This is a genomic window from Niallia taxi, assembly GCF_032818155.1.
Taxonomy (GTDB): domain Bacteria; phylum Bacillota; class Bacilli; order Bacillales; family Cytobacillaceae; genus Niallia; species Niallia taxi_A.
The window spans coordinates 1,152,575-1,210,245 of record NZ_CP102590.1; the positions used below are offsets into that span (position 1 = coordinate 1,152,575).

The 57,671-nt window shown below is 36.4% G+C and carries 53 protein-coding genes (2 of these 53 running past the window's edge); 40 read left to right on the forward strand and 13 right to left on the reverse strand.

The window, feature by feature from the left end:
• From NQZ71_RS24745 to NQZ71_RS24780, 8 genes are all read left to right on the forward strand, one after another.
• On the forward strand, positions 1-560 hold the 3' portion of the coding sequence (locus NQZ71_RS24745; protein WP_260054393.1) for an ABC transporter ATP-binding protein. It extends 178 nt beyond the left edge of the window; the window shows 560 of its 738 coding nt (coding positions 179-738); its start codon lies off the left edge, out of view; its stop codon occupies positions 558-560.
• The gene (locus NQZ71_RS24750; RefSeq protein ID WP_144455388.1) at positions 557-1,270 is read left to right on the forward strand and encodes a hypothetical protein; all 714 of its coding nucleotides are present in this window, start codon (positions 557-559) and stop codon (positions 1,268-1,270) included. Before NQZ71_RS24745 ends, NQZ71_RS24750 begins: the two co-directional genes overlap by 4 nt.
• 419 nt (positions 1,271-1,689) lie before the next feature.
• The gene (locus tag NQZ71_RS24755) at positions 1,690-4,689 is read left to right on the forward strand and encodes an endo-beta-N-acetylglucosaminidase (protein WP_317011961.1); all 3,000 of its coding nucleotides are present in this window, start codon (positions 1,690-1,692) and stop codon (positions 4,687-4,689) included.
• Positions 4,690-4,782: 93 nt separating this feature from the next.
• Positions 4,783-7,908: an alpha-mannosidase gene (locus NQZ71_RS24760; RefSeq protein WP_317011962.1), complete on the forward strand. Its 3,126-nt coding sequence runs from the start codon at positions 4,783-4,785 to the stop codon at positions 7,906-7,908.
• Positions 7,909-7,947: 39 nt separating this feature from the next.
• Positions 7,948-10,230 (forward strand): glycoside hydrolase family 3 N-terminal domain-containing protein, encoded by a 2,283-nt coding sequence (locus NQZ71_RS24765; RefSeq protein ID WP_317011963.1) that lies wholly within the window; start codon positions 7,948-7,950, stop codon positions 10,228-10,230.
• Positions 10,231-10,705: 475 nt separating this feature from the next.
• The gene (locus NQZ71_RS24770) at positions 10,706-11,950 is read left to right on the forward strand and encodes an MFS transporter (RefSeq protein ID WP_144455382.1); all 1,245 of its coding nucleotides are present in this window, start codon (positions 10,706-10,708) and stop codon (positions 11,948-11,950) included.
• 100 nt (positions 11,951-12,050) lie between these two features.
• Positions 12,051-12,248 carry a GrpB family protein gene (locus NQZ71_RS24775; protein WP_317011965.1) on the forward strand — a complete coding sequence of 66 codons (198 nt, stop codon included), beginning with the start codon at positions 12,051-12,053 and terminating at the stop codon, positions 12,246-12,248.
• 26 nt (positions 12,249-12,274) lie between these two features.
• Positions 12,275-12,589 carry a GrpB family protein gene (locus NQZ71_RS24780; protein WP_317012535.1) on the forward strand — a complete coding sequence of 105 codons (315 nt, stop codon included), beginning with the start codon at positions 12,275-12,277 and terminating at the stop codon, positions 12,587-12,589.
• 73 nt (positions 12,590-12,662) lie between these two features.
• Here NQZ71_RS24780 and NQZ71_RS24785 read toward each other — a convergent pair whose 3' ends face one another.
• Both NQZ71_RS24785 and NQZ71_RS24790 read right to left on the reverse strand, forming a co-directional pair.
• The gene (locus NQZ71_RS24785) at positions 12,663-14,297 is read right to left on the reverse strand and encodes an alkaline phosphatase (protein WP_317011966.1); all 1,635 of its coding nucleotides are present in this window, start codon (positions 14,295-14,297) and stop codon (positions 12,663-12,665) included.
• 210 nt (positions 14,298-14,507) lie between these two features.
• Positions 14,508-14,852: an avidin-fold protein gene (locus tag NQZ71_RS24790; RefSeq protein WP_317011967.1), complete on the reverse strand. Its 345-nt coding sequence runs from the start codon at positions 14,850-14,852 to the stop codon at positions 14,508-14,510.
• Between the two features lie 151 nt (positions 14,853-15,003).
• Here NQZ71_RS24790 and NQZ71_RS24795 point away from each other — a divergent pair, with 151 nt between their 5' ends.
• The 5 genes from NQZ71_RS24795 (at position 15,004) to NQZ71_RS24815 (ending at position 17,792) form a co-directional block, all read left to right on the forward strand.
• Entirely contained in the window at positions 15,004-15,150 is a 147-nt protein-coding gene (locus tag NQZ71_RS24795; protein ID WP_317011968.1) for a hypothetical protein, read from the forward strand.
• A 113-nt stretch (positions 15,151-15,263) separates the two neighbouring features.
• Positions 15,264-16,223 carry a LacI family DNA-binding transcriptional regulator gene (locus NQZ71_RS24800; protein WP_144455374.1) on the forward strand — a complete coding sequence of 320 codons (960 nt, stop codon included), beginning with the start codon at positions 15,264-15,266 and terminating at the stop codon, positions 16,221-16,223.
• A gap of 116 nt (positions 16,224-16,339) precedes the next feature.
• Positions 16,340-16,804, forward strand: a complete 465-nt coding sequence (locus tag NQZ71_RS24805; protein ID WP_317011969.1) for a YrvL family regulatory protein — start codon at positions 16,340-16,342, stop codon at positions 16,802-16,804.
• A 166-nt stretch (positions 16,805-16,970) separates the two neighbouring features.
• Positions 16,971-17,141, forward strand: coding sequence for a hypothetical protein (locus tag NQZ71_RS24810; RefSeq protein WP_317011970.1), 171 nt, complete (start codon positions 16,971-16,973; stop codon positions 17,139-17,141).
• A gap of 192 nt (positions 17,142-17,333) precedes the next feature.
• Positions 17,334-17,792, forward strand: coding sequence for a hypothetical protein (locus tag NQZ71_RS24815; protein ID WP_260054401.1), 459 nt, complete (start codon positions 17,334-17,336; stop codon positions 17,790-17,792).
• 122 nt (positions 17,793-17,914) lie between these two features.
• Here the strand turns inward: NQZ71_RS24815 and NQZ71_RS24820 are convergent, their stop codons facing one another.
• Entirely contained in the window at positions 17,915-18,289 is a 375-nt protein-coding gene (locus tag NQZ71_RS24820) for an MmcQ/YjbR family DNA-binding protein (RefSeq protein ID WP_317011971.1), read from the reverse strand.
• A gap of 111 nt (positions 18,290-18,400) precedes the next feature.
• On the opposite strand from NQZ71_RS24820, the gene NQZ71_RS24825 reads away from it, so the two are divergent.
• Positions 18,401-18,547 (forward strand): YuzL family protein, encoded by a 147-nt coding sequence (locus tag NQZ71_RS24825; RefSeq protein WP_285849315.1) that lies wholly within the window; start codon positions 18,401-18,403, stop codon positions 18,545-18,547.
• Positions 18,548-18,597: 50 nt separating this feature from the next.
• Here NQZ71_RS24825 and NQZ71_RS24830 read toward each other — a convergent pair whose 3' ends face one another.
• Together NQZ71_RS24830 and NQZ71_RS24835 are read right to left on the reverse strand one after the other, a co-directional pair.
• Positions 18,598-19,434 carry an STAS domain-containing protein gene (locus tag NQZ71_RS24830; RefSeq protein WP_260054402.1) on the reverse strand — a complete coding sequence of 279 codons (837 nt, stop codon included), beginning with the start codon at positions 19,432-19,434 and terminating at the stop codon, positions 18,598-18,600.
• 190 nt (positions 19,435-19,624) lie between these two features.
• The gene (locus NQZ71_RS24835; RefSeq protein WP_144455362.1) at positions 19,625-20,446 is read right to left on the reverse strand and encodes an STAS domain-containing protein; all 822 of its coding nucleotides are present in this window, start codon (positions 20,444-20,446) and stop codon (positions 19,625-19,627) included.
• Between the two features lie 193 nt (positions 20,447-20,639).
• Here NQZ71_RS24835 and NQZ71_RS24840 point away from each other — a divergent pair, with 193 nt between their 5' ends.
• Both NQZ71_RS24840 and NQZ71_RS24845 read left to right on the forward strand, forming a co-directional pair.
• Positions 20,640-22,565 (forward strand): beta-glucoside-specific PTS transporter subunit IIABC, encoded by a 1,926-nt coding sequence (locus tag NQZ71_RS24840; RefSeq protein WP_317012536.1) that lies wholly within the window; start codon positions 20,640-20,642, stop codon positions 22,563-22,565.
• A 21-nt stretch (positions 22,566-22,586) separates the two neighbouring features.
• Complete coding sequence (locus NQZ71_RS24845) at positions 22,587-23,996, forward strand: aryl-phospho-beta-d-glucosidase (RefSeq protein WP_260054403.1); 1,410 nt, start codon at positions 22,587-22,589, stop codon at positions 23,994-23,996.
• A 41-nt stretch (positions 23,997-24,037) separates the two neighbouring features.
• Here the strand turns inward: NQZ71_RS24845 and NQZ71_RS24850 are convergent, their stop codons facing one another.
• Entirely contained in the window at positions 24,038-25,150 is a 1,113-nt protein-coding gene (locus NQZ71_RS24850) for a GGDEF domain-containing protein (protein ID WP_260054404.1), read from the reverse strand.
• Between the two features lie 605 nt (positions 25,151-25,755).
• Between NQZ71_RS24850 and NQZ71_RS24855 the strand changes: the two genes are divergently transcribed.
• Positions 25,756-25,917, forward strand: a complete 162-nt coding sequence (locus NQZ71_RS24855) for a hypothetical protein (protein WP_317011972.1) — start codon at positions 25,756-25,758, stop codon at positions 25,915-25,917.
• Between the two features lie 182 nt (positions 25,918-26,099).
• Here NQZ71_RS24855 and NQZ71_RS24860 read toward each other — a convergent pair whose 3' ends face one another.
• From NQZ71_RS24860 to NQZ71_RS24870, 3 genes are all read right to left on the reverse strand, one after another.
• Positions 26,100-27,575: a glycoside hydrolase family 30 protein gene (locus NQZ71_RS24860; protein WP_317011973.1), complete on the reverse strand. Its 1,476-nt coding sequence runs from the start codon at positions 27,573-27,575 to the stop codon at positions 26,100-26,102.
• A 67-nt stretch (positions 27,576-27,642) separates the two neighbouring features.
• Entirely contained in the window at positions 27,643-30,447 is a 2,805-nt protein-coding gene (locus NQZ71_RS24865; RefSeq protein WP_317011974.1) for a beta-glucosidase, read from the reverse strand.
• Positions 30,448-30,983: 536 nt separating this feature from the next.
• The gene (locus tag NQZ71_RS24870; protein ID WP_260054408.1) at positions 30,984-31,982 is read right to left on the reverse strand and encodes a DUF3231 family protein; all 999 of its coding nucleotides are present in this window, start codon (positions 31,980-31,982) and stop codon (positions 30,984-30,986) included.
• Between the two features lie 493 nt (positions 31,983-32,475).
• Here NQZ71_RS24870 and NQZ71_RS24875 point away from each other — a divergent pair, with 493 nt between their 5' ends.
• The 4 genes from NQZ71_RS24875 (at position 32,476) to NQZ71_RS24890 (ending at position 34,888) form a co-directional block, all read left to right on the forward strand.
• The gene (locus tag NQZ71_RS24875; RefSeq protein ID WP_275008703.1) at positions 32,476-33,183 is read left to right on the forward strand and encodes an SF0329 family protein; all 708 of its coding nucleotides are present in this window, start codon (positions 32,476-32,478) and stop codon (positions 33,181-33,183) included.
• Positions 33,184-33,292: 109 nt separating this feature from the next.
• Positions 33,293-33,526 carry a hypothetical protein gene (locus NQZ71_RS24880; protein ID WP_260054410.1) on the forward strand — a complete coding sequence of 78 codons (234 nt, stop codon included), beginning with the start codon at positions 33,293-33,295 and terminating at the stop codon, positions 33,524-33,526.
• 528 nt (positions 33,527-34,054) lie between these two features.
• Positions 34,055-34,243: a hypothetical protein gene (locus tag NQZ71_RS24885; RefSeq protein WP_317011975.1), complete on the forward strand. Its 189-nt coding sequence runs from the start codon at positions 34,055-34,057 to the stop codon at positions 34,241-34,243.
• Between the two features lie 255 nt (positions 34,244-34,498).
• On the forward strand, positions 34,499-34,888 hold the full coding sequence (locus NQZ71_RS24890; protein WP_275008708.1) for a hypothetical protein: 390 nt from the start codon (positions 34,499-34,501) through the stop codon (positions 34,886-34,888).
• 196 nt (positions 34,889-35,084) lie between these two features.
• On the opposite strand, the gene NQZ71_RS24895 is transcribed toward NQZ71_RS24890, so the two are convergent.
• From NQZ71_RS24895 to NQZ71_RS24905, 3 genes are read right to left on the reverse strand one after another with little or no spacing between them, the layout of a single operon-like run.
• The gene (locus tag NQZ71_RS24895) at positions 35,085-36,005 is read right to left on the reverse strand and encodes a metal ABC transporter substrate-binding protein (protein ID WP_186304071.1); all 921 of its coding nucleotides are present in this window, start codon (positions 36,003-36,005) and stop codon (positions 35,085-35,087) included.
• Complete coding sequence (locus tag NQZ71_RS24900; RefSeq protein ID WP_144455343.1) at positions 36,002-36,844, reverse strand: metal ABC transporter permease; 843 nt, start codon at positions 36,842-36,844, stop codon at positions 36,002-36,004. Before NQZ71_RS24900 ends, NQZ71_RS24895 begins: the two co-directional genes overlap by 4 nt.
• The gene (locus NQZ71_RS24905) at positions 36,837-37,586 is read right to left on the reverse strand and encodes a metal ABC transporter ATP-binding protein (RefSeq protein ID WP_144455341.1); all 750 of its coding nucleotides are present in this window, start codon (positions 37,584-37,586) and stop codon (positions 36,837-36,839) included. The genes NQZ71_RS24900 and NQZ71_RS24905 overlap by 8 nt, the downstream gene beginning before the upstream one ends.
• A 480-nt stretch (positions 37,587-38,066) precedes the next feature.
• Between NQZ71_RS24905 and NQZ71_RS24910 the strand changes: the two genes are divergently transcribed.
• From NQZ71_RS24910 to NQZ71_RS24945, 8 genes are all read left to right on the forward strand, one after another.
• Positions 38,067-39,809 carry a sensor histidine kinase gene (locus tag NQZ71_RS24910; protein ID WP_317011976.1) on the forward strand — a complete coding sequence of 581 codons (1,743 nt, stop codon included), beginning with the start codon at positions 38,067-38,069 and terminating at the stop codon, positions 39,807-39,809.
• A gap of 76 nt (positions 39,810-39,885) precedes the next feature.
• The gene (locus tag NQZ71_RS24915) at positions 39,886-40,557 is read left to right on the forward strand and encodes a response regulator transcription factor (protein WP_317011977.1); all 672 of its coding nucleotides are present in this window, start codon (positions 39,886-39,888) and stop codon (positions 40,555-40,557) included.
• Positions 40,558-40,575: 18 nt separating this feature from the next.
• Positions 40,576-40,722, forward strand: a complete 147-nt coding sequence (locus NQZ71_RS24920) for a teichoic acid D-Ala incorporation-associated protein DltX (protein WP_127739436.1) — start codon at positions 40,576-40,578, stop codon at positions 40,720-40,722.
• Positions 40,723-40,739: 17 nt separating this feature from the next.
• The gene (dltA, locus tag NQZ71_RS24925; protein ID WP_317011978.1) at positions 40,740-42,242 is read left to right on the forward strand and encodes a D-alanine--poly(phosphoribitol) ligase subunit DltA; all 1,503 of its coding nucleotides are present in this window, start codon (positions 40,740-40,742) and stop codon (positions 42,240-42,242) included.
• Positions 42,239-43,396, forward strand: coding sequence for a D-alanyl-lipoteichoic acid biosynthesis protein DltB (gene dltB / locus NQZ71_RS24930; RefSeq protein WP_317011980.1), 1,158 nt, complete (start codon positions 42,239-42,241; stop codon positions 43,394-43,396). The genes dltA and dltB overlap by 4 nt, the downstream gene beginning before the upstream one ends.
• A 15-nt stretch (positions 43,397-43,411) precedes the next feature.
• On the forward strand, positions 43,412-43,648 hold the full coding sequence (gene dltC, locus NQZ71_RS24935) for a D-alanine--poly(phosphoribitol) ligase subunit DltC (RefSeq protein WP_127739433.1): 237 nt from the start codon (positions 43,412-43,414) through the stop codon (positions 43,646-43,648).
• Positions 43,648-44,808 (forward strand): D-alanyl-lipoteichoic acid biosynthesis protein DltD, encoded by a 1,161-nt coding sequence (gene dltD, locus NQZ71_RS24940; RefSeq protein ID WP_317011982.1) that lies wholly within the window; start codon positions 43,648-43,650, stop codon positions 44,806-44,808. The genes dltC and dltD overlap by 1 nt, the downstream gene beginning before the upstream one ends.
• A 154-nt stretch (positions 44,809-44,962) precedes the next feature.
• Positions 44,963-45,376 carry a DUF4279 domain-containing protein gene (locus tag NQZ71_RS24945; RefSeq protein WP_317011983.1) on the forward strand — a complete coding sequence of 138 codons (414 nt, stop codon included), beginning with the start codon at positions 44,963-44,965 and terminating at the stop codon, positions 45,374-45,376.
• 690 nt (positions 45,377-46,066) lie between these two features.
• Here the strand turns inward: NQZ71_RS24945 and NQZ71_RS24950 are convergent.
• Complete coding sequence (locus NQZ71_RS24950; protein ID WP_317011984.1) at positions 46,067-46,969, reverse strand: LysR family transcriptional regulator; 903 nt, start codon at positions 46,967-46,969, stop codon at positions 46,067-46,069.
• Positions 46,970-47,096: 127 nt separating this feature from the next.
• Here NQZ71_RS24950 and NQZ71_RS24955 point away from each other — a divergent pair, with 127 nt between their 5' ends.
• The 11 genes from NQZ71_RS24955 to fosM all read left to right on the forward strand — a co-directional run.
• Positions 47,097-48,137 carry a 2,3-butanediol dehydrogenase gene (locus tag NQZ71_RS24955; RefSeq protein WP_275008716.1) on the forward strand — a complete coding sequence of 347 codons (1,041 nt, stop codon included), beginning with the start codon at positions 47,097-47,099 and terminating at the stop codon, positions 48,135-48,137.
• 487 nt (positions 48,138-48,624) lie between these two features.
• Positions 48,625-49,422 (forward strand): phosphotransferase, encoded by a 798-nt coding sequence (locus tag NQZ71_RS24960; RefSeq protein ID WP_260054417.1) that lies wholly within the window; start codon positions 48,625-48,627, stop codon positions 49,420-49,422.
• Positions 49,423-49,989: 567 nt separating this feature from the next.
• A complete protein-coding gene (locus tag NQZ71_RS24965; protein WP_144455323.1) occupies positions 49,990-51,006 on the forward strand; it encodes a Gfo/Idh/MocA family oxidoreductase in 1,017 nt (338 codons plus the stop codon).
• A gap of 94 nt (positions 51,007-51,100) precedes the next feature.
• Positions 51,101-52,123 (forward strand): LacI family DNA-binding transcriptional regulator, encoded by a 1,023-nt coding sequence (locus tag NQZ71_RS24970; RefSeq protein WP_144455321.1) that lies wholly within the window; start codon positions 51,101-51,103, stop codon positions 52,121-52,123.
• 145 nt (positions 52,124-52,268) lie between these two features.
• Positions 52,269-53,633, forward strand: coding sequence for a sugar porter family MFS transporter (locus NQZ71_RS24975; RefSeq protein ID WP_317011986.1), 1,365 nt, complete (start codon positions 52,269-52,271; stop codon positions 53,631-53,633).
• A complete protein-coding gene (iolE, locus tag NQZ71_RS24980) occupies positions 53,620-54,516 on the forward strand; it encodes a myo-inosose-2 dehydratase (RefSeq protein WP_275008721.1) in 897 nt (298 codons plus the stop codon). Before NQZ71_RS24975 ends, iolE begins: the two co-directional genes overlap by 14 nt.
• Before the next feature lie 22 nt (positions 54,517-54,538).
• Complete coding sequence (locus tag NQZ71_RS24985; protein ID WP_144455315.1) at positions 54,539-55,366, forward strand: sugar phosphate isomerase/epimerase family protein; 828 nt, start codon at positions 54,539-54,541, stop codon at positions 55,364-55,366.
• A 550-nt stretch (positions 55,367-55,916) separates the two neighbouring features.
• Positions 55,917-56,315, forward strand: a complete 399-nt coding sequence (locus NQZ71_RS24990; protein ID WP_127739428.1) for a cytidine deaminase — start codon at positions 55,917-55,919, stop codon at positions 56,313-56,315.
• Positions 56,316-56,664: 349 nt separating this feature from the next.
• Complete coding sequence (locus tag NQZ71_RS24995; protein ID WP_317011988.1) at positions 56,665-56,808, forward strand: GNAT family N-acetyltransferase; 144 nt, start codon at positions 56,665-56,667, stop codon at positions 56,806-56,808.
• Positions 56,780-57,199: a GNAT family N-acetyltransferase gene (locus tag NQZ71_RS25000; RefSeq protein WP_317011989.1), complete on the forward strand. Its 420-nt coding sequence runs from the start codon at positions 56,780-56,782 to the stop codon at positions 57,197-57,199. The genes NQZ71_RS24995 and NQZ71_RS25000 overlap by 29 nt, the downstream gene beginning before the upstream one ends.
• A gap of 260 nt (positions 57,200-57,459) precedes the next feature.
• A protein-coding gene (gene fosM / locus NQZ71_RS25005) for a FosM family fosfomycin resistance protein (RefSeq protein WP_317011990.1) crosses the window boundary here: on the forward strand, positions 57,460-57,671 show its start. The gene runs 214 nt beyond the window's last position; 212 of the gene's 426 nt are visible here — the first part of the coding sequence; its start codon is at positions 57,460-57,462; its stop codon lies beyond the right edge, outside the window.

Consider the following 57,671-nt stretch of genomic DNA (forward strand, 5'->3'; position numbering starts at 1 on the left):
TACTTATTAATGAACAGGAAATGACTGCTATTACACGAAATGACCTATTAAAAGAGATAGGCACAGTTTTACAGTTTCCGGTAATGATCGGAAGATTAACCGTTGAACAAGTTTTTGTTGAGCACTTTCATTACTATGGAGTAAAAACTACAGGAGTTATGCAAGAGTTATTAAGAAAAGTAGAGTTGCCAGTTTCTATGAACAGCTTAGCTAAAAATCTATCCTTAGGAATGAAACAACGTTTATTATTATGTTTAGCTTTGGCGCATAAACCAAATATATTGATTCTTGATGAACCTTTTAATGGGCTAGATGTGGATGGAATCAGGTTAATGAAAGATATTTTAAAAGATTTTGCGGAAATGGGTAATAGCGTCCTTATAACGAGTCATTCACTAAATGAACTTCAGGATATAGCTACAAATGTAGTGTTTATGAAGAACGGTACTACCACCCATAATCAAAAGATGGAAGAAATTGTCCGGGATTTTGAAGGTGGATTGCTTCAATATTACGAGGAAGCTAAAACTTTAACTAGTGAGGAGGTAGGTAGGAGATGAAAATAGACAGTAATTTTGAATGGAGCAAGTTAAAAACTGTTCATAATACTATTTTTTTGATTGCTTTTTTATCCCAATTGGTATTTTTATTCTTCTTTGCGACGGTTGGACACTTTGAGTCTGGCGATACCTCCAGTAATATATTAAAAAATATTGCGGGAATTGGTGGTTTAGCGAGTACAATTACAATGTGCATTTTAGCTATTTACGGTGCTACTTTGGTCAATTCCTTTATTATCGAAAATTATATTGGTGAGAATCGTGTTCGTGTTTATTTATATCCTTATGGTAGAAAAAATTTGTTTTTATTAAAAATAAAAACCTTTGTTTTAACGTTTCTTAAACTTCAGCTATTAGGACTTCTTCTTTCAGATACCATTTTCTTAATAGGTGAATTTACTTTTCCTATTGTGAACTCTAAAGAAGGAATGTTATCAAATTTATTAATTGCAATAATCAGTTCCATAACAAGTGCTTTAATAACTCTAGTAATTATCCTATTGTCTGGTGTAGTTGGCATCCGTTATTCTTCATTACCAGCTACGATTGTTTCAAGTATCGTGCTAGTTGTGATATTAGGAAATTTAATTGCAATGTCCCTTGCTGCTAAAATATTTCTAAGTCTAATAATAGCGTTAAGTTTAACAGTTCTACTCTATTTTATCATTCAATCTGTGGGAGAAAGGATTGAAAATGAGGAAGTTGTATAGTTGATTATTATAGAGATAAACCTATAAATTTGTTTACTAATGAGTATTAAAGGAGGTTTTACTGTAAAATGATTCTCTACAAAATACCTTGTGCATTACTCCAATAGTTAAACCAATAACCAATTCCAGTGTCAGCATAAGCGGACACTTTTTTTATTCCGCTTCAAGCAAAACTGTTCTTTACTTTAACCAATGAATCTATGCTTTTACCAATAGGATGCTTAGATTAGGACTGCTAAAATAATGGAAGGGCTTACATTTTGTTTTGCCTGTTTTATAGCTGGTGTAAACAATATGTGTGAATGGAGGTGAAGCTATCACTCATTCAATCTTAATGGGCAGCTATTGATTACTACAGAAAGCAATCCTTCACTTCTTTGTTATTACATACATTCGTTACAAAAAAGGGAGGCAAATGGATGTTTTCGAAATGGGGAAAAACGAAAAAGACGCTAATCGTCACGGTTATTATGCTGTTTATGCTGCTGGCAGGCTTGTCTCCGGCTTTGGCTGGGGATACATTGCCATTTACTGGTGACAGTGCAACTGGTTTGAATCAGCCTACACAGCATGGATATACGGTGAATCACATTTTAGATTGGACACCAGAGACAGATAAAAACGCTGAAATGCTTAGGTCGAGAGTGCCATTGCAAGACCGAAATCAAGCGTTTTCTGCTACACAGGCAAACCCGGAGATAAGTGCGGATACGCAAATGTTTAATCTTGCTGGTGATTATGGGAATGCGTTTATGGACAGTACGACATATACGAATAAGTTTGGTCAATATACGTTTCCGTACTGGCAATATGTCGATTATTATTCGTATTGGCATGGAACAGCGTCAGCGGATGTTCCAGATTATTTATATAATCCGAGCCTACCTTGGTATGAAAGATGGTTTGAATTTGGAGCGTTAAATATTCCAAATCCTGCTTATACGAATGCGGCCCATAAAAACGGGGTTAAATCACTCGCTGTTATTTTCTTTTCGGATAATGATAGGGGACCACAGACATATTCACAAATGTTTGTTAAAGACAAGGACGGCAATTTCCCTGTTGCTGAAAAGCTTATTGAAATGGCTGAATACTATGGGTATGATGGCTATTTCTTTAATCAGGAGGAAGCAAGGGCAGGGGTTGCTGTTAAGGATATTCCTGTATATAAAGAGTTTTTAAAGGCAATGAAACAAAGCGGCCTATATGTGCAGTGGTACGATTCTGTTGATAATACAACAGGTAAAACAAGATATGAAAACGAATTCACGGCTGTCAACAGTCCGTTTGTAAAGGATTCAAAATACGGAGTTTTGACTGACTCCATTTTCTTAAACTATCTTTGGAACAAACAAAAGCTGGAAAAGTCGAAAGCCCATGCTGAAAGCTTAGGGTTAGATCCTTTGCAAACTGTGTTTGCAGGTGTTGAAGCAGGTGGTGACAGATTTAATAAACAGCGCAATGATTTACGAAATAATTTGGACAGCAACGGGAAGCCGATGAATAGTATTGCTATGCTTGGATCCGATTTTACTCATCATGCCTTAGATGAAGATCTTGGCGGAGAAGATTCAAATCGACGTAACAACAGTGATTACCAATGGATGTCCTTTATTCGTGACCGTGCTTGGTGGAGTGGTCCTAATCTAGACCCAACAAACCCAGGCAGAAACGCAGAAGCTAAGCTTGCAGACGTAGCGGCAAAAGGGGATAACTGGGACGGCGTTGCTTCCTATATCGCTGAGCGCAGTGTTATTCAAGGCTCCAACTTTGTGTCCAACTTTAATATGGGCCGTGGCTTAGATTACTATGTAAATGGCAAGCTAAGCAATAAAGATGAATGGTCAAATATTAATATTCAAGACATTCCGGTGACATGGCAATGGTGGATGGATACAACTGGAACACCACTGCAGGCAGATTTTGATTTTGGTCCTGATTACAATATTGGAGCAAGATACAGCTATCAAAAGGTTGGTGCCTTTAATGGCGGCAGCTCGCTTGTTGTGAATGGCTCGTTGGATACAGAAAACCTATTGCATCTTTATAAAACTGATTTACAAGTGAAAAAGAGCTCGAAGTTTTCAATTACCTATAACAAACCATCTCAAGATGACTCCTCACTTATGAGTATCGGTTTATTCTTTAAGGATAAACCAGAAAAGGCAGTAAAAGTGGAAGTGCCTAATTCCGGTAAAAAGACGAATGGATGGGTAACAGCGAATCTTGATTTGTCCAAATATGCAGGAAAAGAGCTTGCTGCATTTGGCATCGTATTTGCAAATGGAGAACAGGAAAAGATAGCTGATTATCAGATGAATATCGGGCAAGTGAAAATTAGCGATGGTTCGATTAAGAAACCGAAGGCTCCGACGGATCTTAAGATAACAGAAGCATTAAGTGACTCGAATGAAATGTATATCGCTTGGAAGCTGGACGATTATGAAAATGTGAAGCAATACAATGTCTATAACAATGGAGCATATGTGGGCGGAGTTTATGACGAAGTATTTTACATCAAAAACTTGCAGGGATTATCTGGTGATATTTCTCTGACAGCTGTGAGCCAAGACGGTCAAGAAAGTGCACCTGCTGTTGTGAAATATGATTTAACAAAAGGTGTGCGTAACATCGAAGCAACTCAAGCAGATAACGGTGATATGGTCGTGTCATGGCAAAATCCAGACAATGTGGATGGGAAAGTTACCGTAAATATTGCAACAGAGTACGACTATGCAAAGGAAGTTAATAAAACTGTCACTGTAAAAAAAGGAAAAACAGAGGCGACGCTACCTAATATGCCGCTGAATGGAGATAAATATCTGATTAAGATCAAAATCGGCAGCCAAAACTGGATTAGCTATCGCAGTACGTTTTTTGATAAAACGATAGAAGCATATCCGGCTGAAAAGGTCACCATTGATGGAAATTCTGTTAAGTGGGATTTACCAAATACGAGAGATTGGCACCATATATATGTTTATGAAAATGGAGAAGCCAAAACATTTGATACGACCTACAGTCAAGGCAAAAAGCCTTATATTGTGCGGGGGCGCACACATTTGAAGGAGCTTACCTTCCAAACGAAAGCAACAGACAGCATTCTTGAATTTGTGATAGAGGATTATTCAGGTAATAAGGCAACAACAGTTATCAGAATGTCGTTAGATGATCTTTACAATAAAATCAATGATTTTGTTGCCAGTGGTGAAATGACTGAGACAGCTGGCAAGCAATTAACAAAAGTCTTGAATGCTGCAAAGAAGCATTATGAAGAGAATCGTATAAAGCAAGCAGCAATCCAAATGAAGAAATTTAAGGATGAAATAAACAGTAAGAAAATGAAGGGAATGTCAGACGGCGCAAAAACTACATTAAATGCTAGTGCGGATTATTTCCTAAGAAATATGTCGAAGTAGTAAATAACGTAGGGTTAAGGGATGGCAGAAAGATTTGCTGTTTGCCATCCTCTTTTTTAATTTTTAAGAATACTAGCATCGGAGGGGAAGACATTGTCTTTGGAAAGAATACAGCGATTTATTCAGCATTTAGGGAAGTTTGAGGTTTTAGAATCGATTCAAGTGGAGGATTGGCAGGCAAAGCGTGGAGTTTATATGGAGCCGGGAAAATATGAATTTAACTCAGATGAAACAGTTCTTATTAATGAGGGTGATTGGCTAATTGATGCTGGTGCCACGATGTTTTTGGAAAAGGAAGTTTCGATTCCATCCAACTGGAGAAATCGCCCATTCGGTCTTACGTTTCTTTCCAGTGCAAAGGGGCGCAGGACTCTTCATGAGGGACTCGTTTCTATTAATGGCAAACCACATCACGGAATTGACCGTAACCGCAGCTATGTTCCTTTCCCGGAAGATGCGCGGAAATCAGAAAAGATTACTATTCATATAGAATTATATAACTATGCCGGCCAAACACTTGATGAGTTAAATTATCAAAATGAACCAGCAGAATATGATCCACCATCGTTGACCCTTTTGCAGGGCAGTCTTGATTTAGTAAATGGCGCTGTGCAAAGCCTGCTTGCAACAGTGAAGTGTTACTATGAAACAGCAAAACTACTACCTGAAGGTAATATAGACAAATCTACAATTATCACCTCTTTGTCAGAGGTGGAACGAAAGATACTGTCCGAAAAGCCGGCAGCATTAACGGATTTTTCCCTCGTTGCAGAAATAGAAGAAAATTTAATCGAAAGCCTCGCAGATTTGTCTGACAGCACGAACGGACAAATGCTGATGGTAGGCCAGTCTCATATTGATTTGGCTTGGCTGTGGCCTGTAAAAGAAGCTATTCGCAAGTGCAGCAGAACCTTCTCAACAATGAGTACACTGCTCGAGGAGAATCCGAACTTTACTTATGCACAAAGCCAGCCTCAAGCATATGCCTTTGTTAAAGAGCATTATCCTGACATTTATGAAAGAGTGAAAAAGCATATTGCCGATGGACGCTGGGAGGTAGTCGGCGGGATGTGGGTGGAGCCTGATTTAAATATGCCATCAGGTGAAGCGTTGGTTCGTCAGCTGCTATATGGAATGAAGTTTTATAAGGAAGAATTTGGAATTAAACCAAGGATTGAATGGCTTCCAGATACATTTGGCTATTGTGCTTCCTTGCCGCAATTGTTAAAGGGTGCTGGAATTGACTACTTTATGACCACAAAAATGAATTGGAATGATACCAACCCTTTTCCGTTTGATTTATTTTACTGGGAAGGAATCGATGGGACGAGGATTTTGTCCTTTTTGAATCATGGCTTAAATGAGTATACCCATCCACAAGAAATCCAAAGCCACTGGGACAGTTACAAGCAAAAAAATGCCCACCCGCATCAAATGCTGCTTTACGGCCATGGAGATGGCGGCGGTGGAGTTACACAAGAAATGATTGATTATGTTGATCGGTCTGCATCCTTGCCTGGATTACCTTCTGTCGTAAACAGTACAGCACATGAATTTTTCGATGGCATAACAGAGAAAAATCCGGCTTTGCCAGCATGGGTTGGTGATATGTATTTAGAGCTTCACCGCGGAACATATACAACACATGCCCGCAATAAAAGATGGAATCGTAAAGCAGAGGTTCTTTACCGTGATGCTGAAATTTGGGGAAGCGTTGCTGCAAGCTTTGCAGGTGCAAACCATGATCCTTCATTGGAGCATGGATGGAAGCTGCTTTTGCTCAATCAATTTCATGATATTATTCCAGGCTCATCTATTCCAGAGGTATATGTTGATTCGGAGTCTGATTATAAAGAAATTTTTGCATGCGGGGAAAAGGTAAGAAATACAGCTTTACAGGAGCTGGAACAGCAAATTAGCACAGAGGGTGATGGGATACCTGTTGTTGTCTTCAACAGTCTGTCATGGGAGAGGTCTGAAACAGTAAAAATCACCGGAGGATTAGAATTGGCAGGAAAAGGCGCTGTCAATCAGGATGGGGAAGTGTTGCCTGCAGATATTAGTCAAATGGAAGATGGGCAATTTGAGCTATCTGTTTATGTTCCAGAAATTCCAGAAATGGGCTATAAGGTCATTTGGCTTAAGGAGTTGGAAAATATCCAAATAGATAAACAGGAGAAAGCTGTGAGCAATTGGGAAACAGATTATTATCTTGTGGAATGGAACGAGCTTGGAGAAATTACTCGTCTATATGATAAGAACTTACGGCGTGAGGTAGTGCATGGTGGAGCTTTGGGCAATCAGTTCCAGCTTTTCCATGACAGACCGATGCTGTGGGATGCATGGGATATCGATCCGAATTTTGCAGAACAGCGCGCAGAAACGGTCAGTCTTTTAGAGCAAAGCAGCACTAAGGGTGCAACGAAGGATATCATTCGGTTTAAATGGCAGCTTGGCCAATCCATTGTTGAACAAGACATGATTTTATACCACCATAATAAACGAATTGATTTTCAAACGAAAGTCGATTGGCAAGAACAGCATAAATTATTAAAGGTTGCTTTTCCAGTCGATGTGATGAGCAGTAAAGCAACATATGAAATCCCGTTTGGAGCTGTAGAACGAGCCACACATACAAACACAAGCTGGGAGCAAGCGCAGTTTGAAGTATGTGGACATAGGTTTGCCGACCTGTCTGAAGCAGGATATGGTGTCAGCTTGCTGAATGACTGCAAATACGGATATGATGTGAAACAAAATGTTTTGCGTTTATCCTTATTGCGTGCACCGAAATGGCCAGACAAGGGAGCGGATATTGGCCTGCATGAATTCACCTACTCCCTTTTCCCGCATGAAGGAGACTGGAGAGAAGCTGAAGTGGTGAAGCAAGGCTATGAACTAAATCATCCTGCACTTGTTATTCAGGCAACAGCACATCTTGGAAGTCTTCCAAGTTCGTATTCCTTCATTAAAACAGAGGCTAAACAGACTATCCTTGATACGGTCAAAATGTCTGAGGATGGCAATGGTCTTACGCTGAGAATGTACGAATCGAGTGGTGGCAGAGAGCAAATTCACCTATCCTTGGCAGGGCAGGCTGATTCCGCATATGAAACAAATTTGTTGGAAGAGAAACAAGCAGATATTTCTCTGGAAGGTAATAAGCTGTCGGCAGCATTAAAGCCATATGAAGTAAAAACAATTGTCGTAAACCTGTAGTTTATGCAACCAATAAAATGATAAGAGTCAGGTGGGGAAATGGTTCATTTTAATCAAGCGCACGAAACGGAAAAAAGCCAAGTTGAAGCATTATTAGCTAAAATGACATTAAAGGAAAAGGTTGGCCAGGTTAATCAAAAGCTGTATGGCTGGGAGGTCTACGAAAAAACAGACACTGGCTATGTTCTAACGGAAAAGTTTAAAGAACATGTACAGCAATGGGATGGAATTGGTGTTCTCTATGGGTTATTCCGTTCTGATCCATGGTCTGCCATTCATTTTGACAATGGCATAACAGTGGAAGCGAGTGCTGAAGTAGCCAATATGATCCAGCAATATGTTAAGGAAAATACAAGACTAGGCATCCCAGTTCTGCTGTCAGAAGAATGCTCACACGGTCATCAAGGCTTAGATAGTATGATAACACCTGTTAATTTAGGGATTGGTGCAACGTGGAATCCAGAGCTGCATGAGAAACTAATGGCAGCTGTTGCAGAGGAAGTCCGTGCAAAAGGTGCTCATCTTGCACTCGTTTCGACATTGGATATATTGCGTGATCCGCGCTGGGGTAGATCAGAGGAATGCTTTAGTGAGGATCCTTTTCTCGCAGCACAGTTAACAGAGGCTGTTGTTAATGGGATGCAAGGGAAGCAAGCTGAGCTGATTCCAGAGGACAAAATGATTGCCGTATTAAAGCACTTCGCTGCACAGGGAAACGGTGCGGGAGGCAAAAATGCCGCACCAGCTTCCATTGGTGAAAGAGAATTGAGGGAAATTCACTTGCCGCCGATGAGAGCGGCTATCCAATCAGGTGTTCTCGCCTGCATGGCCGCCTATAATGAAATTGATGGCATACCCTGCCATGCTAACGGTCATCTTCTTCAGCAGATTCTGAGAGAGGAATTAGGATTTAATGGAGTGGTAATGGCTGACGGCTGTGCACTTGATAATTTAGTTGCCTTAACGGAAAGCAGAGAAAAGGCAGCAGCATTAGCACTTGAAAGTGGTGTAGACATAAGCCTGTGGGATGATGTGTATCCAGCTTTGGAGGCTGCAGTCGAATTAGGACTTGTTAGTGAGGAAAAGCTTAATGACGCTGTAAGAAGAGTGTTGACACTTAAATACAAAATGGAGTTGTTTGACAATCCTTTCGTGGAGAAGAACCCACAGAGAAATAAGGAACAGTCAGAAAAAATCAATTTGGAATCAGCTCGACAGTCGATTGTGCTGTTAAAAAATGATGGTATTCTTCCCTTGAAAAAGGAGCTGAAAAGAATTGCGGTCATTGGCCCGAATGCAGATGCGATGTATAATCAGCTTGGCGATTATACACCATTTCAAAGAGAAAGCCGAGTCATCACCGTCTTGAAGGGAATCACATCATTGGCAAAAGATGCAGAGGTGGTATATGAACAGGGCTGCGGCATTCGATCTGATAAGGAGGAAGGATTGGAAAAAGCAGTTCGTCTTGCCAGTAATTCAGATGTTGCTGTTGTTGTTTTAGGCGGTTCAAGTGCAAGGGATTTTAATGCCCAGTTTGATCTGAACGGTGCAGTTATTAATACAACTGGTGAGGAGGAAATGGACTGCGGCGAAAATGTCGATACTGCCGATTTGGAGCTTGGTGGTCTGCAGCTTAAGCTTTTGCAAAAGGTAATAGAAACAGGGACACCGGTTGTAGTGGTACTGATTTCTGGCAGACCCCATGCAATTCCTTGGATTGCAGAGCATGCGCCAGCAATCTTAAGTGCATGGTATCCAGGGCAAATGGGCGGTCAGGCCATCGCGGAGATTTTATTTGGAGAGGTTAACCCGAGCGGAAGATTACCTGTCTCGATCCCAAGGTCTGCCATGCAGCTGCCTGTTTTTTATAATTATAAGGATGGAGGATATAAAAAGGACCATTATGATATGTCTGGTGATCCTTTATATCCGTTTGGTTTTGGCCTTTCCTATACAGAATTCGTATATGATAATCTTCAGATTAGTAGAGAGTCAATTGCAGCAGAAACGTTAGCCGACGGGGAAAAGTTCTGTATATCTGTTAATGTTACAAATATTGGTGATAATAACGGTTATGACGTGCTTCAGCTTTATATAAAAGGGAAGGCTGGAAGCATTATTAGGAGAGTGAAGGAATTAAAAGGCTTTAAGAAGGTATGGCTTGCGGCAGGAGAAACAAAAGAAGTTCGCCTTGAGCTAGGAGCAGAGGAGCTGCAAGTGTTCAGCAGTCACAATACCTACAAGGTGGAACAGGGAGACTTTGAAATAGAAGTTGGAAACCCCGTCAGTAGCTTAGGAGCTGCTTTAAATATCAGTTGATTCTTGATGTGGACATATTTAGGGAGAGGACTAATTTTAGTCCTCTTTTTGTCTTTTGCTTCAAAGAAAAAGAAGAGGTTTGCTAAGTAGATTTTTCCTTGATGTAGATGGACTTTCAGAGGATTATAAACTAACTAAATTGCAAGATTTTTCATCTGAAAGCGGTTGAATTTAACTAGTGTTTTTGTTATGCTTAAAGCAACTTTACAGGAAATGGAGGTTTTCCTTTTGACAGCATCCATGAGATTAAGATTCTCACCATTCATTCGTTAATTGAATACGTATGAAGCTCTGCCTATGTTTTAGAGTAGGGAATGGTCTGTCTATTTTTAAGGAAGCCTTTATTTGACGGGTAGTTTTAAAGAGGGAATAGTCTGCCCTCTTTTTTGCTGTCTTTTATTGTTAGGACAGAGCCTTTCTAAGGATGTAGGTGAAGCACCATTTCTAAAAATATAAGATGAAATGAGTGGGGAATATGAACTTAGTTAATAATCAGCAAAATGAAACTTGGTTAAGAAACATCGTCCTGTTTTTAAGCAGCCAGACTATTTCGCTTTTTGGATCATCTCTAGTTCAGTATGCGATCATGTGGCATATCACATTAACAACAGAATCAGGAATGATGATGACATTGTATATCATCTGTGGCTTTATTCCGACATTTATTCTGTCACCAATCGCAGGAGTTTGGGCAGACAGATACAATCGGAAAATCTTGATTGTACTTTCTGATGGGCTTATCGCATTTGCTACATTAATCCTGGCCATTCTTTTTATAATGGGCTTTGATTCAATCTGGCTCTTGTTTGTTATGGCGGCGATTCGGGCATTTGGGGCGGGAATTCAAACACCTGCTGTTGGTGCCATCTTGCCACAGGTTGTTCCTAAGGAAAAGCTGACAAAGGTTAATGGAGTGAATGGCAGCATTCAGGCTATCATCATGTTCGTATCACCGATGGTAAGTGCTGCATTATTGGCAACTACAGCCATTGAGATTATCTTCTTTATAGATGTCATTACAGCAGCAATAGCAATTGTTACAATGCTTTCCTTTGTAAAAATATCTGTACATGAAAAGGCAGCTGAAAAACAGACAACAAGCTATTTTGCCGATTTTAAAGAGGGCTTGAGCTATGTGAACAGCAACAGCTTTTTGAAGTCATTTTTCGTGTTTTTTGCGATTTTCTTTGTGTTAATGGCACCTGCTGCATTTTTGACACCGCTCCAGGTTACTCGCAGCTTTGGAAGTGATGTGTGGCGTTTGACAGCAGTTGAACTTGCCTTTTCCATCGGGATGATTGCAGGAGGCGGCATCATTGCAGCTTGGGGCGGCTTCCGCAATAAGATCAGCACAATGACTCTTGCAAGTGTCATTATGGGTGTATGCACATTAACTCTCGGAATTGCGCCGTCATTTTGGTTATATTTAATCTTCATGGGAGTCTTCGGCATTGCGATGCCAATTTTTAACACACCAACTACTGTACTTTTGCAGGAGAAAATCTCTGAGGAATATTTAGGAAGAGTTTTTGGCGTGTTAGGAATGATCTCTACCTCCATGATGCCAATCGGTATGCTTATTTTCGGTCCACTCGCAGATATTATTAGAATTGAATGGCTGTTAATAGGCACTGGATTATTCATGCTTGTGCTTACCGTTTTCTTAAGCCGGAATAAGGCACTAATTGAAGCAGGTGAGCCTGTGGTTACTGAAGCTTAATGAATTCTGACAGTATCCAGTATAATACCCTGCTGTCGTACTGACAGCAGGGTATTAAGGTTGAATAATAAGACAATGTTTTGCTAAAAGGAGAAGAGGCATGTCAGTATCTATTGTAGAATTACACCCACACAATCCTGAATGGGAATCCAAATTTGAACGGGAAAAGACAAGGATTTTAGAGGCACTAGGCGATAAAACATTAGCAATTGAACATATAGGCAGCACGTCAATTAAAGGATTAGCAGCTAAGCCTATTATTGATATAATGGAGGTGTTGATAATCTTAACCAAGTAGCTGACTGGATACCATTATTACTCGATATTAAGTACGAATATGTACCTAAACCAGAATGTATAGATAGAAGATTTTTTAGGAAAGGTCCATGGGGTCAGGGGATTTGTCATCTGCATATTTGTGAACACGACAGTACAGAATGGCAAGATAAATTACTTTTTCGTGATTATCTCCGGTTTCATCCTGAAGCTGTAAGTGAATATGCTTCACTAAAGGAAGAACTTGCCCATGTACATAAATTAGATCGACATGCTTATACAGAGAGAAAAGGACCTTTTATTAGGAGAATTATAGATTTTGCTAGATTAACTGGAGAGAACAAATTAACAAAGGGAATCTAAAGCTTTAAACACTTATCTTTAATAATAAACCAAAAATGCTCCCGGAACACGGGAGCATTTCTACTATCCTAGCTTATTTACCTTTTTTCACGATATTAACAGCTTCTTGTGACACATAAAACTTGCCATTGCTTTGAACTGTTACTGTTTTTAGCTCTTTATCCTTGCCTTTGATTGTGACAATATTTTTATTTACTGGGATTTCTGCTGTAGTTTTGCCTTTTTTAACTATTAGAACAGGGTTTGTTTTGTCAGATGAATCAATGCTGACTTTTGCTCCAATTTTTTTGAATGCACTTTCTGCTTCCACGAATACCTCTTTATCCACTTTGCCTAAGCTGAAGCCTAATGCAGTTGCCGAAGATTTTGCAACATCTGTATTTTCGATTAAACCAGTCGGCTTGCCTGGTCCATAAGAATACATGAATAGGTCTTCGCCTGTATGTCCACCTGTTGTAAAGCCAAGATTTGCGCGGTTTGCAAGCAGCTGAACAAGCGTTTTACTTAAGTTAGTTGAAGAGTTTAATGCTTTCGTTTCGTCTGCAGTAGGATTAGTAATTCCATATAATGCTGCTACTTCTAAAACATTTGAATTGTCTTTTTTAAGCTGCTTTAATGCACCCTCTAATGTCATTTTCGCTTCTTTTAATGGATCAATATAAGCAGAAACTGGGGTAGCAGGGTAAGAAGAATTTGTATTTTGGTTACCGATTGAAATTCCGCTGTTCCCATGATCAGAAACGGCAATAACTAATGTGTTTTTATCTCTTTTCGCAAAAGCTACAGCTTCTTTGACTGCTTCATCAAAAGCTAGTGTATCACTGATCATTCCGATTGGATCATTTGCATGTGCTGCCCAGTCTGGCTTGCTTCCTTCAACAAATAAGAAGAATCCGTCCTTATCTTTTGAAAGTGTTGAAATACCTTTTTTCGTCATTTCTGCAAGAGTTGGTTCTTCCGGATTTGTTTGCGAACGATCCATATCATATGCTAATGCTGCTGGCGCAAAAGTTCCCCATAGCTTGTTTGATTTTGACTTCAATAATTCATCACGTGTTTCTATTATGTCATAGCCTTTCTCCTCAATAACATCTACAAGGTTCTCACCGTCTTTACGGTTTTTAGCTTCTAGTGAGTTTTTCCCGCCGCCTAACACAACATCTATGTTTTGATAGACTTGTTGTTCAGCGATACTGTCATAATCAGTACGATGTGTTACGTGTGAAGAAAAAGCTGCTGGTGTTGCGTGCTGGATTTCTGATGTAGCAATAATACCAGTTGCTTTGCCTTCAAGCTTGGCCCCTTCCAACACATTTGCAACAGGTTTTAGCGGATCATCAGCAAGGGAAGAATCTACTCCCGGTGACGCTATCTTTTCTGGAAGAACGCCGACTAATTTGTCGTTTGATTTATTACCTGTTGCCATCGCTGTTCCAGCTGGAGCAGAGTCAGTGACAGCCGATTCAGCAGAATATGTACGCACACCACCAGACATGATTTCGTCCATCGCTAGTGGCTCCCCTTTATACCATCTTGCAAGTGTAGTAGTAGTTGAGCTGACTCCATCCTTGACAAGGACAATAACGTTTTTAGCCTGTTGTGATTCTTTTTTCGCTTCTACTTTCTCATTTGCTGAAGTATATGCAAACGATCCTAGTGCTAAAGAGCTTGCTAGAGTGATTCCCATAACCTTTTTATTTATTTTCATGTTAACCGTTTCCCCTTTCACTTCTAAAAGTTAGATATGATTTCTGCTATTTTGACTAGGACTATCTGAATTAGAAAATCACTCCTTTAATAATCAATTGCTTCTTAGTATAAAGCGACTAAGTTAATAGATTGTAAAGAATGTGTAAACATTTGTTAATGAAGGGGAAAATAGGAATAATTACTCAAGTGAATGAATACTTCTTCATTTTCAGGAAGGAGTTATTTCCTGGAGGATAATTTCTTTATGTAGCTGCTCCTCACCGGAAAGTGTAATGTTGCCACATAATATACAGATATCTTCCATTCTTTTTATCTGGAAATCACAAGTGCCGCTGTAAAAAGTTGAATCTGTGCAGAATAAGTTCAAAATTACGTGAAGAATCCCTGACTTGTTTACTAATCCCACAAGCTCTCCATAACAAATGCTCTTACTATAAAAGCTTGCCGTAACAATGTCATTTTCCTGCGTAAAGTGAAAGATGGCATAATTTAATAATTCCTGTGCTTTTTCATGATGATTAGACAAAAAAACTTTTCCATTGATGTTTTCCATGTGGGACCCATCCTTCCTATTTTTGACTTAAGAATAAGTTATGGAACGCATTTCAAGTCAATAAGACTTTTAGACTTTAAATTTGTGTTTGACCTGGTACTCGTTTCATAAATTACAATTTAAGCAAATGATAAGAAGGTGAGGGAACGATATGCTGGCACTCATTTTACTTTGCTTCATTATCTTTTGCGGTACTTATGCTTGTATAAAAACATCAGGAGGAACAATTAACGTCACACCAATTGAAACATTTGATGATTATTTCTTAGATTCAAATACAGCAGCTAACAAAAGATAAGCAGATCCTTTTGCGCAAAGGGCCTTAATGGGCCCTTTTTGATGAATTGACCTGGTACCCGTTTCATACGTTAGTATCGTAATAAAGTATATTGAAGTAAATAAGGTGAGAAGATGACAAACATTAAGGATTTGGCAAAAATGTCAGGCGTATCTGTCTCGACGGTATCTCGTGTCTTAAATCACCACCCATATGTAAGTGCTGAAAAGAGAGCAGCTGTTTTGAAAGCGATTGAATGCACCAACTACAACAGAAATATTAATGCCGTTCATTTAAGCAGGGGAAAAACACAACTTATGGGTGTCGTTCTGCCTTGCACTGATACGCCCTATTTTGCATTGCTGCTTAAAGGGTGTGCTAAAAGAGCTTTAGAAAATGATTATAAGCTTGTCTTGTTTCAAACAGATTATGCTGAAGAAAAGGAAATCGAAGCATTACAGATGCTAAAGCAAAAGCAAATTGATTCCTTGATTATTTGTTCAAGAAAATGTGACTTAGCACTTATCCAAGAACATATACAATATGGAACGATTGTTCTTTGTGAAAAGACTACAGAAAAAAGCCTTCCCTCTGTCTTTATCGATCATTATGAAATTTTCTTCCAAGCACTAGAGTATTTATATCAAAAGGGACATAAAAAAATTGGTTATAGTGTTGGAAGAAAAACTGGTTCGAACAGTTCGCTGCGTGAGCAAGCATATAGGGACTTTTTGAAAAAATATAAGCTTCCATTTTATTCTGATTACATTATGGATGATTGCTTGTATTTCGAGGACGGGGAAAAGGTAATGCAGAGGCTGAGAAGCATGGATATTCAACCGACCGCACTTATTATTACTAGTGACCAAGTGGCTGCAGGGATTATGATAGAATGCCAAAAGAAGGGGATATCCATCCCGGAACAACTTGCAGTGATTGGATTCAATAATGAGCCTATTGCTAAAATGATGAATATTACCACTATTGATATACCGCTTGTTGAATTAGGGGGAGACTTATTTTTACATGCATATCACGGATATAATTCAAATAAGCAAATCTCTGTTAAGTTAATAGAAAGAGAAACTGTTTAGAACTTGAGGATCTGCACATCTTTAAGTTCTTTTCTTTATGTAAAGCTTGCAGGAAAACGAAACTTATTGGCAGAGTAACCGTACATTATATAAAGGGAATAATAGAGGTGAAATTGATGAGTGACGACAAACCTTTTAAGCCAGAAACGCTTCGAACAAAAATAATTATTATCATAGCAATCGCCATTATTGCTATCACTGTGCTAGGGGTGATAACCGCAGGTTACTTCTTTGGTATCATTGGCTTATTTCGGCTGTTGGGTGTTCAATACGATTCCTTTGGTTCCTTATTATGGTTTATTGGTGGATATTTACTTATAGGAGGAATTGGTGAGCTCTTCACAAATGTCATGCGAATATTAATGCGAAAAGCGCAAAAATGGCGAGAGTCGCAAATCAAAGCAGTCTTTATTTTCTTATCCTTTCTAGTAAATCTTATTATTATCTCATTTCTAGACAATGTAATGAATTCGATTGAAATGGAGGCAATCACAAGGGTGATAGTTTCACTCATTTTAGCGCTAGCAGATTATGTGATGGATGCAAATATCGGCAGTAATCAAGAAGAAAAACAAATATGATACCTGTTCAATTTTTAATTGCCAACTTCAATCATAATGGACTACAATTAATTGGAATTATATTATATTTTTGGAGGTTATTATGTCAATTAAACAAGTAACTCTCGCTTCTGAATGGAATCTTATTTTTCATGAAAAATATTCATTATTTGTTGAAATCTAATCTATGCACAAATACAGCATCATTGACGTTGATAATGACTTAATTGCCATTTTTACACTGGATGATTCATCAGTAGCCTTCCAGCACAGTGTTTATAATTTGCAGCATACAATAGATTTTGCTACTAAAACAATTGATATTAAGCATAAACCGTATGAGGAAGAGGGAGAATAAGAATCTCTGTCGTTCTATTAAATTTATATGATTTGTGTTAGCTCCTTTACTAACAGAAGAGGGGCTATTTCTATGAGGTAAAGGTATGGGACTCTTAACAAATAAAACGAACTTATCCGCGGAAACAATTCTATTAATATTAACTAGAACTATTGAAATCGGGGTATTTAGAATAGAAAATTGGAGGAATACATGGCATTAAAGCACGACTTTTATCTTATTCCCAGAACTACAGATGTCATAAGCTTTTGGCAGTTTACAAGTGATAATAGTAAATATATTGAACATATTGCCATGCATGATGATTTAATACTATATATAATAGACACCTTAAAATGGATACCAACAAGAAAACCAGGAATGCGTGTAAAAACCGCTGGATTCGGAATTAATTATCATGGCGTCACACTGCTGGATAAACACTCAGCAGTTCCTTTAAGAAATATATTTTCGGCATGGCGGGATTTATTTAAAAATGCACCAGAGAAAATGGAGTTAACAGGTGATTTTGTAGGGGAAGATAATCGAAATGGGGAGTATGAAAGGCTAATCCTGAATCGAGACGAAATAGTTAGACAACTGGAAAAAGTCATTGCTATGTCCGAGAGGTTGTTGGATGGGGAATATTATATTTATCATTGTGGAGTATGACAATAGTAGGAACTAATTAGGTACGATAAATTTGAACAAAAAAAGTTGCTAGGTATTTAAATAGTCTACCATTTTGCTTTTTATTCTTCTCAAAAATAAAAAACAATCCCATTACAGGATGCTCAATCTTTAAGTATACTATTTTCCATTATTTCATTTTGCATTTTCCTTGTTAACTTCCCAAAAATCAAGTTATAGGAATTACAAATAAGCTTCTGAAGAAATTCCACTGATAAATCTGATTCATAATAAACAGTTATCCAATGCGTTTTATTCATATGGTAACCTGGAATGATAATTCCTTTATGAACCTCTTGTAATTCTTCGGACTCACCTGGATCACATTTTAATGTTATATATTTTTGGCCGTTTTGATTGGAGCTTAACATGGCAAAAATTTTCCCGCCAATGTGAAAACGGTCTGCGTTCCAATCTACTTGAAAATCATATGTTGCGCCAAATAAACTTTTACAATATTCCTTTAAGATGTCCTCCATATTAACCCTCCTTTCATTTAATTAAGATGTCTTTTTGATATGTAGGAGCAAGCCTTGCATTTTTTGTGAAGTATTATTTCATAACAACCTCTTTTTAAGGAACACTAAACCATGGAGGTGAAGACAGTGTCAAACAGAAAAGCTGATCCATCAACAATTGGTTTAGGTTCTACAGAAGTACAAGGACAAGGTACTACGATGAAAGAGACGGGAAACAGAAAGTCTGATTCCTCAAACAAAAAGCAAAAAAAATCCTGATTAATGTTAGTAAAGGTAAGAACAGGCGGAGAATATTCCGCCTGTTTTATTTATATATTAGCTAGCTTGATTGAATTTGCGAGGGAGGAATTGACTTCTATATTATCGAATTTCAAACCGAGCTGGATCGCGGTTTGGGCTACTTCTGGACGGATGCCAGAAAGATTTGTTTTCACGCCAATTAGTGATAATGCCTCAATTAGCTGAAAGATTTGGTGTGCAACCATTGTATCGATGATAACTACACCAGAAAGGTCAAGCAGAAGTCTGTTTACACCTAGTCGATTACATTGTTCTAAAGTGTTCTCTAGTAAGATTTTTGCGCGTGCAGTGTCTATTTCTCCTACTAATGGTAATAAAGCTGTCTTCTTATTTAACGCGATAACAGGTGTGCTTAATTCAAGAATTAATTCCTGTTGGGCATGAAGTCTTTTTTCAGAGCTTTTGTTATACTCCTTTGTAAACCATTCAATTACATAACCCATCGTGTCTGTGATAATTTGATAAATAGTATGTATTTCATTTACTGAGATGCTGTCTTTATTTTGTTCTATAAAAGCAGTCATTAATTGAAGGTACTGATGCTGAGTTCTGTGAAATTCTCGGATAATAAAGTGTATCGGTGTTTGTGCATGTTCCTGATCTTGAGCCACCTTTAAAATCCATTTTTCAAAATCGGCTAAAAAGCTGTCCTTTTCTTTCGTAAAAACCTCTGCGAAATTTTCATGAAACTCATAGTTCTGTTGCTTCACTTCCTGGATTACTTCTGGGTCATTAGATGCATAAACTCCACTTGAATTCGTTTTATCTAAATTTTTATACCAATTTTCTGTGAGCTGCCATGTCTGTTCAACAAAAAACTGATAAAGTTTTTTATTCGAATACACTTTCAATCCCCCTGCTGATTATAAGTATTATTTGTCCATACAAATTTTACACTATAAAATGGATTCCGTCTAAGATTCCATCGTACTTTTTACTTACGTCTCTATCCTAATACAAAAAAATCCCTCCAAATAAGGTAACTACCACAAATTTAATGATGTCACTCTCTTTAGAGGGGATAATGTTAATTTATTATAGGAATGCCTTCAATGTATCTTGAAGTGTACCTCTAGTTTCTGCATCTTTTTCAAAACGAATACCAGCATGAACCATTTTTTTGACGAGTTCTGGTCTAAGGCCAGTAAGTATTGCTTTACATCCCATCATGGAGATGCCAGCTAATATCTTTTCAAAATAATCAATAACATCCATTTCCATTATCGCAATGCCTGAAAGGTCGATAATTAATGTTTGTATTCTTGATTCTGCAATATCATTTAATACTTTTTCCTCAATAACTCTAATCCGATAAGAGTCAATTGCGCCAATTAATGGCAAAACGGAAACAGACTGCTTCACAGGGATAATCGGGACAGATAAATGCTCGACCATTTCTCTTTGCTGGAAGATCATTTCGTCCTTATAGTTTGAATAGTTAAGGAAAAAGCTGTTTAAAAAGCGATCCATCTTTTCGTTGATGGTTTTCTCTAAAATATAATAATTTTTTCGGTCATTAATGATATCTTTTTGGTCATCAAGGATATGGATAAAATGCCAAATCGTTCTCCGAATAGCCTGAACCCATTCCAATTTTAGCTCAAGTGTCAAAGAATGCATCGCCCATGCAATTCCTTCTTGTTTAGCGAAAGAAACCAATTCTTCCTCTTTATTATCAACAATATAAAAAACCATTAATTTTGCGTTTTTTAATAAATCAATATTTCCCTTATTTAGTATATCAGAAATTTTTGTTGAGACGTTTACTGCTTCAGAAAGTAATTTATTTTCGAATTGTTCCCCATTTTCGTTAATAAACTGCTTTATTTCTTCCCTAATGCTCTCGATTGGATTCATGTCAAATACCCCTTTGGCAAGTAATAAATATATTTCTTTATTATTTATCTTATATTATATAAGTAATGAATATATAAGGGAAATTTAAAGTTATTATTTGATGAGTCTTAAGGGAAGGGGTAGTAGGATAAGTTCTCTATTGTTGTAGCACAATATGTGGAGATACAACAATATTGGAAGGAAGGTGTGTATGGTGAAATATGAACAGTTGGCAAAGGATATTATTGCAAATGTTGGAGGTAAAGAAAATGTCAACAGTGTAGTTCATTGCATCACTCGTTTGCGTTTTAAGCTGAAAGATGAAGGTAAGGCGAATACAGATGTTATTAAGAACATGGAGGGTGTAGTTACCGTTATGAAAAGCGGTGGCCAATATCAAGTGGTCATTGGAAATCATGTACCTGACGTATACAAAGCGGTAGTGGAGGTAGGCGGGTTTAATAACCAAACCTCTGAAGAAAAACAAGATGAGAAGACTCAAGGTCTTTTTAATCAATTCATTGATATCATTTCCAGCATCTTTACACCTGTATTAGGAGTGCTGGCAGCAACTGGGATGATTAAAGGGTTTAATGCGTTATTTTTAGCATTAGGCTGGCTAGAAACTACGTCAGGAACCTATCAAATATTAAATGCGCTTGGTGATTCTTTATTTTATTTCTTCCCGATATTTTTAGGATATACAGCAAGTAAAAAATTTGGCGGGACTACCTTTATTGGAATGGTAATTGGTGCTTCACTTGTTTACCCGACATTAACAACCTTGTCGACAGGAACTGCCATTACTACATTATTTTCAGGTACCGTTTTCCAGTCACCAGTATATATAACTTTTTTAGGTATTCCAGTAATATTAATGAGCTATTCATCATCCGTAATACCCATTATATTGGCTGCTTACTTTGGGGCAAAGCTGGAGAAGTTCTTCCGAAAGGTAATTCCAGATGTGGTAAAAGCCTTTTTAGTCCCTTTTTTCACCCTTTTAATAGCAGTGCCGATTACGTTCCTAGTAATTGGACCAATTGCAACATGGGCAGGTGTATTAATTGGACAAGCAACACTTTGGCTATATAATCTTAGCCCTATTATTGCAGGTGTTTTCGTTGGAGGGCTATGGCAGGTGTTTGTCATATTCGGGCTTCATTGGGGGCTTGTGCCAATTGCGATCAATAACCTGACAGTAAGTGGATCAGATCCGATCCTTGGTACTATGTTTGCTGCATCCTTTGCGCAAGTCGGTGCAGTACTTGGTGTATGGGTTAGAACTAAGCAGCAAAAATACAAATCATTGAGCATACCGGCGTTTATTTCAGGGATTTTTGGTGTAACAGAGCCGGCTATTTATGGCATTACGCTACCATTAAAGAAACCATTTATTATCAGCTGTATTGCCGCAGCTGTCGGCGGTGGAATTCTTGGGTTTGCCAATTCACAAATTTTTATGGTTGGTGGCCTTGGAATTTTTGGAATTCCTACTTATATTGATCCAAAGGCAGGAATAACATTTGGGTTCTGGGGAGCAATCATCGCCATTATTGTCGGATTTATTCTGGCATTCATTCTAACTTACTTATTTGGAAACAGTAAAACAGAATCGACAGACACCACTACTGTAAATAACCAGGTAACCAAAGAGGAGCAGGTTCCTGTGCAGTTAGGTGATGAGGTGATTTATAGCCCAATAAATGGTGCAGTACTATCTTTATCAGAACTGAAGGATGAGGCATTTGCTTCAGGTGCACTGGGTAAAGGTGTAGCGATTGAACCAGCCGAAGGAAAAGTGTTCTCACCTGTAGATGGTACAGTAACAGCCCTTTTTCCGACCAATCATGCAATAGGCATTACATCTGATAAAGGATCAGAAATTTTGATCCACGTTGGTATGGATACGGTCGAGCTTAATGGCAAGCATTTTAATGCACATGTTGGCCACGGATCAAGAGTTAAGAAAGGGCAACTGCTAATTGATTTTGACATAAATGAGATAAAAACAGCGGGATATGTTGTTTCTACACCTGTTATTGTCACAAATCAAGGGGATTATACAAGCATAACATCAACTGAGCTAAAGCAGGCAAAGGCGGGAGATCAGTTAATCGAAACAAAAGTAAAGGCTTAATAAATAGATGAGGTGAAGAAAATGAGCAGGTCAGTGCAATTCCCAGATGGATTTCTCTGGGGTGGTGCCGTTGCAGCAAATCAGTTAGAAGGAGCATATCAAGCGGACGGTAAAGGTTTATCTACTGCAGATGTTTCTCCTAACGGTATTATGAGTCCTCCTGATTTTTCCATGAAGAATTTTAACTTGTATCATGAAGGAATTGACTTTTATCACAAGTATAAAGAAGATATTGCCCTATTTGCAGAAATGGGCTTTAAAGCCTTTCGTTTTTCCATCGCATGGACACGAATATTTCCGAATGGTGATGACAAGCAGCCGAACGAAAAAGGCCTGCAATTTTATGATGACATGATAGATGAATTACGAAAATACAATATCGAACCTGTTGTGACTATTTCTCACTATGAGATGCCCCTGAACTTAGTCGAAACATACGGCGGCTGGAAAAACAGACAGGTAGTCCATTATTATGAAACTTTCGCGAAGACGATTTTTAAACGATATCGCAGCAAGGTAAAGTATTGGATGACTTTTAATGAAATTAATGTGCTATTGCATGCCCCATTCACTGGCGGAGGTCTTTTGTTCAAGGATGGCGTTCATAATGAACAGGAAATTTATCAAGCGGCACATCATCAGTTTGTTGCTAGTGCCCTCGCTGTTAAAGCAGGGCATGAGGAGATACCTGAATCACAAATAGGCTGTATGATCGCCTCGATGATAACCTATCCTTTCAGTTCTAAACCAGAAGACATGTTTGCAGCATTATCACAGGACAGGAAGACACTGTTTTTCTCAGATGTTCAATCTAGAGGCTACTATCCAACATATATGACCAACTATTTTGCTGATAATGGAATTAATATAGAAATGCAAACAGGGGATTTGGAATTATTGCAGGATTATACTGTCGACTATATAGGCTTCAGCTACTATATGTCATTTGTCGCAAGCACTGACCCAGAACATCAAGCAGGCAAGGCATCAGGTAATCTATTTGAAGGTGTCAAAAATCCATACTTAAAATCGTCAGAATGGGGCTGGCAAATAGATCCTGTTGGGTTAAGAACGGTCTGTAATCAACTGTATGACAGATACCAAAAGCCGTTATTCATTGTAGAAAATGGACTTGGTGCAGTTGATAAGCTTGAGGAGGATGGCACAATTCAGGATACTTATCGAATTGACTATCTTCAGCAGCATATTAATGAAATGAAAAACGCAATTGGCGATGGTGTAGAAATAATGGGTTATACGTCATGGGGACCAATTGATTTGGTTAGTGCCTCAACAGCTGAATTAAAGAAACGCTATGGATTTATTTATGTTGATAGGGACAGCGAAGGAAAAGGGTCTAATGAGAGACTAAGGAAGAAAAGCTTTTATTGGTACAAGCAAGTAATTGAGACTAATGGAGAAGTCCTTTAGTTAGAAAAGCAGGGCCTTAAAATTTAAGGTCCTGCTTTTGTTTATACTGATGTAAGAATAGGCAGCTGGTTGACTTCATAATTCATACATACTCGGTTTCTTCCAGATCTTTTTGCTTGATACAATGCTTTATCTGCCTCTTCGATAAGGACACTGACATCATTAGTTGTTTCTGGATAGCTTGCAACACCGATGGAAACGGTAATATTTATTTCTTCGCCAGAGCTTAATGTAAAAGGAAATTGTTCTACATTTTTTCTGATTCTTTCACTAATCTCATTTGCTCTTTCAAGAGAACAGTCTAATAAAATGACAGAAAACTCCTCACCGCCATTCCTGCTGACTATATCAAATGAACGGGTGGAAGAGGAAAGCAGGGCACCTAATTCTTTTAAAACAATATCACCATCACCATGACCATATGTGTCATTTATATGCTTGAAAAAATCAATGTCAATATAAAGGAGAGAAAGCTTTTCTTCCTTCTGCCCCACATTATTAGTGAGCGTATTAAAAACCTCATCGAATTTCCTGACATTATTTAATCCAGTTAAACCATCTGTAGTTGATTCCAGCTTGTACTTATCCAAAAGCAGCTTCGTTTTTCTAAGATATACGAGCATATAAAACGCTAATACACCGGCAGAATAGGAGGCAACCCAATAAGTCGGAATCAGCAAAGAAAGTGGTTCCTTAGTATCAACAAGAAAAACCGCGATTACAGACAGCAAAACATTGTTTGCAGTTAATATGACAGCGATTTTCATCTGAATGCTCATCTTTACTTTAGAAGAAGAAAGTAAAAGTGTAATAACGGAAACAGTAAGGATATAGCATATTGCGATGTAAGAAGCAAAACTAAACCCTATCATCAAACGCCCGACAATAAAAAACAGTAATGCAATAGTAATGGGGGTTATGCCTCCATAGAATGCAACTAATATAAGTGGGATATGCCTTAAATCAAAAATAGTATCACCTATATCGATGCTGTAAAACATTAATATATCTGAAGAGATACCGGCAACAATGCCAGCGTGAATTTTGTATTTTAATTTTGAGCTGCGGTTTAATGGTGTTTTAATTAGCTGTGTGTATAAAAAGATTAATGACGTTAATATCGCAAAGTTTGCAAATAATTCTTTTAGTATCATAAATATATATCACCATAGATAATTTAACATAATAACATCATCGTGTAACTAGAACTTTTCACCAGTTAAAAGCTAAGCAGGGCAATAATGAAAAAGTGGGATAACTTTGTTCTCAGAAGATAGCATACACGTTCTATTTAGAAATACTCTTCAGGTAGATCGCTAAGGAAAAGCCCCTCACTCAAAAGCTTAATATCATTAAATATTTGCTCCTTGATTACTGCGTCATCACAAGTATAGTAATCATCCATTAATCGCTTCAGTTCGTGACATAGTAGTTCAATTTGAATCATATGATTTTCCTTTCTAGTAGCAGCTAATAATTATTATGCATGAACAGTATTTGGGATGGAAGGGATTCGACAAAAGAAGTGTTGAAAGGAATATGTTTTTTCGTTTTTGTGGAGAAATTTAGGCCTATACATTCCAAAAGGAAAGGATACAACTGATAAGCGCTACGATAATAATGTACAGTATCATTCTCGTCTAGTTTATAAATGTTACATTCCAACTAATTTATTTTTTGTAATATTATAAAATTTTCTTCGGAAAAGGGAACTTATCATGAAGTTATCCGTAAAGAAATAATGAATAGGAGAGATGAGATGAATATAGGGCGGATTTTATTAATCATTGGTTTATTAATGTTTTTGGCGGGAATTTATATTTCCTCAAATTGGACTGTTTTAGGATCAATTATAGGAATTACTGGTGGACTAGTACTAGGGTTAAGCACTTTTTACTTTATTAAGTCTAGACCAAAATGACATTTGAACTTTATTGCTGCCGCTTGGCAGTTTTTTTGGTATTTGTCTTATTTTTAATAAAACTCTTCTCGATAATGTTTTCTTTATACTCTAAATAAAAGGTGCGCTTCCATTTGAAGCGCACCTTATTGTCGGCAATCCCTGTAGCAGACATATTGTATTAGTTTTCTATTTTTCTCTATTTATATATCCCAAGAAAATGTCACGGCACTTTTGTTAGGAATGCTATAGGTAAAGAATTTGCCTTCAAAATTAACTTGGAAGCTTTTCTTTTCGTTACTTTGATTCAGTGCGATAAGAACAATGGATTTGTCAGGGTTTTGGTAAGCGACAGTTTCTAATGCTCCTGGAAAATTGGTGGAAGAAATGCGTGCAGCTTCCGCTTGAACAAATTTGCTTGCGTGTCCTAACGCATAATATTCGGCGTTTTTTTCTACATTGCCAGTAGCTTGATCAATCGTCAGTAAGCCTGTGCAGTTGTTACATCCACCGTTTGTTGGACCATTATTTTCATCTAAAGCGATATTCCACATAAGGACAGACTTAGCCCAGTTGCGAGGACCTTCAATAATAAGATTGGACATTTGCCAGCTGAAATTATCCGCAAAATTTTCACTCCATTTACCTGAGCTGCACTCTGTTAAATAGATTTGCTTTGTTGGAAAGTTCTCATGAACCTGTGACATAGCAGCTGGTTCTCCTTCATAGCAATGAAAGGCGAAACCGTCTAAATATTCGGTGGCAATATCAGTCTGAGAAAGAGAGTTTATATAGTCTCTTGCGCCATGCCAGTTATGATCATAACCAATGATTTTAGTTTTAATATTATGCTCTTGAAAAGCAGGTCCTAAATACTCTCCAATAAACCTCGCCTGCTCCTCTGCACCCATGCTCATAGATGGATAATTCTCTGAAGTGAATTCTGGTTCATTTTGCAAGGTTATAGCTGATATGTTAACACCGTTGTTTTTATATGCTTGAATGTAACGGACAAAGTAGTCTGCATATGCTTCATACACTTTGTCATCCGTATAGTCCAAATACCAGCCGTTGAGTGTTTTTTCGCCAAATTTCATCCATGCAGGCGCAGTCCAAGGTGTACCGATAATCTTCATACCCTGTTTTACGGCAAGTATTTCCTGCAGGCTTTTAATGACATTCCTGTCTTTTTCAATGGAAAAATCCTTCAGATCATAATCTGTTTCATCCTTTGTATCATCGTACGTATAGCTGCTTGGATATCCATTTTCATCTACGGAGAAATCAGATGCACCGATTGTATGTCTAATAGTTGAAAGATTAATACCTTTACTTGTAAATAAGTCTTCATACATAGAAGTTCTATCAGCAGAATTCATGTTTTGAAACAAATATGCAGAAGAGCCTGTGACAGCTGCTCCAAAGCCATCCATTTCCTGATAAGCAGTATTTGGGTCAATCGTTATAGACAAGGGAGGGGAGGAATCACTGTTTGAAAGGTACAAGGACTCTTTTTTCTCCAGTAAGTCCTTTTTATCTCCAGTTGTTTGCCAAACGGAAACCTCAATGTCTTCTTCTGCATAGTTGTCGTTCTGCTTTTTTAATTGAACTGTCGTAATAAGTGCAAGAAGAATTACTAATAAAAGCAGGAAGGTTACCATTTTGAGTTTAATTTTCATTGTTAATTTGTCCTCCTAAAACAATCCCCACAAAAAAGGCTTGTGGGGAAATGGTTAAGAACTAAATTTATCGTCTTGCTTGATCGTCCTTTTTGTTTTTCTTGCTTGCTTTTTCATGTTTTGCTGTATTTTTGTTGCTGCCGTTCGATGAAATGATATTTTCATTTGTCGAACCAGAATTATTTTCCTTGTTAAAATAGTTGCTTGTATTTTTTGAGATATGAACATTTCCCTTTAAACGGATATCAGATGAAGAGCTTCCAACATAAATTGGCACATTACCAGTAGGCGTTACCCATTCGTTTTTCGCTTCATCATAATAAGAGAATGCTTTTGGGTCAAGCTTAATCGTCACTTTTTTTGTTTTTCCAGGTTTTAATTCAACCTTTTCAAAGCCTGCCAATTGCTTAGGTGCTGTTTCTGTATTTGTCGGCAGTTTACCTGTATATACTTGGACAACTTCAGAACCTGTAACATCACCAGTATTTTTAAGGTTTAATGTAACTTCAACTGCTTGATCCTTGGCTTTATTAGAACGAGTCACCTTTGTTTTTAGTTTCTTATAACCAAATTCAGTATAAGATAGTCCATGTCCAAAGGAGAACGCTGGTTTAATGCCATCTTGTTCAAAGCCACGGTATCCTACAAAAATGTCTTCTGTATATTTTGTAACTTCGTCAACACCAGGATATTGTTCATCAGAATTAACTGGAGTCGAATCTTCATCAACAGGGAAAGTAACAGGAAGTTTACCTGAAGGATTTACATCACCGAATAATACATCAGCTATAGCATTTCCTTGCTCCTGCCCAGGATACCAAGCCTGTACAATGGAATCTACTTTATCCTTCCAATCGCCCATTTTAACAGCAATGCCGCTCTCATTCACAATGACAACATTTTTATTTACTTTTGCTACTTCCTTTATTAACTGTTCTTGGTTATTCGGAAGCTTCATATCAGAACGGTCTACATAACCTTCACTATCATATGTTCTTGTAACTATAACTGCAGCATCTGACTTTTTCGCCAATTCAACTGCATCTGCAATGTTTTTGTCCACAACTTTGTCGCTAGCTTCCCAACCGAAGCGCAATTGACCGCCGTTGTCATTACCAGTTGCATCTTTATAGTCTGTTTTATACTCAATTTTAACATCATAGTTTTTGCCTGCTTCTAAAGAGACTGTCTTTTCAACTGTATCCAACTTTTCTCCAGCATTATCAATCACTAGATTTTCATCAATATACACTTGGCTTGAACCATAGCTTGTAGTGGATAGTGTATAATCTCCAGATTTCGGTACATTAATTACGCCAGTATATCTAGCAGACATCATGCCGTTTAAGCTTGTTGGCAAGCTGTCTAATTTGGATGATTGAGCGTTAAAGCCTTCATAGTTATAAAAACCAAGGTTTAAGTTAACTTGTTTAGCAGTATGCTCAAATACTGGATCGCCTTCCATGTTTTTATTAGACCAGTATGTTGCTTGTAGTCCATTTTCATTAGAGCCAGCTTGAGGCAATAAGAAAGAAGAAGGGATTGCATTTGGTCCTGGTAAAATATCACCAGCACTGATTGAGTCTGTTCCAGGTGCATAATTTACTTGAATATCTGCTCCTGCACGGTTTTTAATACCTTCAAGAGGACTAATTGTATACGTTGGATTAACTAGTGAGCTTCCACCGCCAGCCGCTGAAGCAGTATCTGCATCAGGTCCAATTACTGCAATGGAATCTAATTTATCTGTATTTAATGGCAATGTTTTATTGTCATTTTGTAGCAACACCATAGTCTCTGCAGCAATTTGACGAGCGATTTCCCCATGTGCTGCTATATCAATCGGATTATTCTGCGCAGGATTGTCAAATAATCCTTTGTCAAACATTTGGTAAAGAATACGATAGGCGCTTTGATCAATTGTTTCTTCCTTAACTTGTCCATCTGCTACTGCCCGTTGTAATTGATCGCCCCATAATCCGAAAGGCTCTCCAGGCGTTTCTAAGTCTAGGCCTGCATTAATAGAATTAGCAGTACTAACATTGGCACCATAGTCACTCATGACAAAACCATCAAAGTTAAGATTGTCTCTTAACAAATCTGTTAAAAGATCTGGATTTTCACATGCATATGTGCTGTTAACCTGATTAAAGGAGCACATAACACTTCCAAGATCAGCATTCTCAATAACACTTGCAAAAGGTCTAGCATAAATTTCATTGATTGCACGTTCGCTTGCTTGAGAGTCGCTTGTGAAGCGGTCCTTCTCTTGGTTATTTAAAAGATAATGCTTGGCTGTAACCAACACATTATTGCTTTGCAAGGCATTCACATAGCTTGTAGCCATTAGCCCTTGCAAATATGGATCCTCACCTAAAGACTCAAAGTTTCTAGCACCAAAGGCATTTCTGGCAATATCTAATCCAGGACCAAGCATTACATTATGTGTTGTGTTATGAGCTTCGTTCCCGATTAAATCTCCATATTTCTCTGCTGTTTCTGTGTTCCATGTTGCCGCAAGTCCGATCGCGGAAGGTAATGCGGTAGATTGTTTATTTTGGACTTCCGGATTAGCTATCCGAACACCAACAGGTCCATCTGCCATCTGCAACGCAGGTATACCATATTTGTCTAATCCTTCATTATAAAATCCATAATAGTTGTTGACATTACCGGTGATAAAGTCAATTTTATCCTCCAATGTCATTGCTTCAACTAATAATTGAGCTCTTTCCTCTGCAGAAAGATCCTTGTTCATCCACGGAAAAGCTTCCGCAGATGTGCTCAACGGAGCGAAAGCGAAACTAAGCACCATCATAAATAAGATGCCCAGTATCGTCAGCTTGCGTTTCCCCTCTGATAATACAGTCATTTCTCCAACTCCTTTTTTTTATTGAATAAGTCCTGTAATATTTGTCTCTAACTCTCAGGACCTATCCTTTGAACACCTAACATCATAGCGAAATGGGTTGGAAAGACCATAGATGGATTGTTGTATTTTTGAAAAGCAAAAAAAGAGAGAAATTAGCTATTAAAAGGGAATATATTGTAAGAAAATCCTCTAATCTACATTACTAAATTGTAAATAAAGGAATGCCCTACGTTTACATAGAAAATGACAAAATAACTATTGTAATTTTTTATTTGTATAATTATTACAAACTATTCAGACATGTTAGTAATACAATAGAAAATTAATTGTAACAGGAAGAAAAGAGCGTAATTTAGTGAAATAAAGAGTGGGGAGTTTGTAATATTGTTACGCCTTTTAAGCGTGTTATTAGTTTGGAAAAAGGATGTATACAGGAAAAACTTATGAAGGATTTCAAAAAGAAAGTTGTGGTCTTATCCTACTTTGAATAATTTAATGTTAACCAAAAGCCCAACCGATTAGGAAGGGCCAGGTATCTATTTGCTTTTTGCAATTTCACTCCTATTTGGTGCAAGAGGTGGTTGTTCTAACCATTTATTCTCAACCATAAGGTCAAACCAATTTTTTGTAACTAACAGATTTTGTAAAATAGTCTTCTCATAGGTGGCTACAAGATCTGTTCTCATTGCTGAAGCTAGACCAGCACCATGGTAATTTTGAGCAGCTTGAAACAAAAAGCCCATATGGTAAAGAATTAACTTATCAGAAAACGGTGATTCAGTAGAGGTTGTTACTTCTGTTTCTAGTGATTTTGGAACTGGTAGGTTATCTGCTTGAAGTATTTTGGCTAATGCTTTAATTTGACCATCCGCTGTCTTTTCAGATTCAGTTAAAAATTTCCTCACTTCTTTAGATCCTGCTATCTGTGAGAATGCAATAGAAAGAGTTTTAGCCATAATACTTTTCTTAAGATTTAAGGAAAGACTTATAATTTCGGTTGCGGCAAGGGTTCGGCCTTTTCCAAAAAAACCATCAGTAAAATCTTTATTTGTAACAAAACCTGGATGTTCGTACGCATAGTATAGGGGATCCCTTTGAAATAAACCTTTTTCAAGTAATAGATCAATTGTTTTATGATACATTTTATTTCCGGCTTGACTTGATGAATCATAAAAGTTTCTTAAGTCTTTGCTGACTGAAATACACAGCGCTGTGTTATGTCCTAATATTCCATGAATAGTCATTATATGTAAAAAGTTTAGGCAGAACGCATCCGAAAATAATCTTTGTTTTCCTAAATATAAGTCAGAATCAGTAAAGCCAATAGGAACAGGAAATCCTTCTTCCTTAAAAAAATCACCAATCGCTTTCTTTTGTTGGTCAAATGTTTTGATAGCAAGATGGAAAATTTCTTTTATTTCTTTATCTTCTATAATAGAATACATATATTTATTCACAGTATGTGTTGCTGTTCCATTTATATACTCTGCCCATAAGGAACCTATTTCAGAAGATGTTAATGCTGATTTTTTCATACAATTCACCTCTATATTATAATATCGCCAATTAACATTTCCAAAGTCATTGCGCTTGCATGCATGCATCCAGCAAGTATCCAATGTGTTAGGAAGAATACAAAGTAGCTAAGGTAATAACGAAATTTATTCCCCAAAAAATTAACCGCTTCTAATTAAGTAGGCTTTTTTAGTCGTTGCACCTACTAATAGTGAGAGAATAACGGTGAGGAATAACTTTTTTAAAGAAATTCAAGTTAAACTCTTTATATAATTCCCAACCACGAGTGAATTATACTAAGAAGTGTTTTTATTTATTAATACGTATTTATACCAATATTAAATATTTTTTAGCAATGAAACGTATGAGATAAAGATATTATTAAATGAAGGAATATTGTATTTGGAAAGATAGAGTGGTGAAGGTTGATGTTTTGTACTTGCAACTATAAGTATTCCTATACGTGCATACATTGAAAAAGGTAACTTATGAATTTGAGTTTCGTTATACTTTATGACTTTTTGGAGCAGTTTTTTAGTAAATCAAGCTTTAAAAAGATTAGTGAATAATGAAAGCAGATTATGGGATTTAAGTGCCAGGAAATTTCTTTTAACAAGAGATAAAAATAAGAAAAGTATAATCAAATTTATTCAGAAGGTGAATGCTTTGCAGTGGAGTAAATTGAAAACAAATCTTGAAAGTTTTTTGAGTGATAAGCTAAAAGGAAGCATTGAAATACATGCAACGGTTTATCGAAAATTTCATGATAGTCCAAGTAGAATATGGATCACTTTGGATAAACAAGAAATATTAAGTGCTTCTGATGTTACATTTGCAGTTAAACATGAAAAGCTCTATCAACAGATAATAAAGGAAGAAGAATTAAACGAAATTCCCTATAATACAGATTTGAAGGCAATGCTTAACTCACAGGAGCGCAAAGAATTAATAAAAGCATCTGATATTGCTGAAAAAGTTATGATAAATCAAAACATCTTTGGAAGTTACCATCTATATGATGCATTGATGAATTACAGTTCATTATCTATTGTAGAAGCATTAAACTCAGACAATATGATTATTCGAGCTTTTTCCATGTTGGATAGAAGGTTAGGTAAAAGAAGGTTGGGGAAATTGACTTTTTCTAAGGATACTCATCCATTGGTTGTTAAGTTCTACAATATAAGGTGTGAGGTTGAGAGTACAAAAAATTTCGACTGATTTGTCCTAAAGGGAGCATTGCAAGAACAATCATAGAAAATTTTGATGAGATAGGGATACATTATTAAAGAGTTAAATTAGAAACTTTTTTAGAAAGAGAGCGAGATAAATGAAGGGTTATAGCTACAACGAATTTCTCGAAGACTTAAACAGGGGACATGAGATACATTTTATTTATAAAGAAGAAAATTACTACATTAGTAGCCAAAGTTTTTGGAAATTCAATGATGCAGACAGCGAAATAGAAGGAGAAGATACGAACGAATTACTCCAAAAGGTTAGACTAGAGGGAAAAACCCTAATAGAGTTATGGAATACAGTCGAGATTGATATTATTTTTTAAACTCTGCCTGAAAAAAAACAGTAGTTCTTTATGGAAGAAAGTCCATTAATAAAATAATTTCTTAAAGGGCAAAGCATGTATTCACAACACATCTGCCCTTTTATTTAAAGAAGAAAACTTGGTTCTTAAGTCTTTTTTGTAACACTAGTTGATGGGAATTATCATAATCGAAATGATAAATAAATTTAGCGGGGGAGGGACTATTAATGTGAAATTGTTTGTGGAGATTAAAACCATATACAGATATTAGCCACTATTGTAAGGGTCTAATAGGAATTTCAGCAAATTAAGTGTAGAATACTATATGATTGATTAGTTGAAAAATACCAATAGTATCAATATTTCATTTATAGTGTCTATATATAGACACTATAAATGAAAATCCATCCGTTTTTTTATCATAATTTACTAATAAAATATCAACTTTAAGCAAGTTCTTTAGAAGAGGTGGCTATGTTAAGACTCCAGTACACACTCTTTACAAAGTGTAAATATTTGGTAAAGTAGTTAAAGGAAGGAGAGGATATCTTGTCTAAGCAACTGGTGGGGAAAATACTTGCTATTCTAGGAGCACTTGCTTTAATGATTAATATTTCCTTTTTTAAGGAAATGGAATGGTACTACATAGCCAGAAGAATTTCGCTTGCTGTATTTTTTGTAGGTATTTTACTTATACCTATATATGCTCCAGCAAAGAATAAAGATCAGCATCAATAATATCAATTCCAATAATCTAAATGCAAGTTGCCTTTGGCAGCTCTTTTTTTATAGCACTCTATAAACTGGATTACTATTATAAGTAAATCCCTTTTTGGGGAATAGAACTTATTTTGAAAAATATACGGTATTTTAATGGGAAACTAATAGAGGTTTGGGATTAAAGAATAAATAGCTCTTATTATAAAATTTGGAGCATTTCTTCATGCTAGAGAAATAAAGTAATAATATATATATCTAATAGGGAGTTTATACATGAAAGCTATTCTAATTATTATGCCTGTACTTTTAAATATTTGGATTGTCTTATTACAGGTAGATTCGGTATTTCCATCTTTACTTGCTGCAATAGTAGTTGGATTATACAAGGGCAATCAAATTGGTCCTGATATAAAAAATATCTTTAATATTGGGAAAGTGAATTACTCATTAAAAAATCCGTTAAGAATAGTGGAGCTGACCTCTGCCACTTTGTTATCGCTCAGTACTGATATAATATCCATAGTTAATTTTTTAAAGGATGGTTTTTCTTCAGATGAATTCATTTTTTTAACAATAACATTTGTTTATTCAGCTATTTTTGGCTTCCTTTTATTTAGATTTTTATTTTTATATATTCTTCAAGATCATAGTAAAGAGTCATGATAAAATTCAGGTAAAAGGAAGAAATTAAAGGCAAATGAGCAACATCAGAATAAGTTTGGTTTACTTTAACAGAAGCGTTAAATCCAAGGAAAATGTCTAAACCCTTGAAAGATAAGGGATTAGACATTTTCTTTTGTGCATAGAAGGTTAAATGACTAGTTCTGTTTACAAACATTTTTGTCTGAGCCTGTTTACATTAAGGAGTTAAGCCTTCGATTACCTTATCTATATTCCATTTGATCATGGAGATATACGTGTCTCCAGGTTCACCTTTTTTGGCGAGGGAGTCTGTGAAAATCTTTGAGTGGATTGGTACGTTTGTTTCTTTAGATACGGTCTCCATTGTTTTTGGATTGACACTTGTTTCAACAAATAAAGCTGATACTTTGCTTGTATTAATTATGTTTATAATTCTATTCATTTGTTCAGGAGTGCCTTGGCTGTCTGTATTGATTTCCCAGATAAATGCAGATTCAAAGCCATATGCCTTGGCGAAGTATTTAAAAGCACCTTCGCTTGTTACAAGAATGCGTTTATCCTCAGGGATTTTAGCTATTTGTGCTCGTGCATATTGATCAATCTCTTCAAGCTCGGCGACATACTCTGTTTTATTTTGTAAATAGTATTCTTCATTGTCTGGATCAGCTTGAATGACTTGTTTGGTAATTACATCTACATACTTAATGGCATTTTGAATATCTAACCAAGCATGGGGATCTTCTTGCGATTCTTTTCCTTTTTCACTTAGATAGATTGGTGTGACCTCTTCAGTGACAGGAAAAGCCACCGCTGATTTATTGGTAACTTCGAGAAGATCTTGAAACCAGCCTTTCCCAGTTTCCAGGTTGAATCCATTATAAAAAACCAAATCTGCATTGGATACCTTTTTAGTATCATCTGGCAACGGATCATACATGTGTGGATCTGTTCCAATTGGAACCAAACTGTAAACTTCTGCTTTATCACCAGTAATATTCTTGACCATATCCGCAATAATAGAATATGTTGCAACGATTTTAATAGTTTTATCATCTGTTGAGGAAGTTTGTTCTCCATTAGAACAAGCCGTAAGTAATAGAATCATAGTGGCGATTAATCCAAGCATCATTTTTTTCAATTTAATAACCTACCCTTCGTAAAAAAGTTGTTTTTAGGAGAAAGAATAAACGAAATAGCAAAGCCTGTGACACCGACAAGCACAATGGTGGCACTTGTTGGCAAATTAAAGTTGAAGCTAATCCAAACACCTATTACACCAGAAAGTGCGCCATAGAGTGAGGCAAAAACAATCATATGAAATAACTTTTTGGTCCATAAATAAGACGTTGCGGCTGGGATAACGAGCATAGCAATAACTAAAACTATGCCGACCTGTGATAAAAAGGAAACAGTCACAAAGGAGAGTAGTGTCATAAGCAAGTAGTGATAGAAAGTAGTGTTGAGACCAGATCCTTTTGAAACAACAGGGTCAAAAGAGCTTATGAGAAGTTCTTTGTAAAATAAAGTAACTATTCCGATAACGACAAGCATGATGATGAAAGATTGTGTTATTTCAGAGCTAGGAACTGCTAAAATATTGCCAAATAAAATATGGGTTAAATCAAGCCCACTTCGTGCGAATGTAATGAGCACAATGCCTAGCGCAAAAAAGGAACTTAAGATAATACCGATAGAGGTGTCACTTTTAATCGTGCTTCGATTCGTAATGAACTGAATTAAAATAGCCGCAAGTAAACCAAACAAGGAAGCACCAAATAATATGTTAATCCCCAATATATAAGAAATGGCGACACCCGGTAATACAGCATGTGAAAGTGCATCCCCCATTAAGGACATCTTCCTAAGTACAATGAAACTCCCTAAAACGCCAGAAACAATCCCAAGAATAATGGAGGATAAGCCTGCATTCAACGCATAAGTAGGAATATTCAGTGAACTACTTAAAAATTCAATCATGATGGCCGTTGTCTCCTATCCCTTTAATTTGAATGTTTCCTAGTGATGAGCCGTATGCAGCTTTAATGTTTTCAGTTGTGAAGGTTGTAGATATGTCGCCAAAAGCAATCAGCTTTTTATTAAAGATGATTATTTTATCGAAGTATTCCTCCACTTCGTGTAAATCATGGTGCACCACAAGTATTGTTTTTCCTTGCTTCTTCAGCTTTTTAAGAAGCTGTACTATAATTTTCTCACTCATTAAATCGATACCTACAAACGGTTCATCGAGGAAATATATATCTGCTTGTTGAGCCAATGCCCTAGCTATAAATACTCTTTGAAGCTGACCACCAGACAAATTACCGATTTGTTTATCAGCAAGATCGCTAATTTCCACCATGTTCATGCAGCGTTCCACTTGCTCTTTCTCCTTTTTTCCAGGACGACGAAACAGTTTAAGTTTGGGATAAGTTCCAGTTAAAATTGTCTCCCTAACAGTAATAGGAAAAGTCAGGTCCACTTCACTTTTTTGTGGAACATAAGCAATATCTCTTTTTGATTGAGAAATAGGCGAATCATTAACAAGAATAGTTCCACTGCTTTTTTTTATGATTCCCAATAAAGCTTTTAGAAAGGTGGATTTACCTGCTCCGTTAGGTCCAATAATTCCGATGGAGTATCCTAAGGGAATATCAATATGAACGTCTTGAAGTGCGTGATTGCCAAAATAGTCAACATTAAGCTCCTTTACCTTTAACATTTTTCCATACATCCTCCTTTTGGTTTGAATTAACATCAATCGATAATATTGCTTAGAGTTAAAATATATGCAAAAGAGACAAAAAGTTTCCTTTGTGCAAAAATAATTCTTGTAACCAATATAAATTTTGTTGATTATTATTGTCAAGAATTATGGGAGTTTTTTCTGATAATATTTTATTTAATAGAAGAGTTGAGTAATTCAATGATTACTATGGTTCCCTATTAATTTCTAAGGATTTTATGTGATTAATTTTCCAAAAAGCATTATGCCAAACTTGCACCTTAAATGAATTTCTAGCGTAAACCAAGGTGTATTTATGTTCCTTGGATAGATCCTTATATAATATAGATTCAAAAAAAGGTTCCTCAACTTGAAAAATATGGTTACTATATGGAGTAGGTTGCATGTGGACACACAAAAAACATACCTGTCACTTAAGTTATTAATAAACTGTGGATTGACATAAAGGAGTACAACATGAGAAAACGCGGTATTACCGTAAAATTATTCGCAATAACAGCGATATTCTTTTTGGCGTTTTACGCCATGATTATGATATTTCAGCTATTATTCTTTGATCGGTTTTATCAGCATCATAAAACGAAAGAAGCAGCTGAGCACCTGCATCAATTAGCAGAAGGTTATGTGAAAGAATCTTGGAGCGAAGCAGAATTTACAAAACAGACATTCTCTTATATGAAAGTAACAAAAAGTCCGGTAACAGTTGTCGATGCAGAAGGTTTTCAGTTAGTTCAGGATCCGTTTAATATCATGCTTGAAACAGGAGATGGTGCAGTAATAGAAGTATCACTTTCCTTGCTCGTCGCAAATTATGGAAAACAGGTACAAGCATTGGATTTCAGAAATGGGGATACATTGATTGTCGAAGGAGAAGTAGATGAAGGAGATTCTTCCGTTATTTATCCATCTGTAATCCATAAGGATAAATTTAGTGTCGGTGAAGACCCTGACGATGATGAAATTAAAATCGAAGGCAAAGTTAAGAGCGTATCTCTGCCTAAGGGTGGAATGATCAATAGAGGATTAGGAATTCTTTATGATGCACTATTAGAATGGTTTCCGCTAAAGGAAGAGCAGATAAAGCAGTTATCTGATGGAGAAAGCTTGCAGTTGAACTGGGTAGAGTCATGGAGTGGAAAACATAACTTAGTACTCATAGAGCCAATCAAGAAAGACGGGGAAATGCAATATATGTTCTCTGTCACATCAATTCAGGAAATCAAAGATACTAATGAAGCACTTCGAATATTCTATGTGTATATTGGGGTTGCAGGCTTCATTCTTATTATTTTACTGTCGTTGTTCTTCTCCCGTATTGTTAGCAGACCACTGATAAAGCTTAATGAAATGGCAAAAAAAATGGTTAATCTTGACTTCTCTTTAGCTAAACCGATTCAGCAGAAGGATGAGCTAGGGAGTCTTTCTAACAATATGCTTGTTATGGCAAAAAATTTGGATGTTGCATTAAATGACCTGAAGCAAGCCAATAAAAAGCTGAAGCAGGATATGAAAAAACGAGAGAAGATGGAAAAGGAGCAGCGCGAGTTTTTCGAGCATGCATCACATGAATTGAAGACGCCGCTGAGTATTGTCAAAAGCTTTGCTGAAGGATTGCAGGATGGTGTCAGTCCTGATAAACGTGACCATTATGTGGAAGTGATCATTGAGGAATCAGAAAAGATGGAAGTGCTGATTAAGGATATGCTGGATTTGGCTAAGTTGGAGAACGGTGCGATAAAACTAAGAAAAACATCCTTTTTGCTCAGTGAAATGATTGAGGTGTTGGCATATAAACTATTCTGTATCGCGAATGAGAAAAACGTGGTCATTGAAATCATGCCAAAGAATGAACAGCATATTTTGGCAGATTATGAGTGGATGGAGCGAGTTATGCAAAACCTTCTTATGAATGCGGTGCGGCACAGCGAGCCTGATTCTGTTATTGTGATTCGGATCGGATTGGATCAGACAAATGGAAGCAGTATCTTCGAAATTGAAAACAAAGGCAAGCAAATACCTGAAGAGCATTTGGAAAACATTTGGAAACGTTTCTACCGGACTGAATCTTCACGAAGCCGAATGACTGGTGGTACAGGATTAGGGCTGGCGATTGTTCAGCAAATTCTTGATTTGCATGCCTTTCATTACGGAGCGGAAAATATGGCTGACGGTATGCGTTTCTACGTTCGATTCAAATAATGGGAATTATTTCTTATTGGACACATGAAAGACATATAGCCTTGTTAATATCTATAAATTGGAAGGAAGGTTCACGATGGGGAAGAAAGTATTGCTTGTCGAGGATGAAGTGAGAATCCGCGAAGTTGTAGCTGATTATTTCAAGAAGGACGGCTGGGAAGTATATGAAACGGATAATGGCAGCAGTGCAATTGACTGGTTTGATGCCATTTTTCCGGATTTAATCATTCTTGATATCATGATGCCGCAAATGGATGGATTTGCTGTTACTAAACAAGTACGAATGAGGTCTGGTGTACCGATTATTCTTCTGACAGCGATGTCTAGTGACGATGATAAAATTCAGGGATTTGAACTAGGAGCAGATGAGTATGTTACAAAGCCCTTCAGTCCAAAAGTATTGGTAGCACGAGCTAATTCCTTAATGAAGCGAGCGACAGAACAGTACCGGCCGACTGGACATATGGTTAGCTTTGGTGAAGCTGTCATTAATACGAAGTCACATCAGCTTCAGCTTGAGGGCCAACAAGTCGAATTAGCGCCAAAGGAATATGACTTATTGGTGTTTCTACTTCAGCATAAAAATATTGTACTTTCACGCGAAACGATTTTAAATCACGTATGGGGCTTAGACTTCGACGGTGATAGTCGAGTAGTTGATACACATATTAAAAAGCTAAGAGCTAAATTAAGCTGCGAATCACATCATATTCGGACTGTTATTGGAACCGGCTATAAATTTGAATGAAATGGATGGAGAGAGAAGATGAATAAGCTTAAACAGCTGTATACACACACAGGTATCCGGTTCGCATTACATACATGTTTTTATTTGGCAATTCTTGTTACCTTGTTCTTGATGTACGGCTTCCATACGGCCAATACAGGCAACTATATTTATAATGATTTCTAAATGGAGAAGATAAAAAAATGAAACTTTTAACGCGTATTGCACAGCATGTGGCAACAAAACCGGAACAGCCAGCGTATCGAACAAATGATGAGGTGCTGAACTACAAATTGCTTTGGGACAAATCGAGCAGATTAGCTAGCTTAATCCACGCCATGCAGTTCGAGCGACAGACACCAATTGTAGTATATGGTCACATGGGAATTGAAATGCCTATATCATTCCTAGCATGTGTACAGGCAGGTCATCCTTATATACCGGTTGATACATCCATTCCTTTGGAACGGGTGCGTCTTATCGTCGAAAAGTCTGGTGCAGCATTAGTAATTAATACAACAGATAGCAAGCTGGATGTAGACAGTATTCCCGTATTACAAATGTCTGAACTGCAGTTGGAACAACAAAAGCCGATTAGTCATCAGTATTGGGTTGAACATGATGAGGTTTTTTACATCATATATACATCTGGCAGTACTGGAAATCCAAAGGGTGTTCAAATAACCGCAGCAAATTTGCAATCCTTTACCGATTGGATGACAGATGACTTTCCTTTAGGTGAAGGCAAAGTATTTTTGAACCAGGCACCTTTCTCCTTTGATTTATCTGTAATGGACTTTTATCCTGCCCTACAAAGTGGTGGTTCCATTCATACATTGGAGAAAGAGGTAATCAATAAGCCTAAGATTTTATTTGAAAACTTGAGTCTTTCTGGGTTGCAAATCTGGACTTCCACGCCATCCTTCGTGCAAATGTGCTTTCCAAATCCGGACTTTAATCAAACGATGCTACCAAAGCTTGAGGTATTCCTGTTCTGTGGGGAAGTACTGCCGTTAGCTGTGGCCAAGGAGCTGAAAGCACGTTTCCCACAAGCAAGGATTTTTAATACCTATGGGCCAACCGAAGCAACTGTTGCTGTAACGTCTATTGAAATTACCGAAGAATTACTTATACAAGAGAAGGCACTGCCAGTTGGCTACCCAAAATCTGATATGCGTATTTTAGTTGTAGACGAATTCGATAATTTATTGCCAGAAGGTGAAAAGGGAGAGCTTATCCTTGCAGGTCCAAGCGTATCAAAAGGCTATTTAGGTGAGCCGGTACTGACAGAAAAGGCGTTTGGCAAGATAAATGAAATGAGTGCTTACCGTACTGGGGACGCCGGTTTTATTCAGGATGGAATGGTGTACTGCCAAGGCAGACTAGATTATCAAATTAAGCTGCATGGCTATCGGATGGAGCTTGAAGAAATTGAGTTCCACCTTAATCAGTCTGATTATATTCAGTCTGCCATTATTATCCCGCATGCACCAAATGAGGAAATTGAATACTTGATTGCAGCAGTTGTACCTGCAGCTCATGAATTTGACAAGGAATATAAGCTGACCGCTGCTATTCGTAAAGATCTTGCTTTGCGCTTGCCGGCATATATGATTCCTCGTAAGTTCACGTATCATACTGCTATTCCAATGACAATGAACGGAAAAGCAGACCGTAAGAAATTGAAGGAAGAGGTATTCGCATGACCCCATATAGCTCTTTCCTTTTCTTTATTATTTTAGGTATCCTGCTGCTGCCGACGATGATTCTCGGAATAATGGGCAAGCGTCTGCGCTATTACAACGTGTTTGTTTCCATTGTTGTATTGGCTATTATATTTTCAGGCGGAAAGAACGGCTTCTTTTCATTAGTAGCCTTTACTGCCCTGCAGCTTGTACTTATCAAATGCTATATAACGTATCGAAAGAGGAAAAATAGTAGTCTCGTATTCTATATAATAAGTTTTCTATCGATCCTGCCGCTGATTTTATCGAAGATTTTACCGATTTTGGCAGTGGATAATTTAGTTAGCTTTCTTGGAATTTCTTATCTGACATTCAGAGCTGTCCAAATTATTATTGAAACAAGAGATGGATTAATAAAGAATCAGCTTTCGATTTACCAGCTTGTTAATTTTATGCTGTTTTATCCGACCATTTCATCTGGTCCGATTGATCGCTTTCGCAGATTCCAAAAGGATGAAGAGAAATGCTGGACACCTGAGGAATACAAGGAACTGCTTTATAAAGGGATCAACAAAATCTTTCTTGGGTTTTTGTATAAATTTATTATCGGCTATTGCATTAATACGTACTTCATTATGAATTTGGGTACGATAGCAGATGGCAAGTTTAGCTATCATTTGCTCTATATGTACAGTTATAGCCTGTACCTGTTCTTCGACTTTGCTGGCTATACGGCGTTTGCAGTCGGCATCAGTTATATGATGGGAATTAGGTCACCAGAGAACTTTAATAAGCCATTCATCAGCCGCAATATTAAGGATTTCTGGAATCGATGGCATATGTCATTGTCATTCTGGTTCCGTGATTATGTGTTCATGCGCTTTGTCTTTTTAATGAAGAAAAAAAGATGGATTCAGAACAAAATGCTCGTTTCAAATCTAGGTTATATCCTGCTATTCCTGCTGATGGGTGTATGGCATGGATTAGAAATTCAATACATCATTTATGGAGCATATCATGCTTTGATGATGACAGGATTTAATTTCTTCGAAACCTGGAATAAAAAACATAAACGCTGGCCAACAGGAAGAGCGATGACAATCGTTTCTATCATCATTACTTTCCATGTCGTTTGTTTCGGCTTTTATCTGTTTTCCGGCAGACCATTTCAATAAAAGGGGATTATAAATATGGATTTTAAAGAAAAAGTACTACAAGTTATTGCAGAAGTTTGTCAAGATGATGTTGTAAAGGAAGAGCTGGATTTAGATTTGTTCGACTCTGGGCTAATTGATTCATTTGGGACAGTAGAGTTACTGTTTCAATTCGATGATCAACTTAATATCACTGTCCCAATTACAGAATTCGACCGAGATACCTGGAATACACCAAATGCTATCGTTGATCGACTGAATGAGTTGAAGTAATGAAGAAGAAGTATATGTTTGGACCAATCATAATTGCATTGGTCCTGTTTGCCGGGGTTGTATTCGTACCAGTATCATGGCTGGCTAAGCTAGTCCCTGCGGAGCGCTTAAAGGAATCGGCTATCAGTTTAGAGCCAAATATGTTTCAAGGAACTTATTTACAAGGTGAAATGCTCGAAAGTTCGACTTATATTCCAATCTATGGTTCTTCTGAATTGTCGCGCTGGGATCCATTCCATCCAACGAATTATTTCGAAGCGAATGATGCTGCTTTCACACCTTATTTAATAGGTAAAGGCGGAACAACCTCTATTATTCATGATTTAAACTTTGCAACACATGCCAAACAATTAAAGAACAAGCAAATGGTTGTCATCGTATCACCGCAATGGTTTGTTAAGCATGGTACGGATGAGCAGCACTTTGCACCAAACTATTCTTCCCTGCAAGCGTACCAGCTTCCCTTTAATAAGGAAGTGGACGAGCAGGTGAAGCGAAAGTTGATGCAACGATTGATGACCTATAATGCAGTCAAAAATGATACGATTCTAAATCAGTTATATGATGCATATCTCCATGACAACAGAAGTAAGTTTAATATGTTATCAGTTCCTGCAAAAGCTTATATTTCTGTACTGAAGAAAAAGGATTTGTACTTCACACTTCAGAATGATTCCCTACCAAATCGACATCAGTCAGACGAAGTGCAGGACAAGACATGGGAAGAACTGAAGGCACAAGCAGCGGCTTACGGAGAGAAACGGACACAGCAGTCAGACTTCTATATTGACGACAAAGTCTATAAGCATAAGAAGGACCGCATAAAGGGGATGAAAGGAAAGAATAAAGGACATTCCTATGCAGAATCACTTGAATATGATGATTTCCAGCTGATGCTTGATATCCTTAAGAAATCAGATGCAAAACCGCTTTTTGTTATTATCCCAGTAAATGGAGAATACTATGATTATACTGGCTTTCCGCAAAAAGGAAGGCAAGACTACTATAATCGTATAAAAAAACAAATTAATGATAGCGGCTTTACTTACGCCGATTATTCTGGCCATGAATACGACCCGCACTTTTTACGAGACACGATTCATATTGGCTGGAAAGGCTGGGTTTACTTAGATGAGGATATGCAGAAGTTCCTTGATTAATATTATGACGATTCACCTACGTGGTGGATCGTTTTTTTGCGATGGGCAGTTGAAACTTTGTTAAATAGTTATGGAATAGGGTTATTCAACCAGAGTGATATAATAATACACAATTAAAAGAGAAAATGAGAATGATAAGGAGGAAAATATTAAAATGGACAAAACTAAAGTAAAGGTTTACTTCAGTTTGTTTGGAGATGCGTTTCCGCTTGAGGAAATAACAGAAAGGTTAGAAATAACTCCTACAGAAACCTATAAAAGAGGCGATTTAATTCCTAATCGGTCAATACCCCTTTATCGAAAAGAGACAAGTTGGGATTTAGGAACTGGCTACCAAGTTTCACTTGATGTAAATAATCAACTTCAAAAAATTATAAACAAGTTAAAAAATAAGGCATCAATAATTAACGAAATAAAAGATGCTTACTCTGTGGAATGTAAATTCTTTATCGTTGTCAAAATAGAAGAGGGAAATACCCCTGGGTTATATTTGGATAAAGAAATAATTAAATTTGCTTCAAGTATTGAAGCTGAATTCGATGTAGATTTGTACGCAAACTCTTATTAACAGCTAAATAAATGCAAACATTACACAAAGGCGGCAACTAGATATTCTTATCCCATATGCCAATAACAGCATATGCGTATATAAAGGTAATAGAGCAACAAAAACTATATTGGAATTATGTTTTAATTCCTAGCACTATTGCAACTATAAAGATATGTCGTAATAAACAATAAGGTTATCCCAACCATATTTACATTTGAAAAGCGGAAAAACCGAGAACACTATGAATGCTAAAATAATTAAATAGAAGTAAGAGCGATGCGTCTAAAGAAGGCTTCAAGAGAATGGTTTGACATAAATTTCACCTGCTATTACAACCGTTTTAGTAAAATAAGCATACTGTAAAATCCTGTTCTCACAGGATTTTTTTTGTGAAAATCAAGCTGTAAATCAAATGGAGTGATTTAGCATATAAAGTCACTAGTGTAAGGGTCTATAAGGATTATTGACATGTTTAATGTGGAAAATCAAAAGAATTATTAGTCGAAATAAACCAGTACTATCAACGGTTTGTTTATAGTGACTATATATAGTCACTATAAAAGTAAGACAATCAGTGGTTTGATTATAATTAACTATTAAAGCACCTGATTTAAGCAGGTTTTTTTAAGGATGGTCACTATGTAAGACCTCATTATTCATGTAAACCATAAAGAAAAAGAGAGGATAAATTGAAATATAATATCCCCTTTATTTAATTAGTATATTGCTAACCTTTTCAATAAATAAGTTTGCTTCTCTTGCAAGCTTATTGTCGTATTTTTTAATCCAACCAAAGGTGAAAGATGTGTCAAAAAAATCTTCAGTTTCTAAAGCAATGATTTCGTCTTTATATGGAAAGTTTTGATTAAATTCAGCTGAAATGTCATGCCCAATAGTTATAGCGCCGAGTTTTATAATAGTATTGGTAATTATTTGTGTATCTGTAGTTTTAAGAAAAATATTAATAGGTCCATATAAGCGGTGGAAATCTGATATAAAGCTATGTACATATTCATCTTTATATAATACAAATAATTGCTCTTTAAGCACATTAGGTTTAATAATTTCCTTTGTTTTAGCTATAGCTGAATCTTTTGAAGCGAAGACTAACAGTTTCCCTTTTGTAACCGGAGTGAATTGAAATCCGGTAACTGCATCCATATTTTTTTTGTTGATGGCGATAAATCCAATATCAATTTTGTCATTTTTTAAATCTGCAATGATATCCATACTTGATTTCTCATTAATCTCAATTTTTAAGGTTGAGTCATTTTTTTTAAAATCTAGATAAGAATCAACTATTGGACCAATTAAACCAGGAATAACTGTTATACGTAGTAAATCATTTAAATGATTAATTTGTTTTGCTTCGTCTTCAATCTGATAGATCGCTTTTAATGCCTTTTGAGATTTTGCTATTAAGAGATCCCCTTCTTTTGTTGGTACAGTACCTGATCTAGTGCGATTAAATATTTTAATGTCTAGTTCAGCCTCAAATTTAGTAATTGCTTGACTTAAAGCAGATTGACTAATATTTAATGTTTTTGCTGCTCCTGCTAATGATTTTACTTTTGCAACTTCCACTATATAGGTTAACTGTTCTATGTTCATGTAATCATCCCTTAAGTAATACTTATAACATCATTAATTATATTAACTTTTGCGTAAGTATTCAAATTGTTATAATTATTTTTGTAGGCACTTACATTTATAAAATGATAAAAAAGGAGACTATAAAATGAAAGCAGCTAGATTATATGGAAGTCAAGATCTTCGAATAGAAATGGTGCAAGAACCAATTGTTTCATCAGGTCAAGTAAAAGTGAAGGTTGAATGGGGAGGAATATGTGGGAGTGACCTTCATGCATATGCACACGGCCAATCTCCAGAGCCACACCCAATTTCTAAACAGTCACCTCCAATCACACTAGGACATGAATTCTCTGGTACAATTGTGGAGGTTTCTGATGATGTAAAGAGTCATAAAGTGGGTGAAAGAGTTGCTATTGAACCACTTATTTATTGTGGTGAATGCTACGCATGCAAAAGAGGTTATTATAATCAATGCAGCATGGTGGGGTTTGTCGGATTAAATCAGGATGGTGGTTTTGCTGAATATGTAGTAGTTGATGAAAATATGGTTCATGAGCTGCCTGAAAATGTTTCTTTTGAAGAAGGTGCATTAGTTGAACCAACAGCTGTTTCATTTTATGCAGTTAGAGAAAGTGACTTGAAACCAGGGGACTCTGTAGCTATTTTTGGTGCTGGTCCAATTGGTTTGTTAACATTATTGTCTGTAAAAGCTGCAGGAGCAACAAAGATTATTGTTGTAGACATATCTGAGGAACGTCTGGAAAAAGCTAAAGAATTAGGAGCTACTACCGTCATTAGTGGTTTGCGTGATGATATTGTTCAACAAATCCTTGAATTGACAAATGGCGGAGTTAGTGTTGCTTATGAATGTGCAGGAGTACAACAGACAATGACCAATGCAGTGGCTTCAGTAAAACAAGGTGGACAAGTAATGGCGATAGCTGTATTTGGAAACCCAGTTGCTATAGATATGGGGCAACTATTGTATAAAGGCGCAAATGTAACATCAAGACTTGCTTATAGACATGTTTTCCCTGAAGTAATCGATATGATTTCTACAGGCCGTTTAGATGTTAAAGGAGTTATCACAAAAAAAATTAATTTGGAAGATATAGTTGAAAGTGGTTTTGAAGCATTGATTAATGATAAAAAACAAGCGAAAATATTAGTGCGACCAACAAAGTAAAATATAGGGAAGTCTCCCTGAGAGAGCCGTTCTTATGTCAAAATCCTGGAAGTAGTTTAGTGGAAGAATAGAATTCGGCAAAACTTAAAAGTAAGTCTCTTTCTATTTAAGAAAGGGACTTACTTAGTGGTAGTTTTATATGACGAATTTTTATATAAAATACACAAAATAATGAAAACCCTTTCTATTTGCGGGTGTATTTGGTAAAATTCACATTAGAGATGTAAAGAAAGGGGAATCCATATTACCCATGTGGAGAGATCTTTAAAATGATTAGTTATTGTGATAAAGACAAAATGAGATACTTATCTCTTAAGTAAGGATACGTTTGTTTATCTACCAGTAATCATTCAAGGGATTCATATGGTGTGGACAATAAAATCCCATTACCTAGACAGATACCTTTGTATATCTGTTTTTATTATGGGTAAAAATACATCTCTATTGACACAATGATTGAAGTCCCTATTTTTGTGGGGGGATTAATATGACAAATGAGTACGAAAAGGAAGAAGTGCTAACGGGTGGGAATATCTCAGACGTATATCGCTCTGGAAATACGGTTCGGCGAGATTTAAAGCCAGGTAGTGAAAAAATTCATAAAGTATTGAAGCATCTTGAAAATAAAGGTTTTGATTATGCACCAAGGTTCTTAGGAATTGATGAGAAAAATAGAGAGATATTAACGTATATTGAAGGGGAAGCAGGTAATTATCCTCTAAAAAAATATATGTGGTCTGATAATGTATTAAAAGAAATAGCGAATATGCTCCGTCTTTATCATGATGCTGTGAGTGATTTCTCTTTATTAAATGAATGGAAACCAATGGAAAATACTCCAAAAAAAATAGAAGTTGTATGCCATAATGACTTTGCTGTGTACAACATTATTTTTAATAATGAAAGACCAGTTGGGATTATTGATTTTGACGTTGCAGCTCCTGGTCCAAGACTTTGGGATATAGCTTATACTCTTTACACCTGTGTTCCTTTAAGCAGACTTTGGCATACCGAGAAGGGTGAGGCAGTACATTATAATCCCCTTAAAGATGCTGATCGTATTAAACAAAGAGTTAAATTATTTTTTGAATGCTACGGTGTTGAAAATATGGATAAGGACTTTTTAGAAATGGTGATTCTAAGAGTTGAAGGATTATGTAAATATATGATTAAAAAAGCAGAAGAAGGAGATATTGCTTTTCAAAAGATGCTGGATGAAGGGCAACTTGAGCACTATCAAAAGGAACTTCAATTTATTCATGAGCATGGAAAAGAGTGGATTTAAAGTTAAGTGAGAATGGAATTAGTTTATTAAGGGATTGCTTCCATTAGCAATCCCTTAGCTTTTTTTTATGAATTAGTAGAAAAATAGACTGCAATAATTAATATAAACGCTTAAATTCCCTTACAGTTAAAACGTCTAAGCCCTTAAGTATATATGGGATTAGACGTTTTTTTGTTAGATTAAAAATCACTCTGAAAAGGAACATTGCTCGGTACATAAGTAAAGCTGCGTATTTTAAGATAATTGCTTGTTAATTAAGTCAGATAAAGGAGGAATTGTTTACTTTAAAAAGGTGTCTTAATACATAGCTAATGAAAACTAGCTGCTGTAAGGATAAATATATGAGCTTTATTAATATCAGTAACATTACTAACTTTTTAAAAAAATAAATATAGTTATCGAAATAGTTTGATTAATAAACTGAAAGGGGTTACAATGGAAATTAATTAAGGAAAGAGCTTTCCTTAATATTTAAAAAATAGGAAGTTATTTTTATAAAAACACTTATTTATCATTATTTTTATGTGTTTTGGAAGAAAAGTACTTTCTTAATAAGGAGTGGGAGAAATGGGTATATTAAATGTAGGTTTATTGGGTGCAGGGCGAATGGGGGCTTTTCATGGGGAAAGTATCGCAACAAGAATTCCAGAAACTAGGTTATATGCAATCGCGGATCCGTATCCTGGTGCTGCTGAAGGCTTAGCTGATAAACTAGGTTCAAATATTAAGACTTATACAGATCCTCTTGAAATGATGAAGGATCCTAATGTTGATGCAGTCATTATTGCTTCTCCAGCAAGAACACATGCAGATAATGTGATTGCTGCTGCAAGAAACGGAAAAGCTGTTTTCTGTGAAAAACCAATGGCCATAACATTAGAAGAAGCGGACAGAGTATTGAAGGTTGTTCAGGAAATGAAAGTGCCTTTACAGGTTGGTTTTAACCGCCGTTTTTCAAAAGGATTTAAAAGTGCTCATGAAGAAATTGTTGCTGGCAAGATAGGAACGCCTCAACTATTACGCTCTATAACTAGAGATCCTGCTTTGGGTAACCCAAATATTCCAGAATGGACGATTTTCTTAGAAACACTCATTCATGATTTTGATACATTATTATTTTTAAATCCTGGTGCAAAACCGATTGAAGTATTCGTAATGGCAGACGCATTAGTAAGACCTGATTTTAAAGAAAATGGCTTACTTGATACTGCGGTGGTAAGTATTCGATTTAATAATGGTGCCATTGGAATCGCTGAAGCAAATTTTCAGGCTGTATATGGATATGATGTGCGTGGAGAGGTTTTTGGTTCTGAGGGAATGTTGCAAATGGGTAGTATTCGTGAGTCAAATATGACTAGATACACAAAAGAGGGTGTAAGTTACGATACTTGCCGCTATGACCAAGACTTACTCTTTGAAGCTTATGTAGCTGAGTTGAAATCTTTTGTAAACGCAGTTAAAACGAATAAGCCGACAGCGGCTAACGGAGAAGATGCCCGTTCGGCATTATTAATAGCCCGCGCTTGTATAGAATCTTATAAACTAAATAAACCAGTTAAAATTGAAAATGGTGTGTTAATTTAATTTCCTTATCACAAATAGCGTTTTTTCCCTGATAAGTGTATGTTGGTTGGTTTATACTTGAAAGTATAAACTTGAGAAAAAGGTGAATTTTCTTATGAAACCAACTATATATGATGTTGCAAAAAAAGCTAATGTATCTATATCTACTGTATCTAAAGTTCTAAATGATACAGGTAGTATCAGTGATAAAACCAAAAAGAAAATTTGGGATGTTATTGACGAGTTGCGGTATCAACCAAGTCTAGTTCTATCTGCTAAAAAGGCATTAAAAACAATTGGTGTATTAATCCCTGACATCTCTAATCCGTTTATGGCTGAAATTACTAGGGCAATCGAGGATAGTGGGAGAAAACATGGATTTAGTGTCATTATTTGCAGCACTGATAATGATTCTACTAAAGAAGAAGAATATATTTCTATGCTTAAACAAAAATATGTAGATGGCATAATAGTTGCGACAGGCTTGAGAGGTAGTCAAGCAATCCGAGAATTAATAGAAAGTGATATGCCAGTAGCTATGCTTTCTAGAGATGTACCTTATTTACCAGTTCATACGGTGGTGGTAGATGATTTTCAGGGTGGATATGATGCTGCGGTTCACTTAACAAACTTAGGGCATAAAAAGGTAGCAATGATTGCAGAAGACATAAATATTCCTTCCATAAAAAAACGTGTCGATGGTTTTAAAGAAGGGATACAAATTTCAGGGATAGCTATTGATGATTTACCCATCTTATATAGTTCCCTTAACTTAAATGAGTGCAGAAAAGTGTGTTTAGAATTATTAAAGGATACTGAAAAAAGACCAACTGCTATTTTTGTCTCAACAGAGATGCTGGCTTTTGGGGTGTTACAAGCGGCTAGATTACTAAATTTACAGGTGCCTACACAGTTGTCTCTTATAGGGTTTGATAACAGCATGTTAGCTAAACTTAGTGATCCAGCATTAACAACGATAGCTCAACCAATAGAAGAAATGGGAGCTAAAGTGATAGATTTGCTTGTCGATGAAATTACTAATCAAAATCAAGATGGAAGAAAAAAGGTTACACAGCGAATTACGCTGTCACCGTATTTAATCACCCGTGATTCGACATCTCCTTATGTTAAACCATAGGAAATCTTATATCCAATTAACATCTTTAGAAAAAATGACACCTAGAAAATAGCTTTAAGTCTGTTCTTCTCATCGGAAAAGGGAGATAGATAGAAACATATACGAATAAGCTATCTCCCTTTCCATTAAACTTAGGGGGATTAATATGAAATCAAAAAAGGCTTATATTAATTTAATCTATTTTTTTGGAGCTTTAGGTGGATTATTATTTGGGTATGATACCGGAGTAATTTCAGGTGCCTTACTTTTTATAAAGGAAGATTTAGGATTAACACCATTTATGGAAGGGTTAGTGGTAAGTGGCGTTTTAATCGGAGCTTTATTAGGAGCGGCACTTTGCGGGCCTTTTGCAGATCGTGTCGGACGGAAAAAGGCCATTATATGGTTAGGTGTGCTTTTTTCTATCGGAGCAGTTGGAACAGGACTGGCAAAGAATGTAGAAATGTTAATACTGTTTCGAATTGAATTAGGGGTTGCTGTAGGGGGCGCATCCGCAATAGTTCCCTTGTATTTATCCGAAATGGCTCCGGCGGCAATTAGGGGTAGAGTGGCCTCGTTAAATACACTAATGAATTCAATAGGAATTCTAATGGCATATCTTGTTAATTTTGTGTTTGCTTCATCTGGTTCTTGGGATTGGATGCTATTATTAGCCGTTGTACCTTCTCTTCTATTAATGCTAGGTATGTTTTTTATGCCAGAAAGTCCACGCTGGTTATTGCATAAAGGAAGAGAAGAGGAAGCGCGAAGTGTATTACTATTAACTAGAGACGCTAAGAAAATCGATGAAGAAATAAAGAATGTAAATGAATTAAAGCCAGAAGGAAAGGTACCTTTCTCTGAACTATTTTCTCCTTTAATGCGCCCAATTCTCTTCATTGGAATAGGGGTAGCCATATTTCAGCAAATAATCGGAACAAACACGATCATATATTACACTCCTACTATTTTAGCTGATTCTGGGATGGGGTCATCAAGCGCCATTGCTGGAACTATTGGAATAGGTATTGTTAATGTATTATTCACAATAATCGGAACGATATTGATTGATAAAATAGGTCGCAGGCTGTTAATGCTTATTGGAAATATTGGTATGTCTATTGCCCTTGGTATATTAGGGATTAGTACATGGTTATTTCAAGCACCGAGCTGGTTATTATTAGGTTGTTTATGTTTATTTATGGTAGCGTATTCAGCGAGTTGGGGAATGGTCGTATGGGTTGTTTTAGGTGAAATATTCCCATTGAAAATAAGAGGAACTGCAATTGGTTTTGCAAGCACAAGCTTATGGTTAGCAAATATTGTTGTTTCATTATCGTTTCCGGTATTGTTATCAAGTTTAGGATCTAGCATTCTATTCCTCCTATATGCTGCAATAGGTATATTAGCTTTTCTCTTTGTCTATAAATTTGTTCCAGAAACAAAAGGGAAAACACTAGAAGAAATTGAAGAAGAAATTACATCTAAAAACTACAAACTAGAGGGAGAAGACAGAAATGTTCGAGCATAAAAATATACGTTTAGGAATATCCCCAATCGGGTGGAGTAATGATGATATGCCTGAACTTGGTAGTGATAATACCTTTGAACAGTGTATAAGTGAAATAGCACTTGCTGGATTTGAAGGAACAGAAGTTGGTGTAAAATTTCCAGAAGATTCCGTTATATTGAAGAAGTTATTAAAAATTAGGGGTATTCAAATAGCAAGTCAGTGGTTTAGTTCCTATCTTTGTTCAACCTCTTATGAAGAGAATGAACGAGAATTTATCAAGACATTGGACTTTTTAGAAAAGGTAGAAGCGACAAAAATTAATATTTGTGAATTAACTCATTGTCTTTTTGCTTCAGAACAATCTATGTTTGGTGAAAATAAGCCAATTGCAACAGATGAAGAATGGGAATTGCTATGTACAGGATTGGATAAACTCGGAAAAATCGCAAAGGATAGAGGCTTTACTTTATGCTATCACCATCACATGGCTACCATTGTTCAAACGGTTGGCGAAACAAAACGCTTATTGGAAAATACAAACCCGGACTATGTTTCCTTATGTTTTGACACAGGACATTTTATGTTTTCAAATGAGGATCCGAAAGAGGCTGCAAAAGCATTTGGAAAAAGAATTGGTCATATACACTTAAAGGATATTCGCAAGGAAAAAATGAAGGAAGCAGTAGATAAAGGATTCGGATTCAGAAAATCGGTTTTAGAGGGTTGTTTCACGGTACCAGGAGATGGAATGCTTGATTTCGAAAGCATTTTGAAGGAGCTAAATAATATAGGGTATGAAGGTTGGTTTATAGTAGAGGCTGAACAAAATCCTGCAATTGCGAACCCTTTTGAAAACGCTTTAAACGCTAGGCGGTTTATAAAGCAACTTATTCAAATATAAATTAATCACTGGAGGAATTAAAATGAGTAGAGATTTTGGTTTATGTTTATGGTCATTTGGAGATATTTCTGTTGAGGAAAAATGTAAAATCGCAAAAGAGATTGGTGTAGAGGGAGTAGAGGTTCAAGGAGATTTAACACAAAACCCAAACGAACTGGCCAATATATTGAGCACTTATAAATTAAAGATTTTATCTGTTACACCTGATAATGTCGATATTTCTAGCGTAAATGAAGGAGTAAGATTAAAGGCAGTCCAATATTTCTTAGATTTATTGAGTTGGGCGAGTGAGCTAGGGGCAAAGAGAATTTGTTTACATGGAGATGTAGGTAAAACAGCAGGATCTGGGGATAATGAAATCGATTGGCATCTTCTAGTCGATAGTACAAAAACATTGATGAGCAAAGCAGAAGCTTTAAATATCGAAGTAGTATTTGAGGTATTGAACCGCTATGAGAACCATCAAATTATCACAAACAAAGAAGCTTTAAGTCTAATTAAAGCTGTTAATAGCCCGAATTTATTTGTACTACTAGATGCATATCATATGAATATCGAAGAAGCAGACCCAATTGATGCAATAAAAAAAGCTGGAAGAAAGCTAGGTGTTTACCATGTGGCTGACTCCAATCGTCAAGCCGTAGGGAATGGCCATGCTAATATAAAGGGACAGATAGAGGCATTACATGAAATAAACTATAATGGTCCCATTATTATGGAAATGATGGCAGAAGGACCAAATCCTTTTACTGCAGTAAAGGGAGAAGATTATCTTCAGGTGCTAACCAATTATTATAAAACTTCACTTGAAACATTAAAATCTTGGGATGAAATAATTTACACTAAATGAGGCTTCAAATACAACGAAAAAATGCTGTCGTAATGACAGCATTTTTGGATATGTTTTAAGCCTTATTGTGCTTGCTAACTTTATCGCTATTTGAAAATGAAGAATAGGGTGGAATCTAAGGACTTACTTGTTAGGTTAATTTTGATAAATGCATTACAAATCTACTCTACCGTTATATCACTCAACCAAAATTATTCTCTATATTTCTGTGGAGACATACCAACCATCTTCTTAAAGGCCTTATAGTTTTTGAATTTCTGCATTTAGAAAGGAATACTCATTATTAGTGATATTAATTACGCTTTATGGCGTTAATTTTAGAAGAATAGCGCTTGATTTAGGAGTTACCGTTCATTTGCGAGAAACTGCGTATTTAAGCGAAAAGTATTTGTTTGTTGAGGGAGTTGGACAGAGGTTTACTATGATTAGTATAGGAATTAATCATATTGACAAACTTTTCAAATAATTATATGATGAAAATCCTGCCAATCAAAAGGTTGGTATAAAGGGAACGATGAAAAGTTCATTATTCTTGAAAGGGATCGATAAAATGAAAAAAGAGCTATTAATGGAAAGTGCACGTAATATAAAGGAAAAAGCATATATACCTTATTCCAAATTTCCAGTTGGAGCAGCATTACTACTTAAAGATGGTACTGTAATTAATGGAGTTAACGTGGAAAATGTTTCATTAGGTGCAACTAATTGTGCGGAGAGAACAGCTATATTCACTGCCATAACAAGTGGTTATAAAAAAGGTGATTTTCAAGCGATAGCTGTCGCAGGTGATACTTCAGATTATCTACCACCTTGTAGTATTTGCAGACAAGTCCTTGCAGAATTCTGTTTACCTGATATGCCTGTTTATTTAACAAATAAGAATAAAGATATATTAGAATTAACATTAAAAGATTTATTACCATATGCATTCACGGATTTAGATATGTAGTAGTTAAATTTTTATTTTAAAAATGGTTGCTATTTTCATCTCAAAACATGATTTTTAATTTCAACAAATAAAGAGGATACTATTAACTAGAGCTGATTAACAAGAGTTGATCGGCTTTTATTGTTCGGAAGGGAAAGCAATCGTGTAAAACTGAACTGTTTTGTGTTTTAAACAAGAATGATTTTTTCTAAACAAGAGAAGACGCTTCAACAATGAATATATAAACCTATAATTTTTAATTTAATAAAAAGTTATGCAAAATAATCAAATGATGTACATTAGTAGGATTAGGCGATACAAGTAATATATTATTAAACTGATAAATCCAAATTTGAAAGGTGTATTTGTAATGATTGAAACAGAAAGATTAACACTGCGGCCATTTAATGAGAACGACTTGGATATTATTATGAATCTTTATTCTAATGAAGAAATAATGAGATATATGCCCAATGATGTCATGAGTGCAGAGAGACCAAAAGCATTTAAATAAAGTTGTAAGTGATTGGGAAGGAAAACCACAAGTTAATTTTGAAATGGCAGTAATTTCAAAAAATGACCAAGAAAAAATTGGACGCTCCAGAATCCACTTAAATTATGAAACTGATACAGCAATGATTGGTTGGCTGTTATTAAAACAAGGTTGGGGTAAAGGTTATGCAACAGAAATGACACGGGCATTAATTGATTACAGTTTTGATGTATTAAATGTGCATAGAGTTTGTGCATTATGTAACCCTAAAAATGTTGGTTCATGGAGGGTTTTAGAAAAATGCAATATGCGTAGGGAAGCTCATTTTATACAAAAGTGTAAATATGTTAAGGGTGGCAATATAACATGGGAAGACGAATTGGAATATGCGATATTAGAGTCTGAAAGATAAATTGTTATTTATAAAGCAAAACAGGAGTTGTGTCTAAATATTCTTAAATTATGACATAGTATATCATTTAACTTCAAATCGAGTTTATGAAAAAATGCACTTAAACTATGGGGTCGTTAACCCAGTGGGGATTAATGCTTCATTATTGTTCTGGTACTAATGGGGCAGATAGTGGAAGAAGGATTAAAAGGATAATATGTTAAAATATAAGGGTTGGTAAAATTGTAATATAAATAACAAGTACATTGTGGGGTGAAACAATGTTAGTAAAAGGCCTTAATCATTTCTTATTCTCAGTGTCTAATTTAGAGAAGTCAATCGAATTTTATAAAAATGTGTTTAATGCAAAGTTATTGGTTAAGGGTAGAAGCACTGCCTATTTTGATTTAGATGGTATATGGATAGCTTTAAATGAAGAAAAAGATATTCCACGGAATGAAATTATTCAGTCATACACTCATATTGCATTTTC

Bases quoted from the DNA above. Each gene is read 5' to 3' on its own strand.
- NQZ71_RS24910 (WP_317011976.1), top strand. From the start codon at position 38,067: ATGAGAAAACGCGGTATTACCGTAAAATTATTCGCAATAACAGCGATA.
- NQZ71_RS24775 (WP_317011965.1), top strand. From the start codon at position 12,051: ATGTCAGTATCTATTGTAGAATTACACCCACACAATCCTGAATGGGAA.
- NQZ71_RS24860 (WP_317011973.1), bottom strand. From the start codon at position 27,575: ATGAAAATTAAACTCAAAATGGTAACCTTCCTGCTTTTATTAGTAATT.
- NQZ71_RS24995 (WP_317011988.1), top strand. From the start codon at position 56,665: ATGATTGAAACAGAAAGATTAACACTGCGGCCATTTAATGAGAACGAC.
- NQZ71_RS24960 (WP_260054417.1), top strand. From the start codon at position 48,625: ATGACAAATGAGTACGAAAAGGAAGAAGTGCTAACGGGTGGGAATATC.
- iolE (WP_275008721.1), top strand. From the start codon at position 53,620: ATGTTCGAGCATAAAAATATACGTTTAGGAATATCCCCAATCGGGTGG.
- NQZ71_RS24755 (WP_317011961.1), top strand. From the start codon at position 1,690: ATGTTTTCGAAATGGGGAAAAACGAAAAAGACGCTAATCGTCACGGTT.
- NQZ71_RS24920 (WP_127739436.1), top strand. From the start codon at position 40,576: ATGAATAAGCTTAAACAGCTGTATACACACACAGGTATCCGGTTCGCA.
- NQZ71_RS24825 (WP_285849315.1), top strand. From the start codon at position 18,401: ATGGAGGTGAAGACAGTGTCAAACAGAAAAGCTGATCCATCAACAATT.
- NQZ71_RS24990 (WP_127739428.1), top strand. From the start codon at position 55,917: ATGAAAAAAGAGCTATTAATGGAAAGTGCACGTAATATAAAGGAAAAA.
- NQZ71_RS24800 (WP_144455374.1), top strand. From the start codon at position 15,264: ATGACAAACATTAAGGATTTGGCAAAAATGTCAGGCGTATCTGTCTCG.
- NQZ71_RS24850 (WP_260054404.1), bottom strand. From the start codon at position 25,150: ATGATACTAAAAGAATTATTTGCAAACTTTGCGATATTAACGTCATTA.
- NQZ71_RS24955 (WP_275008716.1), top strand. From the start codon at position 47,097: ATGAAAGCAGCTAGATTATATGGAAGTCAAGATCTTCGAATAGAAATG.
- NQZ71_RS24750 (WP_144455388.1), top strand. From the start codon at position 557: ATGAAAATAGACAGTAATTTTGAATGGAGCAAGTTAAAAACTGTTCAT.
- NQZ71_RS24785 (WP_317011966.1), bottom strand. From the start codon at position 14,297: ATGAAAATAAATAAAAAGGTTATGGGAATCACTCTAGCAAGCTCTTTA.
- NQZ71_RS24875 (WP_275008703.1), top strand. From the start codon at position 32,476: ATGACTTTTTGGAGCAGTTTTTTAGTAAATCAAGCTTTAAAAAGATTA.
- dltD (WP_317011982.1), top strand. From the start codon at position 43,648: ATGAAGAAGAAGTATATGTTTGGACCAATCATAATTGCATTGGTCCTG.
- NQZ71_RS24880 (WP_260054410.1), top strand. From the start codon at position 33,293: ATGAAGGGTTATAGCTACAACGAATTTCTCGAAGACTTAAACAGGGGA.
- NQZ71_RS24805 (WP_317011969.1), top strand. From the start codon at position 16,340: ATGAGTGACGACAAACCTTTTAAGCCAGAAACGCTTCGAACAAAAATA.
- NQZ71_RS24890 (WP_275008708.1), top strand. From the start codon at position 34,499: ATGAAAGCTATTCTAATTATTATGCCTGTACTTTTAAATATTTGGATT.
- NQZ71_RS24865 (WP_317011974.1), bottom strand. From the start codon at position 30,447: ATGACTGTATTATCAGAGGGGAAACGCAAGCTGACGATACTGGGCATC.
- NQZ71_RS24820 (WP_317011971.1), bottom strand. From the start codon at position 18,289: ATGGAGGACATCTTAAAGGAATATTGTAAAAGTTTATTTGGCGCAACA.
- dltB (WP_317011980.1), top strand. From the start codon at position 42,239: ATGACCCCATATAGCTCTTTCCTTTTCTTTATTATTTTAGGTATCCTG.
- NQZ71_RS24845 (WP_260054403.1), top strand. From the start codon at position 22,587: ATGAGCAGGTCAGTGCAATTCCCAGATGGATTTCTCTGGGGTGGTGCC.
- NQZ71_RS24915 (WP_317011977.1), top strand. From the start codon at position 39,886: ATGGGGAAGAAAGTATTGCTTGTCGAGGATGAAGTGAGAATCCGCGAA.
- NQZ71_RS24975 (WP_317011986.1), top strand. From the start codon at position 52,269: ATGAAATCAAAAAAGGCTTATATTAATTTAATCTATTTTTTTGGAGCT.
- NQZ71_RS24765 (WP_317011963.1), top strand. From the start codon at position 7,948: ATGGTTCATTTTAATCAAGCGCACGAAACGGAAAAAAGCCAAGTTGAA.
- NQZ71_RS24855 (WP_317011972.1), top strand. From the start codon at position 25,756: ATGAATATAGGGCGGATTTTATTAATCATTGGTTTATTAATGTTTTTG.
- NQZ71_RS24985 (WP_144455315.1), top strand. From the start codon at position 54,539: ATGAGTAGAGATTTTGGTTTATGTTTATGGTCATTTGGAGATATTTCT.
- NQZ71_RS24950 (WP_317011984.1), bottom strand. From the start codon at position 46,969: ATGAACATAGAACAGTTAACCTATATAGTGGAAGTTGCAAAAGTAAAA.
- NQZ71_RS24770 (WP_144455382.1), top strand. From the start codon at position 10,706: ATGAACTTAGTTAATAATCAGCAAAATGAAACTTGGTTAAGAAACATC.
- NQZ71_RS24965 (WP_144455323.1), top strand. From the start codon at position 49,990: ATGGGTATATTAAATGTAGGTTTATTGGGTGCAGGGCGAATGGGGGCT.
- NQZ71_RS24810 (WP_317011970.1), top strand. From the start codon at position 16,971: ATGCACAAATACAGCATCATTGACGTTGATAATGACTTAATTGCCATT.
- NQZ71_RS24900 (WP_144455343.1), bottom strand. From the start codon at position 36,844: ATGATTGAATTTTTAAGTAGTTCACTGAATATTCCTACTTATGCGTTG.
- NQZ71_RS24795 (WP_317011968.1), top strand. From the start codon at position 15,004: ATGCTGGCACTCATTTTACTTTGCTTCATTATCTTTTGCGGTACTTAT.
- NQZ71_RS24835 (WP_144455362.1), bottom strand. From the start codon at position 20,446: ATGAATCCAATCGAGAGCATTAGGGAAGAAATAAAGCAGTTTATTAAC.
- dltA (WP_317011978.1), top strand. From the start codon at position 40,740: ATGAAACTTTTAACGCGTATTGCACAGCATGTGGCAACAAAACCGGAA.
- NQZ71_RS24905 (WP_144455341.1), bottom strand. From the start codon at position 37,586: ATGTTAAAGGTAAAGGAGCTTAATGTTGACTATTTTGGCAATCACGCA.
- NQZ71_RS24945 (WP_317011983.1), top strand. From the start codon at position 44,963: ATGGACAAAACTAAAGTAAAGGTTTACTTCAGTTTGTTTGGAGATGCG.
- NQZ71_RS24790 (WP_317011967.1), bottom strand. From the start codon at position 14,852: ATGGAAAACATCAATGGAAAAGTTTTTTTGTCTAATCATCATGAAAAA.
- NQZ71_RS24870 (WP_260054408.1), bottom strand. From the start codon at position 31,982: ATGAAAAAATCAGCATTAACATCTTCTGAAATAGGTTCCTTATGGGCA.
- NQZ71_RS24815 (WP_260054401.1), top strand. From the start codon at position 17,334: ATGGCATTAAAGCACGACTTTTATCTTATTCCCAGAACTACAGATGTC.
- NQZ71_RS24970 (WP_144455321.1), top strand. From the start codon at position 51,101: ATGAAACCAACTATATATGATGTTGCAAAAAAAGCTAATGTATCTATA.
- dltC (WP_127739433.1), top strand. From the start codon at position 43,412: ATGGATTTTAAAGAAAAAGTACTACAAGTTATTGCAGAAGTTTGTCAA.